The organism is Elusimicrobiota bacterium, assembly GCA_026388095.1.
Classification (GTDB): Bacteria; Elusimicrobiota; Elusimicrobia; order UBA1565; family UBA9628; genus UBA9628.
In genome coordinates this window covers 1-57671 of the sequence record JAPLKL010000063.1, presented here as the reverse complement: position 1 = coordinate 57671, position 57671 = coordinate 1, and the positions used below count along the sequence as shown (strand labels likewise).

Genomic DNA, 57671 nt, shown 5'->3' with positions numbered 1-57671 from the left:
CGGAGCGCGCCAGCAGGTCCGCGAAATGGTCCAGCAAGGCGATGGGCAGATTGTCGATGCAGGAGAAGCCGAAGTCCTCGAAGCACTTCAGGGCCTGGCTCTTGCCGGCCCCGGAGATGCCGGTGATGATGTAGACCTTTCGGGCCGCCGCGGCCGCCTTCCTCATTGCGCGCGCATCCTCTCGATGAGCCTCTGGTTGAAGGTCTCGGCCGCGAAATATCCCTGGTTGCGCAGGCGCTGGTTCAGGGCCGCCACCTCGATGATGACCGCCAGGTTGCGGCCCGGGCTGACCGGGATGCGGATCTGCGGGATATCCACGTCCAGGATGTTGGTCTTCTTGTTGTCCAGCCCGGTGCGGTCGTAGGTGGTCTGCGCGCTCCAGGCCGACAGGTGGATGGAGAGCTCGATGCGCGTGTGGTCCAGGATGGCGCCGATGCCGAAGAGGAGCTTGACGTCGATGATCCCCAGGCCGCGCACCTCCAGGTAGTGCTTGAGCGGCTCCGGGCAGGAGCCGCGCAGGACCCCGCCGCGGTGGTGCCGGATCTCCACGGCGTCGTCGGCGACCAGGATGTGCCCGCGCTTGAGCAGTTCCAGGGCGCACTCGGATTTGCCGATGCCCGGTTCGCCCTGGATGAGCACGCCCAGGCCGTAGATGTCCACCAGCACCCCGTGCACCGTGGTCTTGGGCGCGAGCTTCTCCTCCAGGACGTCGCCCAGCTCGGCGACCAAGGTGGCGGTGTCCAGGCTCGAGCGCAGAAGCGGCACCCCGTTCTGGCGGCAGACGGACACCAGGACCCCCGGGGTCTTGAGGTTGTGGGTCAGGATCAGGCAGGGCAGCTCCCGCGGCCGGCACATGGCCGCCAGCGCGGCGGTCAAGCGCGCCCGCGGCGCCTTCAGGCAGTAGGCCTGCTCCCCGAAGCCGATGATCTGGATGCGCTCCGGCCGGAAGTGCTCCAAGAAGCCGCTGAGGGCCAGGCCCGGACGGTTGAGGTCCATGACCCTGATTCCCCGGCCCAGCGATTTCTCCCCCGCGATGAGCTCCAGCTTGAGGTTGTCCCTCTGCTCCCGCAGCAGGTCGCTGACGGTGAAATCCACGGCTCCCGGGCGTCGCGCCATGCGGTCTAGCGCTCGGACTTCTTCACCGGCTGCACGACGGCGTAGGACTCGTCGTCGCGGCGGAAGACCAGCCGGATCTGCTTGGAGTCCCGGTCCTGGAACAGGCGGAAGGAGTGGCCCAGGCGCTCCATCTCCCGGACCGCCTCGCCGGCGGACATGGGCGCCATGGCCTGCCGGACGACCGAGAACTGGACGGGCGCCGGCGGCGGGTCGAAGATGGGCTCCCCGCGCACCGCGCGCACCGAGCCCTTGCCGGCGCGCGTCTTGAAGCGGGTCCGCGTCTTCTCCTTGAACTTCTTGAGCTGGGCGTCCATCTTGGCGGAGGCCAGGTCCACGGCGGAGTAGAGGTCGCTCGCCTCGGCCAGCGCCCGGAAGGTCTGGCCCGGCGCGTGGATGAGCACTTCGCACTTGTGCGCCCGTTTCTCGATGAAGATGAAGACCTGGCTCCAGACGATATGCTCGAAGTATTTCTGGGCGCGCTCCATCCTTTCGTTCACATAGCCGCGGATGGCGTCGGTGATCTTGAGTTGCTTCGCCGTCAGTTGTATCTCCACAGCCGCTCCTTGCTCAGATGAGAATAGCCGATAGCGCCTTATCAGCTCCTGCGCGGACACAAAGAGCCGGGCGCCGAGGGTGTATTGAAGCACTAAAGGCGTTTAGCTGTCAATCGCGTGTAATATAGCGAGACTATATCTCAATTGTTACGTTTGACTGCTTCTTCAAAAAGAGCTAGCATATTGCCCGTGTCAAATCAGGGCGCGTCGACTTTGGCTTCGGCGCTCGGCGGCCGTCCAAATATGATTGTTTTTGAACAGATATTCGAAGCCGTGGGACTTATGCACACCTGTGGATAACTTGTGAATACCCAGGACCCGCAGGCCCTCTGGTCGCAGACCGTCGATCGCCTGCGCTCCGAGATCGGGGAGGACGCGGACCTTTGGCTGCGCCCCATCGCGGCCCTGCGTCTCGACGGCCAGGTCCTCCGCCTCAAGGTCCCCAACAAGTTCTTCTCCGACGGGATCAAGGACCGGTATCAGAAGCGGCTCATCTCGATCTTCAAGGACCTGACCGGCCTGGACATCGGCATCGACTACGAGATCAGCACGGATCTCAAGAACCGCCTGCCCGCCTGCGACCCCATCCCCGGCCCGAGCGCCCAGTCGGAGTTCCCGCTCAGCGAGTTCAACCCGCGCTACACCTTCGCCTCGTTCGTCGTGGGAAAATCCAACCGCCTGGCCTACGCCACGGCCGAAGCCATCGCGGCCACGCCCGGCACCCAGTACAACCCCTTCTTCCTCTACGGCGGCGTGGGCCTCGGCAAGACCCACCTGCTCCACGCCATCGGCAACGCCCTGCGCCAGGCCTTCCCGCGCTCGCGCGTGCTCTACACCACGGCCGAGGAATTCGTCAACGACTACATCAACTCCATCCACCACCGCAAGACCGACGACTTCCGGGCCAAGTACCGCAACCTCGACTGCCTGCTCATCGACGACATCCAGTTCCTCATCGCCAAGGAGCAGAGCGAGCAGGAGTTCTTCCACACCTTCAACGCCCTGCACGAGTCGCGCCGGCAGATCGTGGTCACCTCCGACCGGGTGCCCAAGGAGATGACCCCTTACGAGCGCCGCCTGGTCTCGCGCTTCGAGTGGGGCCAGGTGGCCGACATCACCCCCCCGGACCTGGAGACGCGCATCGCCATCCTGCGCAAGAAATCCGAGCTCGAGCAGTTCTACGTCCCGGACGACGTCATCCTGTTCGTCGCCTCCACGGTCAAGAGCAACATCCGCCTTCTGGAGGGCTCGCTGATCCGGCTCAAGGCCTTCGCGTCCATGACCGGCAGCAGCCTGACCGTCGACGGCGCCCGGGAGATACTGAAGGACTCCCTGCCCCACGACGTCTCGAGCCCGATCCAGATGGAGACCATCCAGCGCCTGGTCGCCCACAAGTACTCGCTCGACGTCAAGGACCTCAAGGGCCAGCAGCGCACGGCCTCCATCGCCTTGCCGCGCCAGCTGGCCATGTACCTGGCCTCGGTGATGACCGACCTCTCTTCGACCGACATCGGCCGCGCCTTCGGCGGCCGCGACCACACCACCGTCCTGCACGCCCGCAAGAAGATCCAGAAGATGCTCGATGAGGACCCGTTCTTCCTGGAGCTGGTCAACAAGCTGCAGTCCGACATCAAGTCTGTGGAGAATTAGGGGGATGATGACCGCGAACTCGGCCGGGGCGGGCGCGCTGTGCAAAGGGTGGATAACTTCCCCTGATTATCACCAGCGGCGCGCGGCCCGGCTGAGACGGGGCGTCCCCCGAAGAGGCTCTTTTCCGACCCTATTAAGAGGATGATGATAAAATGAAGATACACTGTCATAAAGAAGACCTGGCGAAAGGCATCCAAACCATACAATCCGCCCTGTCCTCCCGGACCACTCTGCCCATCCTGCTCAACTTCATGATGGAGACGGAGAGCTCCAAGATCAAGGTCGTCTCCACGGACCTGGAGATGGGCGTCAAGCACTACCTCCCCGCGGAGGTGGAATCGGACGGGAGCATCACCATCCCGGCCAAGAAATTCTCGGACATCCTGCACAGCCTGCCGGACGGCCACGAGGTGGAGCTCATGGTGGACGCCGGCGACAAGGTCCAGATCAAATGCGGGCGCTCGCGCTTCTCCATCATCGGGGCCCCGAAGTCCGAATATCCCGTCCTGCCCGAATTCGACTGGAAAGAGGCGTTCTCTCTGCCCATGGGCCTGGTCGCGGACATGGTGCGCAAGACCATCTTCGCCGCCTCCTCCGACGAGACCCGGCACGTGCTCAACGGCGTGTACTGGTCCGCCAAGAAGGGGACCCTGGAGATGGTGGCCACCGACGGCCGCCGCCTGGCCATCGTGGGGCGCAAGGGCGCGCTGAAGGACCGGGAGTTCCAGATCATCGTGCCCACCAAGATCCTGGGCGAGTTGCTGCGCCTGCTGGGCGCCCTCGACGTCAAGCCGGATTGCCAGGAGAAGCTGCAGGTCGGCGTGACCGATAACCAGATCGTCTTCCAGGCCAAGGAGACGACCTTGCTCTCGCGCCTGATCGGCGGCACCTTCCCGAACTACGAGCAGGTCATCCCGAAGAAGAAGGACATCTCGGTCGTCCTGGGCGCCGGGGAGCTGCTGGCCGTCACCAGAAGGGCGGCGCTCTGCGCCCTGGATCGCGGGGGCTCGGTCAAGTTCGCCCTGCAGAAGGGAAGCCTGCACATCTCGGCCTCATCCCCGAACCTGGAGTTCAACGACGAGCTGGAGGTGGCGTACGCGGGCGCCGATTTCCAGGTCGCCTTCAACCCCCATTTCATGGTGGACGCCCTGAAGCACATCGATTGCGAGAAGGTGTCTTTGGGCTTCACCAGCCCCGTCAACCCGGTCCTCATAGAGCCGGTGGACGGATCGGACAGCCGCTTCGTCATCATGCCCATGAGGATATGAGCGTCCAGCGCAAGAGGCCGTGCTGGTCGACCGGCGGCGACCTGGTCCGGTCGTTCCAGTGGCGCGCGGGGATGACCGGCGACCGCATGGTCATCCTGGGCGCGGTCTGGCAGAAGGAGCTGGGTCATCTCTGCGGGCACTGGGAGCTGGTCGGCTTCAAGCACGGGACCGTCTACGTCAAGCCGAAGTCGGCGGCGGCCGCGCAGGAGCTGCAGCTGCGCGCCGCCGGCGTCGTGCGCAGCCTTAATAAATATTTCGATCGCGCCTGGATCAAGAGCATCAAGGTCGCGGCGCGATGAGCCGGGCCGGGTCGTCGTCCCCCCCTGAGAAGGGGAAGCGGAGGGATATGTCTCAGACCACGACGGAGAAGGACGACACGAAGGCGGCGGGCGCCAAGAGCGCCCAGGAATACAACGCTTCCAAGATCCAGGTCCTGGAAGGCCTGGAGGCGGTGCGCAAGCGGCCCGCCATGTACATCGGCTCCACCGGGCCCGCCGGGCTCCACCACCTGGTCTACGAGGCCGTGGACAACTCGGTCGACGAGATCCTGGCCGGCCGCTGCAGCTCGGTCGACGTCATCCTGCACGAGGGCAACTCCTGCACGGTGCTCGACAACGGCTCGGGCATCCCGGTGGACCCCATGCTGGACCCCAAGCTGCCGCGCAACCTGCGCGGCAAATCGGCCCTGGAAGTGGTCATGACCGTGCTGCACGCCGGCGGCAAGTTCGACCACAGCGCCTATAAAGTCTCCGGCGGCCTGCACGGGGTGGGCATCTCCGTGGTCAACGCCCTCTCCGAGGCGGTCACGGTCGAGGTCTACCGCGAGGGCAAGGTCTGGACCCAGTGCTACAAGCGCGGCAAGCCGGTCGACGACGTGAAGGTCACGGGCAAGACCGACGAGCACGGCACGCGGGTCACCTTCAAGCCCGACGTCGAGATCTTCGGCGAGAACCAATTCTCCTACGACGTGCTCTGCAACCGGCTGCGCGAGCTGGCCTTCCTCAACGCCGGCGCCAAGATCACCATCATCGACGAGCGCGAGGACAAGAAGCACACCTTCCACTACGAGGGCGGCATCAAGCAGTTCGTGCAGTACCTCAACGCCAACAAGAAGACCCTGTTCTCCGAGCCCATCAGCTTCACCAAGGAGCGCGAGGAGGTCTCGGTCGACCTCGCCATCCAGTACAACGACGACTACTCCGAGAACGTCTACAGCTTCGTCAACAACATCAACACCCCGGAGGGCGGCACGCACCTGGCCGGCTTCCGCTCGGCCCTGACCCGGGTGGTCAACGACTACATCAAGAAGTACGACATGCTCAAGGGCAAGAACTACACGGTGCAGGGCGACGACGCGCGCGAGGGCCTCACCGCGGTGCTCTCGGTCAAGATACCCAACCCGCAGTTCGAGGGCCAGACCAAGACCAAGCTGGGCAACGCCGAGGTGGAGGGCGTGGTCAAGTCCCTGGTGGGCGAGGTCCTGGGGATCTTCTTCGAGGAGAACCCGGCCACCGCGAAAGCGGTCTGTCTGAAGGCCATGGCCGCGGGCGAGGCGCGCGAGGCCGCGCGCAAGGCCAAGGAGCTCACCCGGCGCAAGGGCGTGCTCGACGGCTCGTCCTTGCCGGGGAAGCTCGCGGACTGCCAGGAGCGCGAGCCGGAGCGCTCCGAGCTCTTCATCGTGGAGGGCGACTCGGCCGGCGGCTCGGCCAAGCAGGGCCGCGACCGCGCCTTCCAGGCCATCCTGCCCATCAAGGGCAAGATCTTGAACGTCGAGAAGGCCCGCCTGGTCAAGGTCCTCTCCAACGAGGAGGTGCGCACCCTCATCTCCGCCATCGGCACCGGCATCGGGCAGGTCCGCGAGGCCGCGCCGGCCGGCGAGGCGGCGGCGGGAGAGCGGGATTACGAGGAGGGCCTCAAGCCCGAGAAGCTGCGCTACCACAAGCTCATCATCATGGCCGACGCCGACGTGGACGGGCAGCACATTCGGACCTTGTTGCTGACATTTTTCTACCGGCAGATGAACGAGCTCATCAAGCGCGGGCACGTCTACATCGCCCAGCCGCCGCTGTTCAAGGTCAAGAAGGGCAAGACCGAGATGTACGTGGACAACGAAGAGAAGATGGAGAAGTGGCTTCTCAACGAGGGCCGCAACTCGGTCGAGATCACGGCCTTCAACCCGGCCAACGGCAAGTCCAAGAAGCTGGACTCCGACGACCTCAAGGACCTCCTGAAGCTGCTGGCCGATCTCGAGAACCTGCTCAGGCATCTGGAGCGCAAGAGCCTGCACCTGGAGGATTTCCTGGCCTACAAGGAGCAGGCCAAGCTCCCCCTCTACCGCGTGGAAGAGACGGCCGGGGAGTACGTCTACTTCTACAGCGACAAGGAATGGCGCGAGTACCGGGACAAGCACGTCGCCGACCAGAAGGCCAAGCTGGCCGAGGAGCACAAAGGCAAGCCGCTGGCCGAAGGCGAGGTCCCGGTGGAGGTCGACGAGGAGGCCCTGGAGCCGGACATGCAGGAGCTCTGGGAGATGCCCAAGCTGGCGGCGCTGGACAAGAGTCTCTCGGAGATGGGCCTCAATCTGAGATGGTATGAGGTCTTGCGCGACGAGAAGACCAAGCCGCTCTTCAAGAACAAGACCGCGCACGGCGAGAGCGAGGGCTACAGCCTGCGGGACCTGCTGGAGTGCGTGCGCGACGCCGGCCGCTCCGGCGCCACCATCCAGCGCTACAAGGGCTTGGGCGAGATGAACCCGGACCAGCTCTGGGAGACGACCATGGACCCCAAGCGGCGCCGCCTGCTGCAGGTGACGATGGTCGATATCGCGGACGCGGAGAACGCTTTTACGACGCTCATGGGAGACCGGGTGGAGCCGCGCCGGCAATTCATCGAGCGGCACGCCAGGGAAGTCAAGAATCTCGACATCTAGAGGATAATCAATGAGCGCCCCCACACCACCGGAGCTGGCGGCGGAACCGCCCGCCAACACCACCGCGCGCGACATCGGCACGGAGATGCGGGCTTCTTTCCTCGATTACTCCATGTCGGTCATCGTCAGCCGGGCCCTGCCCGACATCCGCGACGGCCTCAAGCCCGTCCATCGCCGCATCCTCTTCGCCATGCACTCCGAGGGGCTGGCGTCCAACAAGAAGTACTCCAAGTGCGCCGGCGTGGTCGGCGAGGTCCTGAAGAAATACCACCCGCACGGCGACTCCTCGGTCTACGACGCCTTGGTGCGCATGGTGCAGGATTTCTCCCTCCTGCATCCGATGGTCGACGGGCAGGGCAATTTCGGCTCCGTGGACGGCGACCCGGCCGCGGCCTACCGCTACACCGAATGCCGCCTGGCCAAGATCGCCGAGGAAGTCCTCGCCGACATCGACCAGGACACCGTGGACTTCCTGCCCAACTTCGACGGCACCACGGTCGAGCCCGTGGTCCTGCCCTCGCGCGTCCCGAACCTTCTGGTGAACGGCTCCTCCGGCATCGCCGTCGGGATGGCCACCAACATCCCCCCGCACAACCTCTCCGAGACCTGCGACGCGGCCATGGCGATCATCAAGGACCCCAAGATCGAGAACAAGGACCTGATGAAGATCATGAAGGGCCCGGATTTTCCCACCGGCGCCATCGTGCGGGGCAAGACCGGCATCAAGGACTACTTCGAGACCGGCCGCGGCTCGATCCGGATCCAGGCCGTCACGGAGATCGAGGACATCAAGGGCAACCGGCAGGCCATCATCGTCACGGAGCTGCCCTACCAGGTCAACAAGGCGACTTTGCTCGAGACCATCGCGGACCTGGTGCGCGAGAAGAAGATCCCGGACATCTCGGACATCCGCGACGAGTCGGACCGCAAGGGCATGCGCATGGTCATCGAGATCAAGCGCGACGGCAACGCCAACGTGGTCCTCAACCAGCTCTACAAGCACACCCAGATGGAGACCTCTTTCGGGGTCATCCTGCTCTCGCTGGTCGACGGCCGGCCGCGCATCCTGCCCGTGCGCGAGATGCTGGGCCACTACATCCAGCACCGCAAGACCGTGATCACCCGGCGCACCAAGTTCCAGCTGCGCAAGGCCCTGGACCGCGCCCATATCCTGGAAGGCTTCCTCATCGCGCTCAAGAACATCGACCGCGTCATCAAGATCATCCGCGGCGCCAAGGACACGGACGAGGCCCGGGCCAAGCTGATGAGCGAGTTCGAGCTCTCCAAGGCCCAGACCCAGGCCATCCTGGACATGCGCCTGCACCAGCTCACCCGGCTCTCCGTAGACGAGCTGCAGGCCGAGTACGACGGCCTGATGAAGCGCATCGCCGAGCTCAAGGCCATCCTGGCCGACGTCAAGAAGGTCATGGCCATCGTGGTGCGCGAGCTTGAGGACGTCAAGGCCAAGTTCGGCAAGGCCCGGCAGACCCAGATCACCACCGAGGCCGCGGAGATGACGCTGGAGGACCTCATCACCAAGGAGGAGGTCCTCATCTCGCTGTCTTCCGGCGGCTACATCAAGCGCATCCCGGTCAACACCTACGAGGCCCAGGGCCGCGGCGGCAAGGGCATCATGGGCGCGGAGGTCAGGGAAGAGGACTTCATCGAGCAGATCTTCATCACCGACACCCACGCCACGCTGCTGTTCTTCACCACGCGGGGCCGGGTCTTCGCGCTGAAGGCCTACGAGGTCCCCGAGGGCAACCGCACCTCGCGGGGCAAGGCCGTGGTGAACCTGCTGGCCATCACCGGCGAGGAGAAGGTGACCTCCACCATCGCCATCCGCTCCTTCGACGAGAAGCGCGGCAAGGAGACCTTCCTGGTCATGTGCACCCGGGCCGGGACCATCAAGAAGACGCCGCTCTCCGACTTCGACAACATCCGGCGCTCGGGCATCATCGCCATCGGGCTGGAGGAGGGCGACATCCTCGTCGAGACCGCGCACACCAGCGGCAAGGACGAGGTGCTCATGGGCACCAAGGACGGCATGGCCATCCGCTTCAAGGAATCGGACGTGCGCTCCATGGGCCGCGGCGCCTTCGGCGTGCGGGGCATCCGCCTGGACAAGACCGACCAGGTCATCGGCATGGAGTCCTTCCCGCCGGACAGCAAGAAGACCCTGCTGACCGTGTGCGAGAACGGCTACGGCAAGCGCACGGACCTCTCCGAGTACCGCGGCCAGCACCGCGGCGGCGGCGGGGTCATCACCATCAAGGCCACGGAGCGCAACGGCATCGTGACCGGGGTCAAGCTGGTGACCAACGAGGACGACCTGATGGTCATGACCGAGAAGGGCAAGACCGTCCGCCTGCGCTGCAAGGACATCAAGGTCATCTCCCGCAACACGCAGGGGGTGCGCCTGGTCAAGCTCGACGAGGGCGACAAGGTCGGCCACGTCGCGGCGCTGGCGCTGGAGCCGGCCGTGGCGGCCGTGCCGCAGGCGGCCGCGCCGGAGCCCAAGGCCGAGCCCCAGCCTGAGCCCAAGAAGGAACCATGAGCTTGGCTTCGGGCATTAAATGGCGCCGCGGCGTAGCCGCGGCGCTCGTTTGTTTGGCGGGCCCCCTGCACGCCGAAGGCATGATCGAGAGCGTGGGCTGGCAGCTGGCCAAGGCCGCGCCCGGGGAGAAAGCCGTGTACCAGGGCATCACGAGCCTGCCCACCCTGCCCCCGCTCATAGACGGCAAGCTGCGCCTGCGCGTGGTGCTCAAGAACCGCGGCCCGAGGCCGGCGGAGAGCCTGCTCCTGCGCTACTGCCTGAGCGCCCGGCTCATCGCGATCGGGCAGAGCGGCGAGGGGGTCTGGGCCGTGCCCTTCCTGATCGGCGAGAGGCGCATCCCCAAGGTGGGTCCCAACCGGCTGCTGGAAGTCACCTTGGACCCGTCCCTGTCCGTGGACATGCCGCTCGCCCATTACCTCAAGCGGACCTTCGATTCCGGGTTCTGGCCGGACCAGCTCAAGCTGCAGGTCATGCTCAGCCCCCGGCGCGGAGTCGTGGAAACGGTCGAGACCCACGAGACCATCCTGCCGGTCAAGAAACCATAGATGAACGACATCAACATCATCCGCAAGGAGCCGGACCGGGCCCGCGGCGGCATCAAGGACCGGGGCGGACGCTACCTGCCCGCCTTGGAGGAGCTCATCACTCTGGACCTGGAGCACCGGGGCCTGCTCAAGAAGGTCGAAGACCTGCGCGCCAAGCGCAACGCCTCCTCCCAGGCCGTGGGCAAGGCCAAGGCGCAGAAGAACGAGGCCGAAGCCGCCAAGCTCATGGCCGAGGTCATCGCGCTCAAAGCCGAGATGTCCGGCCAGGAAGCGGCCCTGACGTCCCTGACGGCCAAGTTCAAGGAAGCGGCCTTGGGCCTGCCCAACCTTCCCCACCCGTCCGCGCCCAAGGGCGCCGGCGAAGCCGACAACCCGGTGGTGCGCTCCAGCCCGGCGCCCCGGCCCTTGGATTTCAAGCCTTTGGACCATCAGGCCCTGGGCGAGAAGCTGGGCATCCTCGACATGGCCGCGGCCACCAAGCTCTCCGGCTCGCGCTTCGCCCTGTGGCGCGGGGCGGGCGCGCGCCTCATGCGCTCCATCATCTCCTTCCAGCTCGACCTGCACACCCGAGAGCACGGCTACCAGGAAGCCTGGGTCCCGTCCTTGGTCCGGCCGGAGATGCTGGAAGGCACCGGCCAGCTGCCCAAGTTCGAGGCCGACCTCTACAAGCTGACGGCCGTCGAAGGCGGGAAGACCGAGACGCTCTACCTCGTCCCGACGGCCGAGGTGCCCCTGACGAACCTGGTGCGCGACCAGATCCTGCCCGAGGCGTCCTTGCCCATCAAGCTGACCGCCTACACGCCCTGCTTCCGCCAGGAGGCGGGCTCCTACGGCAAAGACGTGCGGGGCCTCATCCGCAACCATCAGTTCGACAAGGTGGAGCTGGTCTGGGTGACCAAGCCCGAGGACTCCTTGGCCGCTCTGGAGACCTTGACCGGCCATGCCGAAGAGGTCTTGAAGCGCCTGGAACTGCCCTACCGGGTCATCGAGTTGTGCACCGCGGACATCGGCTTTTCCGCCTGCAAGACCTATGACCTGGAGGTCTGGATGGCGGCCGAGGGCCGCTTCCGCGAGATATCCTCGTGCTCGGACTGCTGGGACTTCCAGGCCCGCCGCATGAACACGCGCCTGCGCCGCGCCGACAAGTCCGTTGAGCTCGCGCACACCCTCAACGGCAGCGGCGTGGCCGTGGGGCGGCTCTTCGCCGCCATCCTCGAATACTGCCAGCAGAAGGACGGGAGCCTGCTCATCCCCAAGGCGCTGGTCCCGTATTTCGGAGCGGAACGGATAGCTCCGCCAGCATCATGAATGGACTTCCCGACGCCGCAGGCGTCGGGAAGTCGACTCGCGGCCGAAGGCCGCGAGTCCATTCTACGGCACTAGACCGGCTGATCGCGCTAGTTGCCCGCTTGCGTTCTCCCGGGGGCTGCCCCTGGGACCGCAAGCAGACCCATCTGTCGCTCATCAAGTTCCTTCGCGAGGAATCCCGGGAGCTGGAGAAGGCCCTGCGCCGCGGCCGCTGGCATGAGATCGAGGACGAGTTGGGAGACCTGCTCCTGCAGGTGCTTCTGCACTCCCAGATCGCCGGGGAAAAGGGCCTTTTCGACATCCAGGACGTGGCCCTGAGCCAATACCGCAAGCTGAAGCGCCGGCACCCGCACGTGTTCGGACGCCGCAAGCTGCGCACGGCCGGCGAGGTCCTGGACAGCTGGCCCGAGATCAAGCGCCGGGAGCGCCTGGCGCGGAGCCGGGACCTGGCGCGGCGCAGGCGGGCCTGAGCCAGCGGGGCACGATTGCGGCAGGCATACCGGAATGGGTATACTATGATATGCTCTCTAGCGGAGAAAACATGAGAAAATTACTTTGCCTTGCTTTGCTGGCTGCCGCGCTTCCGGTCGCTACGACGGCGGCCCCGGCGGCCGCCCCAGTGCAGGTCCCAGTGCCGGCCGCAGCGCCGGCCGGGGCCCAGGCGCCGGCGCCGGTGGGCCTGGTCACCTTCCTGGGCGAGATGTCGGGCGCCGTGGAGGTGCAGATGGGCGGCACCGACGTCTGGAGACGGGCCAAGCAGGGCGAGGCGCTGCCGCCCGGCACCACGGTGAAGACCGCGACGAACGCCTCCTGCATCGTGGTCTTCTCCGACCGCAGCCAGGTGCGCCTTGACGGCAATGCGACCCTCCGGCTGGATTCCGTGTCTACCTCCAAGGTCTCGCTGTTCCTCGGGGTGGGCCGGATGGACGCCTGGGTCAAGAAGCTGGCCGGCCGCGCCTTCGAGATCCACACCCCGACCGCCGTGGCCGCGGTCCGCGGCACCACTCTGCGCATAGAGACCGACGCCAGCGGCACCAGGACCTACGTCTTCGACGGCGTGGTCGTCTCGCAGAACCAGCTTGGACAGATCCTCACCGCCCACGCGGGCCAGACCATCACGGTGCAAGCCGCGCCCGGCGTCATCGGCACGACCGGCGGCACCCCCGGCGCGCCCGGGACGCCCGGAACGCCTGGAGCGCCTGTCGTCGAAATGGCCGTCACTTTGACTCCGGAGAACATCCAGGCCCTGCAGGAGCCGGTCATCATCATCCAGTTGCCGCCGCCGCCGACCGGGACCGGAACGGGCACCGGCACCGGAACGGGCACCGGCACCGGCACCGGGACCGGAACGGGCACCGGCACCGGAACGGGCACCACCGACACGAACCAGAACAACCCTCAGCAGGAGCAACAGACTCCGGTCAGCCCGTCGACGCCCTGACGCGGCAGGCTCGGACAAAAGGAACCGGGGGCCCGCATTCGCCCCGGTTCCTTCTTTAGATGCGGAAAAAGATACTGTTCGTCTGCACGGGCAACGCCTGCCGCAGCGTCATGGCCGAGTTCCTGCTTGGCAAGCTGGCGCGCGAGCGCGGCCTGAGCCTGAGCGTGCGCTCGGCGGGCCTGGCGGCCGAGGCCTATTTCCAGGTCCCGGCCGGGGTGCGCGCCGCTTTGCGCGGCCAGGGCGTCCTGGAGGTCGAGCACGCGCCCAAGCTGCTCACCTGGGAACTGCTGGCTTGGGCCGAGCTGGTCCTGGTCATGGAACGCGGCCAGCACGACGCGATCCTGGAGCGCTTCCCCGAGTTCCGCGGCAAGGTCCAGGTGCTCAAGAGCTTCGCGGGCCGGCCCGGTCCGGAGGATGTCGCCGACCCTATCGGCAAGCCGGAGGCGGTCTTTGCGGCCTGCTGCCAGGAGATCCGGGACTGCCTGGAGTCGCTGCTGGGCCGCGCCGGCTAGGAGGCTGCTGATAAAGTCCGTTCTGCGAGCGCCCGGCGGCCGTCTGCCGGGCGCAACCGACCCGCGCACCTGCCCGCAAGGAAGGCGGGCAGGCGCCTTACGGCAATAGCGCACGGAAGCGGGGCGGCAGAACCCAGCCGATAGGTTGCACGAAGGATGGCGCCTTCGGCGCGACCGGCCCAGACAGGCTGCGCCTGTCTGGGCCAGTTCGGGGAGGGACTGTTGCCCGCTGCCGAAAGGACTGTGTCCGGACCAGAGCTGTCCGGGGAAAGTCAAAGAAGCTTGCCCGGACGGTCTCTGAGTCTCTCGGAGCGGAACCGACCTGCGACGATCCCGGGCCCGACAGGGTTCCCTGTGCGATGCTGTCCGGGGCAGGTCTGGTCGAGGAATCTTAAGATTCCGGAGCAACTGTGTCCGGACACAGTGCGCCCCGCCGCGGCTCGCAGGACCCATCGGGGTTGTCAACGACCACCGCCGGCATCGCCGGCGCGGGCCAACGCCGGGATGATGTCGCTGAACGGGCTCTAGGGCCGCGCAAGCCGATTCAGCGAGGCCTGCTGCCGATTTTCCGTCGGACAATCCTGACCGGGAGCTGTTTCATCAGGGCTTGTTGCGTCGCGCGACGGATTTTCTCCGGACAGGAGTAGTCCGGACAGAGTCCTTTCCGCGGGAGGGTTTATCAGCAGCCTGCTAGTGCGCCTTACTGCGGCTGCACCAGCGGCGCCGCTTCGGGGGGAGCCTCCAAGCGGTCGGTGATCCTGCGCACCAGCCAGACCCCGCAGACCAGCAGGACCGCGGCCAGGGCCGCGAGCAGGAGCGCCTGCTTGTGGCGGGAGCGCAAGCGCGGCACCTTGATGAACTTCTTGTACGGCCGTCCGTCCTTCTCCTCCATGCCCACGTAGCGGTACTCGTACTGGAGGGCGTCGAGGAGGCGGTGCAGGGGATGTCGGCTCATGATTCTAGCCGCGATTCAGCGGGCCGTGCCATATAGTCAAGTATACAGAACAACGCACCGATTCGGCTTGTACCATGAAAAAGGAAACTCAGGCCTTAGATTTTCACGGTGCGATTTTTCGCCAGCGCCAGCGGCTCTCGAAGACCATGACTCGGTAGGGCGGCAGGTAGTAGTCCTCGCCGGACTTCTGGAGCAGCTCCTTCTGGTAGCGGCGCATCTCGAAGAGGGGGCGCCAGTCCATCTTGAGGAGCTCGGGGGGCACGCGCACCATGGTCTTGGGCCAGGGGTTGGCGATGATGACGTAGTCGCGCCAGTGATAGCGCCAGGCCCGGGCCAGCGCGCCGTCCGGCTCGGGCGGGAAAGGCAGGTAGGCGGGCTTGCCGTCCTCGAATATGGGGCGCAGGGCGGCGAGCTCGTGCACCACGCCGGTCACCGCGATCCATTCTTCGGGGGTGTCGGGCAAGGTGGTCTGGTCCGGCTTGGTGTAGGTGAAGTACCAGATGCCCTTGGCCCAGGAAAGTATGGAGTGATAGGTCATGAACCGGATCTCGTGGGCGTCCGGGAACCTTCCGATCCGGGGCTTTTTTGAATTGCGCTGGGGGTAGTCTTTCCAGTCCATGGCCTGGAGCACGGCCCAGACGGGCTTGCGCCCGGCGGCCCCGACCGTCATGGACACGTGCTCGCCCGCGGACTCCAGGGGCAGGTGCGGGACGGGGTACCAGTCCACCATCATGATGTCGCCGGCCGCGGCGTAGGCCGGGGCTCTGCGGCCGTCGCCGAGCACGAACGCGGTGGGGAGCTTGGGGGACCAGCGCTTGACGCGCCCTTCCAGCGCCTGGAGCTCGGACAAAGGCAGCTTGGCCACGTCGGGCTCGTCCGCCAGGTACCAGACGGCCATGGGAAAGCCGTTGGCTGAGACGTTGGACTTCATGAGCCCCTGCGGCCAAGCCAGGAGCGTCATCCCGGTTTTTTTCGCAGCCGTGGCCATAGCGGCCAGGCCGACCGGATCCTGAGCGTTGGTCTGGGCCGCGTTGAATCCCTCGCGCTTGAGCTTGGCCAGGGCCGCGGGGTCGTTGGCGCCGTACATCCCGATGATGAAGGGCGGATTGCGCGGGCCGCGGCAGGCGCAGAGGGCCGCCAGCAGAAGGGGCAGGAGGATCAGCCGGCGTCCGGCAGGAGCTGTCCGGTGCATGCCTCTGATTGTACAAACAAGGGACTTCAGAGTGGGCGCACGGCCTTGTCCGTGGAGATGTAGAGGAGGGGCCTTCTATTGGTCCCTTGGCCGCTCGTGGCCCGGCGCAATATGGAACAATACGACAAATAGATTCTGTATTTATAAGAATATTTATCGTGGACCATTGCACCGGAAACAGCTCCCTTGGTGCAATCCTCGGTGCAATCGGGGCGTCAAGTAAAATGATTTATTACCATTCTCACCTCACAGGTCATGAGACAGGTCATGATAGAGCCACAGGGCATGACACAGGTCATGACGCGGGTAATCACAGGTCAAGTCAAAAGCTCAAAATTGACGCAATCGGCCGGGGTGGTGGAGCCTACTGTCGGAACCTAACCCATATTAGAGGAAGAGGCCAAAGGAGCCAGGCTTTTCGTGGTAGGGACGATCCAGGAGGCTTCCTGGACGCGCTCGCGCTCGGGCCGCGGCAGCTACCGGATCAAGGAAGAGGCCAATAAGGAGGTGGCGCGCAACTAGTGGCGCACGATGAAGGTCGGCCAGGGCGCGGTGCACGGGCGCGGCCTTCATGAAGTTGGGCCTGGCGCCGACGACGTGGAGGACCTTCATACCTGTATGAGGAGTCGTTTCATGGACGGAGGAAGCTATCTTGCTTTATTAGACATTTTATTGACAGGTTGGCGTTTATTCGGCAGTTTTCGGATAAATAAATATCCTTGTTTTATAATCAATAATTGAGTTTATGAACAATACCGGGATGGATTATTGTTGAAATCCCCGGTTGATTCAGGGTGTTTTTGTCCATAAATACACAGCGCCCTTTCGAACACCCCGCCTTCCAATCATCCCTTCCAACAGGAGCGCCTGAAGTTGATGCTGCAACTTGCGCCGAGGTATCTCTTGCCCAATCCTCTTATGAATCTCACTGATGCCGGCTTTCCGGTAGATTCCCAAATCTCGGAGTATCAATTCCCGCAGGCGATGCGTTTCAATGCCCCTTAAGCTCGTCTCGCCCTTTAACTCCAACTTCCTCAGGGCGTGGGGGTCGACCAGATACTCGGTGGCCTTGGTCCTGCCGCGGGTCTTGACCACCTTCAAACCCTTGAGCCTGCCGATCCATCGGGCCAGCTCTTCCGTCCGGGACAGCTCCAGCCGCTTGGCCAGCTCGCTGGCGGTCAAGGCCTCGCATTGCGCCAGCAGGCCGAGCGCGATGAGTTCCTTCTGGGTCAATTGGAAGGCTTGGTCCGCCTTGAACATGAAATCCAATATCGTGGGATCGAGGATCTTCTTCCACACGGTGACGACGACTCGGTTGTCGCCCTCGCGCACCTCAGGGACGCGCCGGCCGCTGCGAAGCAGCAGCTCGTACATGCGGTCGAATCCGCTTCCTTCGCCTTCCATGAGCTTCAAGTCGAAGCAGACCTTGGCCAGGTGGGGGTTTCTCTTGCTGGAGGCGTGGAGTATGTTCCGCGGCGTTACTCCGATGGGCAGGAGGCCGGGGCTGTGTACTTCAAGGCGGTCGGGGTAGAGGTTGAGGAAGATGTCTCCCCGTTGCGTATAAGGCCGGTGGACGAGGGCGTTGGCCAAGAGCTCGCGGACGACCGCTTCTTCGAAGTGCGGCACGGTCTTGCGGAACAGACCGTCGGGGAATTCGTAGGACTCCTGCCAGTCCGGAACATCGCGCCATACGGCCTCGATGAGCTCCAGGGGGTTGAGGGAGAAGTCGTCCCAGACCAGCTTGCGCACCTTGCGCTCGCGTTCGTCGAACTTGATGAATTGGATGGCCGGGGCGTGGAGCAAAGAGGCCCGGTCTTCCCGGCGGCCGATCCAAAGGACCCCGAGGTTGGTCAGCAGGCCGTTCTTGGCGAAGAGGTAGTATTCCAGCAGCTCCGCTTCGGACTTTTTCGTTACGAAAGCCGAGACCCGGTCCGAGGCGTGCACGCGGCCGAGGAAGTCGTCGAGCTTGGTCCTGTCGATGGCGGACTGACGGGCCTTGGAGGCCTGCAATTCCCAGACGAAGGAGTTCTTGTCCGCCATGAGGCGGCCCAGATCATCGGGCAGCAGCCGGCGGGTTTGGTCGCAGACGCGAAGGAAGTAGCGGCCGTCCGTGGTGGACGCGATGGTCTGCTGGTTGCGGCAAACTTGGATTGCGATGAATTCGCCGCCGTTGTCCGCCCGGGCCTTGCGGACTTCGAGGCCGACGTTGACGGTTATCTGCGGGATGCGCTTGCGCAGGAACTCGGGCAGGTCGTCGGGGACCCGCTGAGCGGCCGGTGGCTGGTCTTGGTCGTTTTCCAGGCCGAGGAGGATGAGGCCGCCGCGGGCATTGGCGAGGCCGACGCAATCGCAGGCGAGGCCGTCCGCCTCGTCTTGCTTGCCGAGGGCGTAGCGGAGGGATTTCCGCTCGAAGGTTTGGTTTTCATCCGGCATGGGGCTGTTTCGCTGATTCTGAGTGGGCAATGGCTCCTTGGTATATATACGAGCGAGTCGCGAAATAGTTCCCTTGCGCTGGCCGCTGAGCCGTTGAACGAGCGCCCGGCGGCACTTTGCCGGGCGCAACCATCCAGACACGAGGGCCTGCGCGCTGGATATCTCGTGAGTGTCTGGATGGGGCCGTGCGGCCCATGCGAAGCGGTTCTGCCGCCGGCCTGCGGCCGGCTTTTCGTGGAAGGGACGGTCCAGGAGGCTTCCTGGACCCGCTCGCGCTCGGGCATCGGCAGCTACCGGCTCAGGGTGGACCTGTCCGCTTCCGGTGCGGTGGAGGAGCTGGGAAAGGCCTTGAAGAAAGGTCCGGCGGCCGAGGCATTGGCGCAAGGCGGAGGGAACCGGCGAGGAGTTTTGCGCGGTAAGTCGCATTTGCGGTCCAGGATGCTGTCGGAATGCTATAATTGAGAAATGCGGCTATTCTGGCGGCACGCCATCCTGGTCGCCGGCGACTTCGTGCTGCTCTATCTCGCGCTGGCCTTCGCGCTCGCGCTGCGTCATATGGGAGCAGTGCCCTCCGACTTCTACTTGCGGCACGCCATCGCTTTCACGATCTTGTTCCCCTCCTGGATCGTCGTTTTCTATGTGTTGGGGCTTTATGATTTCCGGCGGATGCAGACGCTCACAAAGCTGGTCAATGATAGCGCTTTGGCCATGGCGATCAACTTCATGGTCTCCATGTGCTGGCTTTACATGTTGCCGGGCTTGTTCGGGCTGGCCCCCAAGACCCACCTTCTCCTGCTCCTGTGCTTGAGCCACTGCGGTTTCGCCTTCTGGCGTCATGTTTGGGTCAGGCAGCTCTCGAAGAAGGTCGCCGTTCAGAGGGTGGCGTTCGTGGGCTCCGATCCTCTCATCCCCATCATCCGCGACGAGTTGGCGCGCTGCGGCTTCTACGGCATGCGCTGCGTCCCTTGCCCGGACCTGCGGGCGCTTGAAATAGGCGCACGCCTCTCGGATTATTGGCATCCGGACGCCTGCGCGACGCAGAAGAAATGCGACGTCGATGTCTTGGTGGTGGTCGCCGAGGAGGTGGAGAAGATGCCCTCGTTGGGGCGCGCCATACTGTCGATCGCGACGGCGAAAGACATCCCGGTGCGGACTCTCCTGGATTTCTATGAGGAGACCTTCCACAGGGTGCCGCCCGAATCCGCGGCCAAATCCAGATGGCTCTTGACCAATGTCCTGCATAAGGGCAAAGAGCCCTACATGTTCGTCAAGCGGGCCTTGGACCTGGCGCTGTCTTTGGCCGGCCTTTTGCTGAGCCTGCCGCTGTTCGCTTTGACCGCCCTCATCTACTTGGGGTCTCCCTTCTACACGCAGAAGCGCCTTGGCTATCATGGAGAGGAATTCCTCGTCTGGAAGCTGCGGACCATGGTGCCTGGCGCCGACCAGAAGGGGCCCCTGCACGACGGGGGCTCGGCTGATTCCCGGATCACGCGGCTCGGACGATTCCTCAGGCGTTATCGGCTGGATGAGCTGCCCCAATTGTGGAACGTGCTCAAGGGAGAGATGTCCTTGGTGGGCCCCCGCCCGGAATGGGTGCACGAGGTGAGCATCTTGGAGGAACAGGTCCCGCACTACCATCTGCGGCATCTGGTCAAGCCGGGCATCACGGGGTGGGCCCAGGTCAACTTCCGCGCCACGAGCAACGCGGCCGATTCGCTTGAGAAACTTCATTACGACCTGTACTACGTGAAGAACATCTCTTTTGCGTTGGACATGGGGATCCTGCTCAAGACGGTCAAGCGGGTTTGCGTGCATGACCTTGCCGTTGGCCACGACCGTGCGCAATCGGCGCCGGTGCTCACGTCTGACTCTTCCGATAAAACTGATCAGCCTCTGGCGACACGGGCGTAAAGGTCCAGGGTCCGTCGAGCCGTATCCCCCAAGCTGAACTCCCGGAATACCCGTTGTCTCCCAGCCGAGCCCAAGCGGTCACACAAGCCGCGGTCGTCCACCAGCCGGTTGATGGCTCCAGCCAAGGCCGCTGAGTCCCCGGGCGGCACAGTCATACCAGTCAGTCCGTCTGGGGAGACGAATTGGACCCCCGTAGCCAGCGCCGTATTGACGACCGGCACTCCGCAGGCCATGGCCTCGAGTTGGACGATGCCAAAAGCCTCGGCTCTCGTGATCGAAGGCAGGACGAAAACGTCGGCTGCCTGGTAATACGGCCGCAAATCGGAGACGTTGCTGAGGAAGCTTACTCGGTCTCGCAGGCCTCGCACCAGCACCAGCGTTTCCAGCTCCTGGCGCAATGGCCCGTCTCCGATCAGAAGGAGCCGCCCATTCACCCGTGACATCGCCTCGATCAGATAGCCAAAACCCTTGTAAGAGACAAGACGTCCCACCGCAAGGAGCAGCCGTGGGCCGAAGCGCTCGCGGATTCTTGATACCTCCCCTTCATCGCGTTCTTCGAATCGTCGCGGGTCTATTGAGAGCGGAATCACCACACAGCGGGCAGAATATTTTCGGAGGACCGCAGATGAATCGACATATTGCCGCGACGTGGCGATGATGGCTGAGGCCCTGCGTAGAGCGATGCCCAGAATCGGCATAAAGAACGCCCCCAGAATCTTCTGCCTCACTATGTCGCTGTGATAAGAAATCACCAGCTTCCCCGGATGGCCGCTGGCTAGATAGGCAAGGACGGCAAAAGGATTCGGATGATGAAGGTGGACGATGTCCGCGGGAGTCTTTCGGATGCGCCACGCCAAGCCCGGACAAATCGGCGCCGAGGCCAGTTTTAGCCAAGTCGCCAATCGCTGGACATGGACACCCCCCAGTTTCTCATCACAGTCAACTCGGCCATCGTTGGCGACCAAGACCTCGAAGTCCACTCGGTCTTGCAGCGCCAGGCACAAGGACTCCGTGTAGCTCTCTATCCCGCCCCAATGCGGCGGGTAGTACTTGCCGATGTGCAGAACTCGCAGCCGGCGTGTCCCTGCCGAGGTTTCAGCGGCCATTCATCCGCTCCTGCATGAACTGACGGAATGCATTTACGAGGCGCTTGGGCTCCAACTCGCTAGCAGCCCAGTTCCGACCCGCAGCGCCCAGCTCGGCGCAACGCGCGCGATTGGCACCCAGCTCAAGCATCCGCTTGGCCAAAGCCGGCACGTCCAGCCAGGGCGTCAGCAGGCCGGTCCGGCCGTCCGAGATAAGCTCAGCCGGGCCCCAGCGGTCCACCGCGATGACCGGGACTCCGCAAGCCATGGCCTCTAGCACCGAACGGCCGAGCCCTTCAGGCCCCCGGTTGGGCTGGACGAGGACATCCAGGCGTCTCAGGACCCCCGGCATATGCTCGCGCTGGCCCAAGAACAGCACGCGGCCGCTCAAATCGGGCTGTTCGGCCCGGCGCCGCAGATCAGCCTCAAAGCCGAGAGTGGCTTCGGTGCGGTAGAAATTCGCGCCAACAATCACAAAGCGCGCCTGTGGTAGCTCCCGCGTAACCCTGGCGGCCGCTTCCAGGAACAGGTCCTGGCCCTTGAGCGGAGTCAGGGCGCCCACCACTCCGAACCATACCTCGCCAGGGGCTTTGCGCAGGTCAGTGGCCGGCGCGGCATTGGGCTGGAACCTCTCGAGGTCTACGATGTTGTAAAGGACGCGTATCGGGACAGCCGCCGGCAAGACGCGGCGGGCCTCACCCTCGACATAGCGCGAGATGGCCACCCCGCCCGCACAGCGGCGGGCGCAGACGCGCAGGGCCAGTTGGGAGAGGGTCCGGCCCTCCAGCCCATCGCGCAGATACCAGATCAGAGGCCGGCGCGAGCCCCGCGTTGCCGCGGCGCCGAGGATGTGAGATTTGATCCCATTGGTGAGCAGGACGTCGGCCCCTATCTCATCGAGCAAAGCGCTCAGGCCTCGGGCGAAACCTGGGATGGCGCCCACAGCCAAAGCGGCTCGGCCCAGCGTCATCGCGGAGAAGCGGCACGCCCGTTCGCCCAGGCGCATGAGGCGGTCAGGCCAGGCCAGGATCCGGACCTCGGCCCCGGCCGCGAGCGCCTTTTGGCGCAAGGGGCCGTCCTCGGGCAGTATCAAGGTGAACGCGAAATCGCCCTTCAGCTTGCGCACGAGCTCAAGGAGGCTGATCTCAGCCCCGCCCAAATGCGAGATGGCCTCCAAGACCGCTATCTTCCTTGGCTTCATGAGGAGCGCAGGCTCGAACGGACGCGGGAGTGCCAATCCAGCAGGACAAAGAGGGACCACACCTGCGACCAAGTTATCGCGGGGTCGTTCGCCATGAAGGCCTGCAGGATCTCGCGCCCTTCGCCGGGCTCCACCCCAACGCCCGGATAGGCGCTTGTGGTGTGGATCGTGTCGGCAACCCTTTCGTAAAGCATGCCGCGCAGCCATTTCTCCCACGGCAGCATGAAGCCCATTTTGCGGCGGGACAAAGGCAGGCCAGGGTGCATCTCGCCCAGGATGCTTTTGAGCAGGAGCTTGCCCCCCCGCAGGGCTGAGGAGTGGAGCGTTGCCGGCAGGCTCCAGGCGGTCTCCACCAAGTCGAGATCCAGGAAGGGCACTCGCATTTCGACCGAGTTGGCGGAGCTGAACACGTCGGCGTCGCGCAGGAGTTGGTTGCGCATGTAGAACACGGATTCCAAGTACGAGATGCGGCGGAAATCATCGAGGCGGTGGTCCGTGGCCAGGAGGTCCCAGGCCTCGGGCGGGATCGCGGCGTTGTCCGGCAGGGTCCCCAGGATGGAGATGCGCGAGGACCGCGGGCTCCAGCGGATCGAGCGCTGGAGAAGATAGGCGTCCCGCAGGTCGAAGCCTTCCGAGGCCCGCCGCATCTTGAGCCATTCGGTCTCGCTGCCCAAAAAGCCACAGGGCAGATGGCGAGCCAGGCGCGACAGCAGGCCGCGGTGACGCCAAAGCAGCGGGGCCTTCCAGAAAGTGGTGTAGCCGCCGAATAGCTCGTCGCCGCCCAGGCCGGAGAGCAGGACCTTGATGCCCTGCTCGGCCGCGATCTTCGAGATGATGAAGGTGTTGATGCCGTCCACGGTCGGCTGGTCCATGGCTGCCAGGGCCGGGGGCAGGCGGCGGAGCAGGTCTTCGGCGTCCATGTGCACGGCGTGATGGCGGCCGCGCAGGCCGCGCGCGACCTGCTTGGCGTAGCCTAGCTCGGAGAACTCCCGCTCCGGGAAGCACACGGTCAGGAAATGGATGTCCCGGCCGTCCTGCGCGCTGTCGGCCAAGGTCGCCAGGATGGAGGAATCGACGCCTCCCGAGAGCAGCACTCCGGTCGGCACGTCGCTGACCAGATGCTCGCGTACCGAACGCGTAAGCTCGCCCCGGACCCGCGCGACCGCCTCCGGGCGGCCAACCCGGTCGGCCCGGCCGTGGCGCGCCAGCAGGTCGTCGAGGCCGAGGATGCGCCGCGGCGGGGCGGCGCGGCCTTGGGCGTCTACGACCACAACGTGGCCGGGCGGCACATGGACGACCTCCTCGATGATGGTCGCGGGCTCGATGACCGTGCCGAAGGTCAGGAACGATTGGACCCCCAGGGGGTCCAGGGTGAACTTGGCTAGGCCCGAGGCGGCCAGGCCGCGCAGCTCGGAGGCGAACAATAGCGAATCTCCGATCCGCGCCAGAAGCAGGGGCTTGATGCCGACGGGGTCCCGGCCGAGGATGAGGCGGCGGTTGCGGGCGTCCCAGAAGGCGAAAGCGTACATGCCCCGCAGGCGCAGCAGGGCTTGGGGGCCCCACTCCAGCAAAGACTTGAGCACGACTTCGGTGTCGCCGGTGGACTCGAAGCTGCGGCCCATGGCCTGCAGCTCGCCGCGCAGGGCCGCGAAGTTGTAGACCTCACCGTTATACACCAGCCAGGAGCCGGTGGCGGGGTCGCGCATGGGCTGGGCCGCGTGTTCGGAGAGGTCCAGGATGGAGAGGCGCGCGTGTCCGAGGAACAGGCTGCGGCCTTCTGAGGTGGGCACGCATTCGGCGCCGAAGCCGTCCGGGCCGCGGTGGCGCATGGCGCGGGTCATCTCCGTCACAGCGCGCAGGCCCTCCTGCCTGTCCTGCGGGCCCAGGATGCCGGCTATGCCGCACATGGGATGTTCCTCATCGGTAGATCAGCATCCGGCGGCAAGCGGCCCAGACTTCCTCCACGGTGATGTCCTTTAGACAGCGCAGGCCCTGCTTGACGCACTCGCGCAGGTAGCAGTTCTGGCAGGGGACGCTCTTGCGCAGGATGGCATGGTTGTCCCCATAGGGATCCCAACTGCGCGCGGGCTCTCGCGCGGCGAAGATGGCCACGCAGCGGGTTCCTACGGCCGCGGCCAAGTGCATGGCCCCGGTGTCGTTGCCGAGATAGAAGAGGCATCGGCGCAGCAGTTCGGCCGACTCCAGAATCGAGAGCTTCTGCGCCAGGTTGGCCGCCCTTCCGGCAGGCCAGAAGTCCATCAATTGCGCGCCTACGGCGGCTTCGTCTGAGCCGCCCACGATGACGATGTTCACCCCTTCTTCCTGGATCAAGCGGAGCCCCACCTCGACGAAGCGTTCGGCGGGCCAGACCTTGATGGGCTGCTTGGAGCCCGGACACATGCCGACCAAGGGCCGGGAGGGATCGAGGCCGCTCTCTTTGAGAAGCGCAGTCACCCGTTCTGAATGTCGCGGGGTGATGGGCAGGTCGAACATGGCCGTCGGGGCCGGGATGCCTTGCCGGGCAAGTTCGGCCAGCAGGCGGTCGGTCTCTTTGACGTACAGGCGCGGGGCCCTGTTCAGGCGGCCCCAAAGGGTGACTTTTCCGGAATAGGCTGGGATGAAGCGGCGCGCTCCCGCGAGATGAAAGAAAAAGCGGTCGCGCAGGATCTTGAATCGGGAGTTCTTCTCGCTGGCCAGATAGAAGACGATGTCCGGGGCGCCGCGGCGCACGCGCCCCAAGACGCCCCAGATCCTAAGCGGGTTGGAGATTTCGCTGGTTTCGTAGGTGATGACGTCGTCGAACCAGTTGAATTCGCGCAGGACCCGGTCGGTCCAGACGATTCCTTCGCCGCCGCTTGCGGTCATGAGCAGGAAGCGCGCTCCGGGATAGTGCTCACGGATGGCGCGTATCGCCGGGATGGCCACGATGGTGTCGCCGATCGCGCCGCAGCGGTAGATGAGGACGTGTTCTGGCCCGGTCAAGGCGCGTCCTCTAGAGCCTCGAAGATCTGCTTGAGGCGGGCGTCGTAAGAGTAGTCGGAGGCCAGGCACCGCGCCCTTCCGGCCGCGGCGATCTTGCGGCGTTCCTCGTTATGCGCGAGGTAGTAGAGGACCTTGTCGCAGAGTTCGGCAGGCCCGTCGAAATAGGCCGCTTCCGCTCCTTCCCTGAAATGAGCCAGGTGTTCTTCGGTGCGCTCCGCCAGCATGAAGCCGCCGCAGGCTGGGATCTCGACCGAGCGCTGGGTGATGCGGTCCTGGGCCAGCCGCGAAAGAAAGCACAGGTTGACCTTGGCCTCACAGATGGCGCGGGCGTAGTCTTCTCCCCAAGCCGACGCCGGCTGGATCGCAACGCGCACGGTCGCGACTCGGCTTTTTTCCCAATGCGGCCCGCGGACGGAGAGTTTTACTCCCAGCGCGGCAATCTGCGCCAGCCAATCCTCGCGTTCCGGCTCCCAGCGGCCGACGAAAGATACGTCGCAAGTCGGCACGCAATCAGCGACCGGCTTGTGGACCTCGGGGGCGAACGCATTGCCGGATAACACCACGGATCGGGCCCCGCGGGCCTTCAGCCGCTCTGTGTTGTCGGATTTGGTCGTAACGACGAGATCATAAAGCTTGAGCGCGTTCCAGAAATGGCGGGAGGAGTTCTGGCCGAGAAAGTAGTTGTCTGGAGAATAATGCACGATGCGGCTGCCGGTTTGCTTGGCAGCCAAGAGCACCTTGGGAAAGACGAACATCCCCTTGTCTATCCACAGGACATCGGGACGCTCAGCGAGTTTGCCCAGGAGCTGGTCATTATAGCGCGATACCATCGGCCCGGCGCGCAGTCGCCACTGGAGCTTGCGCCAAAGCGCGGGCAAATCGCGCGTCAACGACACATAGTCCACTGGGATGGTCTGATGGCCGAGCCGTTCGAGAGCGCGGCGACGCATCTCGCAGGTCTGTCCTGCCGGTGTGAGCGGGCCGGTGTAAAGGATCCTCAAGCGGGTCTTCCGGAGCGCCGCTGCAGGGCCGTCTTTGCGCCAGCTTCAAGCCGGCGGCGGCAGTTCTCGACTGAATAGTATTCGATACCATGCGCGGCCTCTTTAACGACATCCTTGCGGAAAGTATCATCTTCCAGCAGTCGCAAGCACAAGTTCGCGGCCGCTTCGGTGTCGTGCCAGCGCACGCAGGTCTTTGGGTATAGGCGGCGGTGGGTCTCGATCTCCTCGCTCAATACCATGGGGATGCCGATGCAGGCCGAGGTCATGGCCGTGCGGCCCTGCAGAAGGCCGTGGGGCAAGGAGAGCCCTGCCCAGCAAGGAGCCACGGTCTGGAGATAGCGCTGTATCGGTCGGAGGTAGGGTTTGACCTCGACCTTTCCGGAAAGTCCCAGCGCGCGCAGGGCGCGCTGGGCGCCTTCTTTTTCCTCGTCATCGTAAACAAAGCAGAGGCCTTCCAGCGCGGGTTTGAGTCGGAGGATCCGCCGGAAGGCGACGAAAGTAGCGATCGGCAGCTGGCTGGCAGGGCCCGTGAATCGGGTCGGAGCCGTCAGGAGTATTCGCTTGCGGTCCCGTTGAGCGGTAGGGGCCGCAAAGTCGCGGAGAGCTTCCGTGTCTATGGGAACAGGGAGGTGGAAGACGTGCGCGGTCGGAACGAGGGTCTTATAGAAGGAGACCGTGTCTTCGAGCATCGCGCCAATCGCTTCGCAGGCCTGTGCGGCCTCGAATTGCAGTTCCAGGTCTTCCGGTTTCAATTCCCGCCAGAAGCGGTCCAGCGGCCCTGGGAACATGAGCGCGGCGATCCCCGTGCGGTTCTTGATTTCAAGCATGGTCCGCGCCGGCGTCGCGGTCCAGCCCCACTCCCAGATGAGCAGTTCGCGGTCCTTCAAGGCGGCCCAGTCGATGGGGTCTCCGGTGCCCAGGATGAGCGGGGCGGGGTCCAGAAGCCCCGCGAAGCTGTAGTACTCGGGCAAGACGAACCTCTTGAGGCTCTTGAGAGAGGCCGCCTGAAAAGCCGTGGTCAATATTCTCTTGCCGACTGCGCGCAGCAAAGAATGACTGCGATTGAGCAATATGGCGACTTTCATGCGATGGGCCGGGGGGGCATCTCCGATATGTTTGGCTGAACAAACCGCGGCAGCCGCTTGGGCGCCAGGAATTTTGTGACCAGGAAGAGCACGATCAGCAATTGCAGGGTCGCCGCAATCATATGGCCGAAGTCTCGCTCTACGCTCGCGGCGCAGTGTGTTGCCAGCAATGCGGTGAAGGCCGCGGCCGCCCGGGAAGGGAGCTTGAGCTTCCAGCCCTCCAGAAAGCCCAGGCAAAGCCCCCAGCCAAGACCTCCCAGGAGGACATAGACAGCGCCGCCGGCTTCGAAGAGATCCCCGGGCATACTGGGAGCGATTGCTGCCGGGGAACTTGTATCATCACCGACTCCCCAGATGGTCATTGAGAATTCCGTCCCCCGCACGCTTCCGGCCTTGTTCGCGTAGAACACGCGCGGCACGAGGCCGCGGACCAATGAATCTAAGAAGATGGGCCGTCCTGAGAATGGGAAAATCGCCGGCACGAAACGCGTCGTAAGAAGCAGCGAGTCGAAGGCATGGAATCGCCGCAGCGCTTCGGCCCATTTGGCATCGGAGGTCTTCTCGAAAGAGTGGCCGGCCTCGGCGTAGGCGAGGGCTTCGCCTGCGCCCTTGCCCTGCCAGAGGACCTGCCGATAAGCGCCGACGAGTGTGGTGCCCGCCAGGAAGAGGAAAGCTCCCAACGCGGCCACACGGGCAAGTCGGTAGCGGCGTCCGGCGTAGAAGGCCGCGATGCAGATCGCGATGAAGATTTGGGCGAAATTCTCTCGGTACGGGCTCAGAATCCCATGGAGGATGCCGGGCAAGAGCAGGCCCCATCGGTGGCGGGACAGGTGGCCCGATGCGCCGTGGAAGTGGTTCCACCAAGCCAGACTCGCGGGAATGATCCAGAGACTCGTCATGATGCCCAAGGGGGTAAAGAGGCTCTTCGGAATATTGACGAACCCCGAAGTGAGGATGATGCATATAGTCGCAATCGCGGCCAACGCAAGCGAGGGCCGGCCGCTGTTCTGTCCGGCGAAGTCACTAAGGCCAGTCAAGGGGCTCGGCGCCCTTATTCGAGAAGCCAGAGCGAAGCCAAGGGACACGCAGAGCCAGTAGAGTCCGGCGAGGATCAGGGCAAGGTTCACCTTCTCCGGGGCGGCTTCGGCGAGGCGCGACGTCATGTTCCCAAAAGTGAAACTGTCCCAACAGAGGATTGGGAACCGCATGACGAAATCAAGGAAGAATCCGAGCCAAACCAGACCGAAAAGCGACACGGGCACGGCCTGCCAGCCGAGCTTGCGGAGGTCCGGGACCAAGCGCAGGCTCCAAAGCCAAATTCCCAGCATGGCGGCATAAAGAGGCCACGAAGAGCCGTCCAAGGTCAGCCCCAGGTCCACGGTCATGACTTAGCCTCTAAGAATAGCCTCGGTCCAGCATCCAGAACCGGGAAAGTGAACCGATGCAGAGAATCTTGAGTGCTCCCCAACCCCGGCACCGGCCGCACATCCAAACCCCGCCAATCCAGGGCGACAATCCTGTCCTCTCGCTGCGCCAGCGCGGCGATTTCTTTGAAGGCCCGGCTCTGAAGATATCGAATCTGGACCTTGCGGTTGACCTTGTCGGGCAGCAATCCGAGCAGGAATGAGAGCCGTTCGCGGAGGTACTGGTTCTGGCTCAAATGACCCATGAGCCCGCGCAGGAGCGCGCTGGGGACGGCAAGCTTGGAGCGGCTGGATTCCTCGCCTGAGCGGATATCAGCAGGAATATGCAGTTGCTCCGCATAATGAAGGTATAGATCGCGCCAACTCCACTGCGGGCATGAGACGAGGTCGAACGTCCCAGCCGGGACTTCGCCATGGGCTATGCGGACCAATGCCTCCGCGATCGCGGCCGTGAAAACAGTGTTTGAACCTCGATATCCGCCTCCGGGGAGCATGACCGGCCCCGCTTTAAGCTCACGCCGGATGTGCTGAGTGATATTCTGAAGTTCTCCGAGCACATGCCCGAGCCGCAGGATATAGGCTTGATGTCGCGTAGCCCGGCAGAGCTTCTTAAAAAAGCGTTCGTTGAGAAGCTTCTCGATCCCATAGGCATCCGGGATGAGTCCGAAAGTCGTGTTCGGTGCGTATACCATGATCGTGCTGAAGAAAACGAGCCGCGCTCCGGGCTTGGCTGCCTCGACGAGGTTGCGGGTGATTCGGCGGTTCATTTCCCGGTCCAGGCTGGGGCGCCCGCTCGTGCTCAGCGCAAAATTCGCGATCACGTCGCAGTCGCCGATGAGGCGCTGCGCCTCATCGGCTTGCGCGATCCTGCCGTGCCGGCATTCCAAGCCATGGCGCCGCAGGAAAGCCGACCCCGAAGGGTTGCGGACCACCGGGACCAGCTCTATTCCTGGGACGGCCTGGAGCAGCAGGCAGACCTCGCTGCCCACCTGGCCGTTGGCACCTGTAATCCCGATCCTCACAATTTCTTCTTCCTGCCGGCAGCGTAGAGTTCCTCTGCGATGTGGACCGTGGCTAGACAGGACGAGGCGCAGAAGGATGAGGGTGTCCCGCTGCGGACTCCAGAAATGAAGGCTTCCCATTCCAGATAGAATGCCTGGTACGTGGTCGTTGCCTGGCGCAAGTTCGAGGTCAGGGTGACACCGAGGGGTTTGCCTTGGAGATCGAGCAGTTGGGCTGGTTTTTCCGCCCGAGTTGGAATCGCAAGGATGCACGAATCAAAACGGAATTCCAAGCAGTTATCCGCGCTACCCAGCCATGTGAGAAATAGGTCGGTCTCGAATTCTCCCCCGTCTCCACGGAAGACCATGCGGGCGTGGACCTCTCTGTCGATTAGGTCGTCAAAATAGAATTGTTGGCTCACCGCGCGGGCTTCGGACGCCCCCGAGATATGGAATGCGAGGTCCAAGGAATGGGAGCCCAGGTCGCGCAGAATGCCGCCCGACGCAGCCGACCAGCTATCGTAGAAGCGCGCGTCGGTCCCGGTCTTGGTCGTCCTCGCTCCTTCGGATATTCGGACACTGCGGATCGGGCCGAAGGCTTTCTCTCTGACGCAGGCGCGGGCCGCGGCCACGGAGGCATAAGCCCGGCGCTGAAAACCGCAACCCAGCTTATGCTCCGGGTAAAGCGCGCACAGCCGCCGGGCTTCGTCATACGAGACGGTCAGCGGTTTCTCGGCCAGCACTGCGGTACCGCGCTGCGCAAAGAGGTCGTAGTAGGGCGCGCGAATACCCACAGGAACGGCAAGCAGGGCGACATCAGTCTGTGGGAGGCAGGAAACATCCCCTGAAACAGCGATCCAATCGATCCCATAGACCTCTCCGACCGCCTTGGCGCTCTCGGCGCGCGTATCGGCGACAAAAGCGACCTCGATGCCCGGCGTGGCTGTGAGAACGGGCAGATGGAGCTTGGCCGCGACCTCTCCGGCGCCGATGATGCCGATGGACAACGTCTTTTGGTCCTGATGAGGAACGCTTGGCATGGTCTGGGTGGTTTCCTTCATTTTGTCAGGTCAGGGGGCGTGCCAGGATGCTCTGTTGCCGCAAGAGAACTTCGGCCTGCTTGCGGGACCAAACCTTGAGGAATGTGTTCCGTGCGTTGCCGCCCAAGCGAGCGCGTTCGGCGGGGTCCTTCAGCAGCTTGACGATCGCTGCGGCAAAAGCATTCGGTTCGTCCCGGATAATGAGGTCCTGGCCGTCAGATACGGGCGCGCGGGCTCCTAGAAGGGTGTTCACCACCACGGCCTTGCCGCGCGCCATGGCTTCGACCAGCTTGAGCGGGGTGCCGCCATAGACGAATATAGGCAAGGCGATCACAGCGCAACTGTCGAAGAAAGCCTTGGAGTCGGGGACTGCGCCCAAGAGCTCGACGTGCTTGAAAGAGCTCAGCCGTGCTGCGGCATCGCTCGGCATGTGCGCTCCCGCAAGGCGCAAGCGCGCCTGGGGGCGGTGCTTGAGAACATGCGGGAACACCTTCTCCGCCAGGAACAGAGCGGCCTCTACATTCGGGAGCATGGAATAGGTCCCGATGAAGCCTACTGAATGCGACTCGGTCTGGGGACTCGGCGTGACCGCATCCTCGTCCATGCAGTTCCCGACGACCACTGAATTCACGCCGCGTGATATCCTCCGCAGGGTAACAGCCTCCGCTTCAGTCGTGGCCCAGATCTCAACGCAAGCCGGCAAGTACAACCGCTCCTGAGAGCGGGATGCTAGATGGTTTGCTAGCAGCCCGAGCTTGCTGGCGCGGCCTTTGCCGCCATAGTTGACCAACAGGGACGAGGTCAAGTCGGTCAATACGTCAATCGCATCAGCGATGACTTTGAAGCCTTTATCAGCTAGGGCCTTGGCGTAATGGAGCATGAACGAAGGCAAGACAACGAAATCCGCTTCGGTCCGTAGAGCCTCGGTAATGATGATCCTTTCTGCCCCGATGGCATCGTACCTCATGGAGAAGGGATATCGCCGGCCGCGCAAGCCCAGAGCCCCGCCAATGAGAAAATCCAACTTATGCGCGATGAGCGATGATATGGAAAAGCTGGTCTGAGGCTTTCGACATCCGCCATGGATGAATCCGTCACAGTATTGGGCCAATTGCCCGTTGTCGGAGGCCGTCAGGGCGTGCTCTTCGGTCGAGAACAGCAGGACCCGGCTCTCACAGCCTAGGCGGCGCAGGAGAGCCAGGTTGTTGACCATGCGCAGCTGCAGCCCTGTGTTCGTGGGAAATGGGTGACTCGGAAGAACCGTCAGTACCCTCGGCCTGCTGTTTTTGTCGATTCCTTGATGGAACGCAGTGGCGACTTGAGTTGTCGAGGGCGGTTTCATTGTATTATTTTGCTCGTCTGAGTGCTTTGGTTTGAGAAGGTGAACCGCCCATATCATCGGCCGTGCTGTCACTGGAAATATGTTTTGTGAGCACCATTACGATGAATGTGTATTCCTGGCCATTCCAAGCAACGCATTTATTCGAAGAGCAAGGCAACGTTGAGTCGTCAGAAGAAAAGCCATATTTATATGCAACATCCACCATCTCTTTGACTTCTTCTTTAGAAAATATCTTCCAGTCCAGCCCAAATGGTTTCTTATTTTTGCTGATTAATATCTTCTGATCCCAATAATCAGTAGTAATGAATAATGTTCCTCCGGGTTTCAGCAGGCGGCCCACTTCCACAAAGAAGTTCTCCAAGTTCACTCCATGTTCTATGACTGAAACACAAACAGCCATATCAAACATCTTGTCCGGGAATCCGGTTTTGGTCAAATCCCCCTTTTGGAGATGGAAAGGCATTTTGAAAGACCGTTTATCCCGCATCATTAAAAATTGGCTGAAGTAGTTCTTGAGAGGCATATATAAATCTATGCCATATAAATTCTTAAATCCCATTGCGCATAACAATTTTAAGGCTGATAGACCTCCACAGCCTAAATCTATAATCTTTATTTCTGAAGGTAAGGGCCTTGCAATTGAATAAAGTTGAAAAAGATCCCAATTCTTTTCAACGTTATAAGCGTGCTTGGGCAGGGCGTGCCTGGAAAGAAACTCATCGGCCTCTTGAATCTGTGCCGGCCCTTGTAGTACTTCAATCATTTTGGGGATCCTTCGGCGCAATCATGGACACGCCATTGTCCCAATGGCACTCTCAACACCATCTCTAATGTGTTGTCTGCCAAGCGAGGGCCTCCATCGACGCTTGTCTCCAAAGACTGCTCTGCTTATGGAACAAGTGCCTATTAATGTTAGCTAATGCGGATCGAAGCACTACTGAGTAACCAAGAATGCTCATATCTTTATGCCTAAGAATATGACCGCAGAGAAGCGAGGCATCATAGATGTTTTTGACATTCAAAGAAGAGCAGTCTATGTAGACAGTCCCTCTGCGAAGATGTTCTATCAAAAGACGTGTCAAATGGAAACCTGCCCTTCCGAAATTACGGAATGTTGGCTCTCGACCGGAGCCAGGCTTCCTCATGGGATTGATGGCTATGGCCCGTTGCGCAGCGTCTGGGATGTTATGTATTTGCCCAAGTTGCAAAACAGCATTTTTAATTGACATATAGAGGTCTTGAGACTTTGGGGCTGCGTCCTTCATCATTAAGAAGATCATTTTCTCCATGTCCACCCTAAATCCCCAGGGAAGTGGCAGATGATCCCGAGCCTGTAAATAACACTCGATAACAACTTGATCCATACTGAAGCAGAAAACGAGATTGGGATGAAAGGGAAGATTATCTTCAGCCAAGAATATCTTTGCAGGCCCGGTTAAAGACAAACCTGACGCACTTTGTCCATTGCTATGATGTGATATCCCCACTATCACGTAGGGCCTACTCGAATTAATAAAATTCACAACAGTCCCAGCAATGGCAAATCCGGAGTATACATCAGGCGTCATTGAATGATAGAACCTTCCAGAAGAGTCCTTTATCCTTTTTATTACTCCATACTCGATTGCCGAATTAAGATACATCATGGGCAGGGACATGAAGTTCTCTTGGAAAGACAATACGTTCTGAATCGTGTCCGCCGAATTCCGAATTGTGGTTCCTGAGTCCACAGAGGGGATAATCAGTCGATTTGCATAGGTGTTCTCTGCATTCGGCCATGCATAAGTTGCCAAGTCCCACCGCAGAACCTGTGTCCCTGTCTCAACAATAACGGCGTTGATGGCACGGATCGCATTGGGCAGAAGCCCATCGTCATCACCGATGTATATGACGTAGCCTTTGGGCGGGACATGCGACAGCGCGAACTCGAAGTTGTCCGTCATGCTGAGCCGCTTGCCTGTGTTGATATAGCGGATTCTGGAATCCTTAAAAGATTCGACTACTTCACGCGTGCGATCCTGACTGAAATTATCACTGACGAGGATCTCTAGATTATCGTAGTCCTGGATTACGCAAGCATGGAGAGCATGTTCTAATGTGTCGCAGCGCTCGCGCGTCGGTATTACAACGGTGAAGTGGTGGTTCTTGGTATTGTTATTCATGCGGTCAGGACGAATCCTCTATCCCATTTGAAACGCAGCCAAAACGACTTTACTCTCGCTACCGCATCAAGCTGATTGGCGGCGCAGGCGGAAGCCACAAGAGTCCCTGCGCTCACCGTACCCAAGCTTGCCAAGAGCAGCCATGGAGACCAATCGGATTTGATGATACAACGCCCAATTACAGCGACCACAACCGCCGCGACAAGAGGGCGTCCGACATCCTCGAAGTACCAGCGCCATTGCTCAGTAGGCAGCAAGCGCCGGTGCATGATCGGGAGGCTGATGAACATGTACCCAACATTCAGGATTACCCAGACGCTGGCCGCACCCGCCGCGCCGTACCATTTTGTAAGCACAATCATGAGCGGCGCTAGGAGCAGAACGGACACAACGTTGGCAAGAACGACAAGCCGTGTCCACCCAGAGGCCAATTGTAGCGCGTAGGGGATGTTTAGGATCCCATTTATGGCTGAGCCCATGACAAGAATGCTCACAAGTAGGTGGGTGTGCTCGGCTGTTGCGGGGCTCCGGGTCCACAGCATCAGGATCTCCCTAGAGAAGAGCGCTACCACGAGGGCGGCAGGCAGTACGAGCACTGACATCAACTGCGCGCTCTTGTGATACAGTCTTACAATCTCTTCCGTGGCGCCCAACGCGACCAGATTCGTCAATCGGGGGTAAGTGGCTGAGAAAACCGGGCTGACGAAACGACCTAGGGTCATGGCGACGGTACTGGCTAGGGCATAATAACCAAACATTGTTAGGCTCAACATGCGGCTCAGGATGACTTTATCCATTTGCATGAGGATGGTTACCAACACGGTGGCTCCGGTCATGCCGGCGGCGAATCGCCAGATATTGAGCAGCAGTTCGCGGCGGAAACGCGGCGCCTCAGCAGCATGCGGCAGGCTTCGCCAGAGGGAAAAGACTATCAATCCTATATTGACGATGCTGACGACTATCTGCCATAGGAAAAAAGCCTCTACTGTGGAAGAAACTAACCACAAGATCAACACTGCCCCCAACCCGCGGAAGGTTGCCATCACAATGTTGATGATGTTTAGCAAGACCTGCCGCTGGAGTCCCATGAGTCCGCCCGAGTAAAAGCTTATCGGCCATTGAAAAGCCACCGCCAATCCCATTAGCGTGATGGCGGTTCGCACTGTTTTGGGAGACAGCTTTTCAGCGTTCACCCAGTGGTAGGCAATGAACGGGGACAATACAATGACGATGATGCTGATGAATAGGCCGATCAGCCAATAGGGAATCTCCAATGTCCTCACCAGATCCCTCATCTCCTGGGACTTTCCTTCTTGCACCGCCAGTCGTGCCATTTCCCGGTTCAGGGTGATGCTCAGCCCCATGTCGAGCAATCCAAAGAGCGCCAAGACTGTGCCAAAGATGCCCATCAGCCCGTATGCCTCGATACCCAAGAAATGTATATAGAGCGGCACAAAGACCAGTCCCATCAGCGCAGTCCAAACACTGCCGCAGAAGTTGGCTAATATATTTGTTTTGATAGTATTCATAGCGGAATCTCGGAATCGGCTACATAAATCAGCAAGGCAAGTAGTCTCGAGCTTGTGAGCGGTGCCGGGGGAGTGCATAATAGACGGCACCCGTTCCGCACCATGTATGCAGTCTGAAATAGAAGGTATGCTCAGGCAGGGTCTGGGCCAAGAGCAGGGGAGTCTTCCATAGCCCATTGCGGTTATGATAGGCCGTGGCTGTGACAATGGGCTGACAGCGACGAAGCGTTTTTTGTCCCCCCAGGATTGCGTCGTATTCCCCTCCTTCGACATGCAATTTGATGAAGGATACAGGGGCGTCCAGATCATCTAATCTGATGCTCTTGACTAAGTCTTTTGCAGACTCGAATAGACGTGATGCCATACCGAAGCCATGGCTGAAATGGACTTCACCTGTCAGATTAGAGAGGGCTACTGGCAATATGGTGACCTTCGATCGGATAGCCGGATGCAACTTAGCCAACGAATTTCTCAGCCGGGCGACATTTCTTCTGTCCGGCTCTATCATCAGAGCGGAGGACAGCCTGTTCCTGACACACTGCAATAGCTGGAACAGCACACAGCCGTCATACGCTCCGACATCGATGAAATCCTCATTCTCCGTAAGGCTATTGATGACCGGCTTAATGAAATACCTTTCATGCGGTATGACGGGTGCGCCATCATAAATCCAATCTTCGCGCAACAGCCGCCATGCGAGAAACTGCAGATATGCTGCGCGGGAATGCGCATCGGCCAGGGAGGCCAAGACAGTTCGGATGCCGAGTTTGTCTTCTGCGGTTAGGGGTCCGGCAAACCAGCCGTTATTAAGGGGATGTTGTTGGTTGAACTGTAACGCGAAATCGTAGAACGGTAAGACGCGCATCCAACCAAGCCTATTCAGCTCCTTCTTGATGAGGGTGTATGGTGCGCTTGCCGTGGTGACCAGGATTAAGGCGTGATCTTTCTTGGGCCTATGGGCTAACCCGCGGACAGAGATACCATGACCAAGCGTCATCCCTTTCTGTGCGGCGCGATCGATGGCATACCTGACCGGGACATTGATCGCTGTAAGGAAATTGAGGGCCAATTCGCCTAGTTTGCCAGCACCATACAGCACAACCTCATCCTCGGCGCCTGTCAGAGGGGGTCTGGCAGGGCGACTGCTGGAAAGCCTTTGAACAGCAGACAAGGCGTGTTTGAGATTAGGCGCTAATCGATGCAAGGTCATTCTCCAACATGGTAGTCCATGCCTTCAGGCGAGCGTCATCTGGGAAGTAGCGAAGGAAGTGGGCGGCGGAACTCTTTGATTTCTCATAAAGCAGAGGATTCTGCAGTCTTTGAGCCCGTAAAGAAACACCGTCGGCGTCATCAAAAAAGGGGCGATATTTTCCCAAGCAAGATGCAAACCATTCTGATGGAGAGCTTCCAAAAATATGAGTAAATTCAAAGTCTCTCCTATCCATGTCCATTACGCGGCAATAATGCGCGCGCAACTTCTCTGCCGTTGACTTCAGGGAGAACCGCGACAATGTTTCAAGTCGAGCTGCGGCCCCCAGCCTTAGCCTTTCAGTTGGATTGTCGGCTAAGAAGGAAATCGCTTTGGAAAAGGAGGTTGGAGAATCAACGACAAGGCCAGTCTTCCCATCACAGACAATGGATGATTCGACAGGATTGTTCAAAACTACCGGAACAACAGAGGAGGCCATGGCTTCCAACAATGCGTTCTCGGTAGTCCCATAATGGCAAGGGTTCAGCAAATATACGAATATGTCCATGCCTGCTAACGCTTCATAGGGGTGGTCAGTATAGCCGCGCATATTCACCCGTTTTGTAATCCCGGCGGCCTCTGCGAGGGCCTTAAGCTGCATATTCGAAGATGTGTCCCCATAAAAATCTACGGAGAAATCTGGAACGCTGACAGCTTTCAGGTAACTCGTTATATTGGGATGTAATTTCGCAAAGTTCAGCGTGCCCAGATAGCCATACACAAGTCGATTGGGCCGGGCGCTCTTCAAAGTGGATGGGAGGTCGTCGAACCCTCCGGAACTATGCACAAAATCAATAATGTTTTCACTTCCTGGCGTGCATCTTGGATTTTTGAGGTTCGCCAGCTTGAGTGAAACGGGAGTGGTGAAAAGGAATGCATGCGGCAAGAATGGCAAGGTCGCAGGTATCCCTGGATAATGCAACCCTAAGGTATGGCACCAAATTATCAAGCGGGCGCGCAGGCCACTTCTCGTGCATAGCCATTTGGCATGTAAGGGGTGCGGCCACCAATCGATCTGCACTATGTCAGCTTCACGAAGTAGGTTTTCGAATTGGTCTGGCTTCGGAGACACCGCTAGTCTGATGCCAGCCTCGAGCATGAGACGCTCAGCGTAGCCTTTCTCTGTCGGCTCAAGACAGACAACCGTGCTCTCTATGCCGGCATTATCCTTTGCTTGCTGCGCAGTAACACGTGAAAGAATCCTGCCAACGCCTCCGCCGAGGTGGGCCGTGACGTGAACTACCTTAATTCGAGTGGGGCGTGCCAATTCGAGGTTCTCCTACGGGCAGACCGAACACTTGTGCGTGTTCTCGCCACATGGCGTCTTTGTTGACCAAATCGATGAATCGGCGATGGTGCATCTTTGCGCACTCGGCATCCCCCGCCATGGACTCATAAGCTTTGGCGAGATAGTAGTGGGCGAAGGCATGGTCCTCATATCTTGCGATGACATCCTCGAAGCATAACACGGCTGTCCTGTAATCGCGCACCCTCATTCTGTAGTTGTCCACGAAATTAACTTCAAGGTTCATAAGGTACCTGCGCTTCTTTATATATGCGGGGTCGATGCCGGGCACTCTGATAACGTAGTCATGCATGCCCAGGTCGCCGATGCCATAGTTCGGGTCGATATACCCCCTCTCTCTGCAAATCCGGTATAGCTCGCTTCCTCGCAGTGGCGTGGCCAGATTGAAGCCGCTCCAATCCAGGCCTACTTCCTTAATGAAACGCACCGTCTCCGTGCGGTCCTCTTCACGCTCACCTGGTAAGCCGACTACAAAGTACCCTTGGACAAAAATGTCGTTGCGATGGAGCGCGTCTACGACCGGCTTCACTTGGTCGAGCCTCAAGGGCTTATGAATGACGTCATGCAACATTCGGGCTGAGCCCGATTCAACGGCTAGGGGAACTGTATCGAGTCCGGCTTGCCGCATGAGCATTGCCATCTCAGAATCAATGAATGCTACAGACAAGCCATTGGGAGTCTCGACACGAATCTTGAATTGGGCGAGCTGACGAAAAAACTCTTTGGCGCGGGGGCGATTCAAGAGGATCTGATCGTCATAGATAGTGAGAACATTCATCCCATAGGTCTTCACGAGATGTCTCACATGCCCAATGAGGACATCAACATCCGCGTAGCGCATGGTCTTGCCATGGAATGACGGTTCAGAGCAAAAGACACATTTGAATGGACAACCTCTGGAGGTGACCAGAAAGAATTGCCGGACCTCTGTGGAGCGGCTGATGGATGAAAACGGAGAGAACGCCTCCTTCATGCTGTAGGACTTGGTATCGAGCAATCCGTAGTCGATATTGATGACCTCATTGAGGTTGTCAACATATCGACCTTGTGGAATCTGATGGGCGGCCAATGATTGGCGTGTGACCCACGCAGAATCAGTTGCCAGTGTCTCTGCAAAATCGGAAGCTTCCACCAGCCTGCGCAAGGTGTATTCTCCCTCAGCGTAACAGAGGGCATCCACATTCTCTTGCTCCTGAGGAATCATATTCCAGGACACTGTGGCTGCCGCGCCTCCAAGGAGGACCAGGGTCTGTGGGTCATGGTCTTTGACCTGCTTAGATATCGACGCAAGGTGCCTATACGATAGATCAAACATCATGGAGATGGCGGCGATGTTTGGCTTTTGTGTGCGCAATTGTCGCTCAATAATGTTGGACCGGTCTTCTGGAGGATATAGGTTCAGATCCAAAATGGCGATATCCGGGCGGACGCCCGCATTAGCGTTGAGATAAGAAATAATGGACAGCACCCCGTACGGGAAGGCCAGGACACTCCGCGTATTGTTATTCGCCCTCTCTTTGCTCTGAACAAGGTATGGAAGCACAATGAAAAGGATTCGCAGCGGCTTCTCACTGGCGCCCTTCATATGTATTTCCGTATTTCGTCAGCATGCGAGCTAAGATCAACGGCGGTCCGGCTTCCGCAATAATAGCAGAGAGGGATTCCCTTCACTCTCCCCTCAATGTGAGTCTGGCGGATGTTCCGCAAAGCATCACCTGTCAATATTTCTGACAAAGACTGGTCAGGAAGCCTCCCAATGTGCAAATCGTCGTGAATATCAACGCAGCAAATTGAGACGCGACCATCGAACTTAATGTAAGCCATATAGAACACTTGCTCGCAGGGTTGTGTATGCCCCTTCCTCTTCAGCAACAGCCCGTCATTCTGTAGTGCAAGCGGCATTAATTTTATTTCGACATTGGGCGCTTCGACCTTGGCAAACCGCTGAATGGCATTTTTCGCATCCGCATCAGTCAGGCCGTAATCCCCTTCCGGTGTGGGAACCGGAATCTTGATGAACAACTTTAGGTGTCGCTGGGTTGAAATGCGACGGATTGCGTAGTCGATGTTTGCGATTACTTTTCGGGATAAATCCTTTCCTTTGACCTTGAGATATTTTGCCGGATCGGCCGTATCAAGAGAAACATGTATCTCATTTAACCCGCTGCTCAAGAGCCGATCGAAGACACCCTCATTCATTAGGGTGCCGTTGGTTGCCAGCACATACCTCTCAGAAATTCCCATGTCGCAGGCCATGCGGGCCATCTCGGGGAAATTCCGATGCAGTAAGGGTTCTCCATTACCCTGAAAATGGATGACTTTGAGCTTATACCCCAGGTTCGCAATGTTTTTGAGGATGGCCTGATAAAGCTCCTCGCGCATCAGCCCTTTCTGGTTCTCAACATCCTTTAGCCGGCCTGAGTGGAGATCGCAAAAGCGACAATGCAAATTGCACAAGGAGCACACTTCGACGGTGAGTGCGATATGCTTTTTGGTGCGGAGAGATTGAATTAGGCTTTGCAGTCTTTGCGCGGCTTTATTAATGTCCTTCGCTTCTTGGTAAATCACGGGATGTTCATGCTGCTCTTCTACGGGCAAGTAATTTCTTGGCAAGTTCCTGAGCATATGGATCTATATTATCAGGGAGGCAGTGGCTTAATTGTCCGCAGTCCTTGCAAGTTGGGTTGTCAAATCGCTTTCCAAATAGGTGGGCAATCTGATGGGAAAATAATGCATCACCCTTCCAAATCTGCATCAGACTCTGCTTCCGTGTGTCCCCCACAATCAGCTTCCTGGCCCAATCGAGGAAGCATAGGCTGACTGTCCCGTCAGAATTCACCGAAAGGGAATAGAAAATGTAGGGACACGTCTTTACATCGGTGAGTGGATTATCATAAATGCCTTTCTTGATCTCGACGGACATCCGGTCCTCAACATCGAATTCTGGCCAACAGGGAGCAATATTCTCCAATGCAATCCTATCGGAAATATCGCCGAAGGTATCAAAGAAAAACTGCTTGTCAGTCGTGCTCAGCAGGTCGCCGGGCATCTTGATGCATACCTCGCAGTTCCCCTTGTGCTCATAGAAAAAACGAATATTGCGGACGTATGCCTCAAAATCCACCTTGACCCTCGTGAAATCGTGGAATTGGCCTTCGGAAAGGCCGTTGACCGAGATGTTGAGACGATCGAGGCCTGCCTCGATTAATCGTAGTGATTTCTCCGGCGTCAGAAGATATCCGTTGGTCGTGGTGTCAATATAACTGACCCGCGCACTCTTTTTAGCGTAGTCGATCATGTCCGGCAAGCGTGCATTTAACAGCGGCTCACCTTCTTTGTAAAGGCGCAACACCTTCAGCGGGAGGTCGAATTCGCGCAAATCATCAATGACCTTTTTGTAGAGGTCAATAGTCAAGAGGCCCTGCCAGCGACCTGTGCTCTTGATGAGGTCGGAATCACCGGTGGGGCAGAATTTGCAGCGAAAATTGCAGGTGCTCGCCGGGTCGACGAATAATACAAATGGTGTTGATATCGGGATAACCGTCTGCAGCGCGGTGCGCCCCTCCAGGTTTATTCGCGGCTTGATCTTGGCTTTCATGGATGCCCGTTACTTGATGCGTTTGAGGTAACCATCAGGCGCGCCGGTCAGGAAGAGCTTGGACTCGATGTCCTTATCGATTTCAAATTCGTCATGGGTCCTCAGAAACTCCCGAACCGCGGTCTTGGGATTGTCCCCGGGGCCCCAGGCGCGGTCCACTATCGGGATTTCTCTAGAGAAGTCTTCGACAGCGGTATCCCCGACAATGCAGTAGCTCCCCAAGGAAACCAAGGGGGTGTATAACTGAAGCTCCTTAAGGACATGCTCATGGGTGTGGTTCGAATCAAGAGTGACCATGAGGCTTTTGGCCCCGGCAGTGATCTTCTTGACCTGGGAGACCACCGTGTCATCCACGCTGGAACCTTTAATCATCTTGATTCTGCGGGAGAGAGGATGGCGCTCGATCTCCCTGCGATTGTGTTTGCGAATATCGATATCGATGCCGATGGCTGTGCCCTTGCCAAGAAGTTCCAGCATGGAGGCTTGAAAAATCAGTGAGCCGCCATGGGCTATCCCGGTTTCAATGATGAAGTCAGGCTTGACTGTCCATATGATCTCCTGCATGGCAAAAAGGTCCTGCGGCAATTGAATGACTGGGCGCCCGAGCCATGAGAAATTGAAAATATAATTGGTCCTGACAATTTCCTTCATGAAGGCGTGAGCGGCTTCCTGTAGCTGCTTGTCGTCTTTATAGGATGCAATTCTGGCAACGCGCTCCCGATTGAATTGTTCAATGGGGTCCGGCAATTTCTTGGTCAATTCTGTCCCCCGCCTCCTGTTTGTTCGCGCCATTTGCTTTCTCGGTAACTCGACAAAATCCCTTGCAGCTCACTCGCTGTGCAAAACCTGTGTCAGCTTTCTCGTGCTTCCCCAAAAACGCATGGGTTCGTAATCGGGGCAGCAATGATGGCCCAGATTGAGTCGAATGCTGGCTCGCCGCTCAGCAAGACGCGCTTTTACAAAATCAAGTATGGAGATGGGGACCCCGCTGCAATTGTTTATCGTGCCGAGAATTCGATCCTGCAAGGCAATCCTGACAATGTTCGCCGCGGCTTCCGCGACGGGGAGATAATCCCGTTGTTGCTGTCCAGCCGACATGTTGAATTCCGTATCGCCACGCCTGATGGCTGCATCTAGCTGGGGAAGCAGAGCGTGTGAGGGCTGCCCCTCGCCGTACAAGTAAAACAGCCGGACCCAGTTGAAGTTGAATTTAGAATGAGCGCTCAACTGCTCGATGAATTTCCTCAAAGAATCTTTCGCGATTCCATAGGCAGTTGACGGCATCGTGATGCCATCTTCCTGCAGCATCCCTTCCTGCAGGCCGTATTCGAGGCAGGTTCCGGTGACCACCAAGCGTTGCAAGCCGGCTCCGATCATGCTCTTGATGAAGCGGTAGTCATTGAACAGATTCTGTTCAAAATGAAAAAGCTCCTTGTAGTTTGGCAATCCCGCCCACGCAAGGTGAATGAGGACATCTGGGCGCCCGAAGAAATCGAAGTAATCATCCCGCGGTCTTGCAAGATCGCAGTCGAGGTAATTTACGGACCTTGGCCATTGGCAATCCGCTGCCTCAGCCGCTGTAAGGGAAGAGGCCACCAAGGAGACATCCTTCTCGATAAGGCACCTCATCACATGTCTGCCCACAAAGCCAGTGGCGCCTGTGACAAGTACTTTCATAGGACTTCAAGAGTGGGAATTGGGATGATGAACTTTGCGTGCCAATCTCTGACATAGCTGAGTTGGTCTATTATCTCGTTCTTGATGTTCCAGGGAAAGACGATGATATAGTCGGGCCTGTTCGACCTGATCCAACCCTCGCTGACTACCGGAATTCGGCTCCCTGGCAGGAATTTTCCCTGTTTGTGAGGCGACGCATCCGCAACAAAATCGATTAGGTCACTCTTTAGCCCAGCGTAATTGAGCAGGGTGTTCCCTTTTGCGGCGGCGCCGTAAGCGGCAATCTTGCGTCCTTTCAATTTCTCCGCAATCAAAAAGCTTACGAAGTCATACTTCACTCGGTCGACTTTCTTCTGGAATCCGCAGTAATACTCAATCTGATGCATGCCATGCGCTTTCTCCTTGTCGAGCAGCTGATCAACGGCGGGAGAGACGCGCAGGCCCTGATTCGATGCGTGGCGAGCATAGACCCTCACCGAGCCGCCATGTGTGGGCATTTCCTCCACGTCATATAGCGTGAGCTCATGCGCGGCGAATACATTGAGCACGGTCTGAAATGAAAGGTATGAGAAATGCTCGTGATAGATGGTGTCGAATTGGTTGTCCTCGATGAGCTGGAGAAGGTGTGGAAATTCCATGGTGGCTGTGCCGCCAGGCTTGAGCGCTATTTTGATTCCCTCCACAAAATCATTGATGTCCGGCACATGCGCAAGCACATTCGCGCCCAGAAGCAAATCAGCTTGTCGGTTCTGTTGCCGTAATTGGAGGGCAAGTCTTGTACCGAAGAAATCCTGAACGACATCGATGCCCTTGGCAATAGCGACCTCGGCTGTGCTGGCGGCGGGTTCTATGCCCAGGCACGGTATCCCCTTTTCTTTGACAAACTGGAGCAGGTAGCCGTCATTGGAGGCCACCTCGATTACGAGTGATGACTGGTTGAGCTCCAATCGCCGGCTGATCATTGCAACATAGTTCCGGGCGTGGTTGAGCCAGAGTTTTGAATAGGAGCTGAAGTAAATATAATCGCCGGAAAAAATGTCGCGAGCGGCCTTTTGCTCGGCGACTTGCACTAAGAAGCACTTGTCGCAAGTAAACAGTTTGAGCGGATAGTACACTTCGGGCAGGTCGAGACGCTCTTTGGACAAAAAGGCGTTGGAGAGCGGGCAGGTCCCCAGGTCCAGGAATACGTGCGAAAGGGCATTGCCGCAAAAACGGCATTTCATATTTTGATCCCCCGGAAATCGGCAGACAATGTCCTGTGGGATTGGTCCCGTCGCGATAGGTGCGTTATTGGGCGTGGCCATTTGACTCCGAGGATCGGATCTTGACACCCTATGCCGCCCTCATTCTTGGGCGCATAGAACCCGGTGTGAAAATATATGAGTTCGGTGTTGGGTTCCATGGTCTGGAAGCCATGGGCAAAACCTTCCGGCAGGTACAGCATGCATGAATTCGCGGCGCTTAAGAACTCGCCGTGCCACTTCAGGAAGGTCGGCGAACCTCTTCGGATGTCAACAACAACATCATATACCTTGCCCCGGATGCATTTGACAAGCCGCGTCTCTGCGTCTGGAGGATATTGAAAATGCAGCCCTCGGACAGTTCCGGATTTGGCAGTCTGTGAATGGTTGATTTGAGCAAATGGCTTCTTTTGCCCAATTCGTGCAAATTCCTTCATGCAGAAAATGCGGAAGAATCGCCCTCTCGTATCGCCTTTCTTTTCCGGCCTAATCAAAAAGGCACCTTGCAGGGGGAGTGCTTTGAAAATCATCTCATTAGTTGTGCGGATCCGGCTTTCCTTTCTCGTTTCACGATTGCTTTCCTAAGCACATCGACTAATTGGTCGGCGATCAGTTCATGGCCAGCCACGCTCAGATGCATATTCCATGGGTAAAGGTATAATCTCTCAGGATTCGGATGTTTCCAAAAGGCCTCTGCCAAATCGTGAAATTCAATCCCATTGTCTCGGCTCTGCTGCCGAAGATAGTCCAAGTACCCTACAGATCCTCTCGATAGCAAAAAGAGGCTGAGACTCGGGATAGGCGCCAAAATCACCCTGCCGCCGTTCCTTTCAGCCAACCGCGCGATCTCCATAATATAAGACCACGCCGCGGTAATACCCTCATCCTTCTCAGCGACAATCTGATTCCGCAGGAGCATCGTCCCACGGTTCGTGCCCCTGGCGCCGAAAGTCTCGAGTCGTTGGCGCACGTAAAATATCAATGCCGATCGCTTGAAAAGAAAAATGTACTTGTACGGCAGCCATTGCAGCCAGGGCTGCCTATTTTCGATCAGCCCCTCTCTTGTCATCTCCGGGGGAGGCAAGGGTCCCTTGCGGAAATCATTCATGTAAAGCCCGATGACCACGATATCCGCGCCGTAGGCAAAGCCTTCTCTCTTGAAAAATTCCAGTTCGTGCCACGTGTCCCAGCCCTGGACGGAAGCGGAAAGCACTTCAACATTTCCAAAATCTCTCTTCAACTGCCTTTCTAATATTTTCGGAAAACTGTCCTCGCCTCGAACTCCAACGCCGAAAGTCATTGAATCTCCCACTACCATAATTCGAAAGATGCCGGCGGGTTTTGGCACGCGCCATTCAAAATCTCTAAAGCCGTAGGAGTTCGCACGTACCGGCTTATTGAGCGTATACGTGCCTGTCTGATTCGGCTTGAGTTTTTGATAATTGTATTCGGTTACGACATGGCTGGCCTGTGGATACACAAAGCTCGGCGGATTCCCATAAATCACTCGCAATCCCAACTCGAGCATTGCGCAGGCGAGCAGGGAAGAACCTGCCATAAGCGTAAAGTTTATGAGAACCCTTCTGGTCCTCATCTTATCAAGCATCCCTTTGGGTCGCGCTTAGTCATGGCCCGTCTTCGCCACCAGCCCCTGAGCATTCAGCAACGATAGGACCGACAAGAACAAGACCGCGTTGGCCGGAATCTGAAAATTGAACTCGACCAAAGACTGGAACAGAAAGCAGGCTACCGCAGCCAGCGCACCAGCGGCAAGCAGGCGCGCCTCCCTGGAAGGCGATGCCAGCCACTCTCGGGTGCCGCGCCACAGGAAGGCCCCGAAGCCCAGCGCCAAAACCGCAAAGCCCGCGAGCCCAGTCTGGAGCAGGACTTCCAGCCAGTCATTGTGGATATGGTCCACCAAGCCGGGGATAAGGCTGTCCTGGTAAGGAACAAAGGAGTCCTTGATCCCTCCCAGCCCCACGCCAAAAATCGGGAAATCCCGGAACATCTGCCAGCCGGACTCGTACATAGACAGCCTGTAGGCCGTAGCGTTGTCAGGTGACTGCAGAACCCAGCCGATCCAGGCCTGATGCGCCCAGACGAAAGCGCCGAATCCTGCCACCCCGCAGAGCAAAGCACCCCGCCAAAGCCAGCGCAACCACCGCCTCTCCACGAAGCTCGCGGCCAGCAAGCCCGTCACGAAGACGGCCGCGACCAAGGCGTGGGTCCCGCCCCGCGAACCCGCCCGGATGACCCCGAAAAGCGTCACCGCGACCAGAAAATAGAGCAGGCATTGTATAGCCGCCAGATCGAAGAGCCGGCCCATGCCCGCCTCTCGGCGCAGGCGCAGCAGGCGCGTCGAGACGACTCCAAAGCCCAGGCAGGCGCACATTGCCATCATGGAGGCCGCGTGGTTCTTGTTGGTGTACGGGCCGAACGGTTCCGCGTGGTGGCGGACAGGGCGCAGGCCGAAATAGGCGGTATTGCCAGTGCCCCGTTGGATGATCCCGATGATCGCGATGGCGGTTCCAAGGCAAAGCACGGTCCAGGCGAAGCGCCTGACCGCGGCGCGGGAACTGAGCACCTGGGGCACGCACAAGAGCAGGACCGCGTAGGCGCTCCAGAGCACCAGTTCCCGGCCGGTCGCCGTCCTGGAAACGGTGGCAGGCAGAAGCCCCGCCGGCGCCGATAGCGGCCGGGGATTGAGATACTGCAGTACGCCGATCAGCAGGATGAATGCCGCGGCCGGGACCAAGGTTTTATAGGCCAGGTGGTCCCAGGATCTGAAACCGCGCCATAGGCAAAGCAAGCCCAAAGTGAAGAGCAGGCCTTCCAGGACCGCAACGGACCACGGCTCCACCGCGCCGAAGGCCAGCGGCCCGAACACGACCGCTGAAAGCAAGAGGCTTTCGAGCAACCATTCCGGGGGGGCCCAGCGCGACGAGTCCCGCATCACGGCCCGGTCAGGAGGTCTTTGCCGAGGCCGTGTCGTGATGATAGGCGCGGTAGTATTGTTGATAATAATATCCGTAGTGAGAGTAGGCCAGGCCGCTGGGCGTGTAAGCGTTCAACGCCACCCCCAGTATGCTCATATTGCTGGCCTGCAGTTTCTGGGCCGCGTTGCGGATGATGGGCGCGCGCGTCTGGCCGTAGCGCACCAGGAAGACCACGGCCGGGACGTGCCTGCCCCACAAGAGCACGTCGTTGATGGGGAACATCGGGGCGCAGTCCACGATGACGCGGTCGAAGGCGGCTTTGGCCCAGGAGGCGAGCGCGGCCAGCCGCGGCGTGTTCAAGAGCTCGGCGGGATTGGGCGGCCGCGGGCCGCAAGGCAGGATCTTGAGGTTCGGGATCTCGCAGGCTTGCAGAAGGGCGGGCAACTCGGAGACATCGTTTCCGGAAGCCAGGAAATTGCTCAGGCCCTGCTGGGAGGCAACGCTGAAATTCCTGGCGACCTGGGGCCGCCGCATATCCCCGTCCACCAAAAGGACTTTCTCTCCCAGTTGGCTGAAGGTCACGGCCAGGTTGGAGGCCAGATAGCTCTTGCCCTCGCCCTTGACCGCGCTGGTGACCAGCATCATCCGGGATTTCTGGGCCACGCCCGCGAAATCTATCATGGTGCGCAGGTTGCGGACGGCTTCGCTGGAGAGCGAGACCTCCTTGGCCAGCAAAGCTTGGTACACGGGCCCCTCCGTCTGCCCAGACAGGGGGATGTGGCCTAGGAAAGGCAGGCGGAGCTTGTTCTCCACGTCCTCCTGGGTGCGGATGGATTGGTCTATGGTCTCGACCATGAAGGCCAGAATCAGGCCTATGGTCAGGCCGGCCAGAAGGCCCAGGAGCAGGGCTCTGGGTTTCTTCGGCTTAAAGGGGCCTCCCGGGACGGTCGCCGGGTCCACGATGCGCACGTTGTTGCCTTGCAGTTGGCCCGAGAGCTGGGTCTTGACGCTGGCCACGACCTTGTCGGTCTCGGACTGGATCTGCCCCTTGATGGCGTTGAGGTTGGACTTCAAGGAGATCATGGCCGGGTACTGGGGCGTGAATCTTTGAGACATCTCCGCGTTTTGGGCCTCGAGCTTGGCGTACTCGGCCTTCAAGGTCTGGATCAAGGTGTTGCTGACTACCGCGGGCAGGGCCTCATAGACCTGCCGGGCCTTGGGCGAGTCCTCGTTGATCTGGAGGGCTTGCAGTATGTCCTTGGAGATGAAGAGCTGGTTGGCGAGGTTCTGGTTGACGAAAGTCTGGCTCAACGCGTTGGTGGCGCGCGCGGCGAGCTTGGCGTCGTGCGACTGCACGCGGACATAGACCAAGCGGGAGCGCAAAACCGGCGAGATGGTGATGGCCCTGCGGAACGCGCCGATGCCGCCTGGGCCGGCGAAGTCGGGCTCCTTGGCCAGGCCGATGTCGTCGAAGACCTTCTGGGTCAAGGATTCGCTCTGCAGAAGCTTGTATTGGGTCTGGTAGTAGTCGTCGTTGCTGCTCTCGATCAAAGCCCCGCCGGCGTAGGCCTCCCCTCCGGTGGCGCGCTCCTTCTCGATGACCAGCAAGGAGCTGGCCTGGTAAACCGGCTGGGTGGTGAAGGTGACGAGGGCCGTGGAGGTGAAGATGATCGCGAGGGCTGAGAGCACGATCCAGCGCCGGCGCAGGATGACGTCAAGGTAATGGGTCAGGTCCAATTCTTCTTCGACTTCTTGATTGCCATTCATCATAATCTCTCGCGATTGAATATATATAAGTCCTAGATTGACATTGTACCAATTAGGGGGTCAGGTCTTGACATTGGACATTCGGCCGGTGCGGCAAGGCCACCCCCGACGGAATGCCCGCCCCCCCTCGTATGGGGGGCGGGCAGACTCGGCGCCTTCGGCGCCGAGTTCGGGACGGCGGCAAGGGGGCGGCGGAGGGAACAAAACATGGCCCTCGCTATCTCCTGAGCGACTTGTCGCCCTTCCGCCAGTTGATGATTGCGGCGAATCGGTTGATGATTAGTCGCGAGCGTTTCAAATCGACAACTTAATCCACAAGCAATCGACAAGCTAATCAGCAAGTTCCTTTATCCCGGCCACATACTTCACGCTGCGCCCTTGTCCCACCCTCGCGAGCCGGCCAGCCTGAACCAGCGCCCCAAGTTCTCTGCGGGCGGTTTCTCCGCTCTTGCCGGTCAATCCGACAAATTGCCGCCTCGTGATACTGCCATGTTCGCGGACATATTGAAGCACCGCGACTTCCCTTGTCGCTTGCCCCTCCGCTTGCCCTCCGCTTGGCCCCGACTTCCCCCCCGAGGCAGGACGGCGCGCCAGAAGCAGCTCGAAGAACGAGGTGAAGTGAAATGCCGGCTCCAGACAATTGCTCTGCGCCAGCAGAGCGCGCATGCGTCCGATGCCGGTTCCGCTGCGCTCCACCTTCTGCGCCCGGAAAAGCAGGTCCGCGATGAGCGGGTTGCGGTGCAGACTGCGCCTGCCGAAATCCTCCGGCGCCAGGCCCGGCGGCAGGCCTCCGGGGCTCACGATGGCCGCCCGGTCCGGGAATATCTCGATGGAGATGTTCCCGCCCCTGACCGAGTAGTCCCGGTGCGCAAAAGCGTTGACCAGCCCCTCGCGGAGAGCCGCCACCGGGAACTCCGGGTGCTCGACGCGGTCCAAGCCGCGGATCTCATAGCGCACCGGCAGGTGCCGCAAAAGGAACACCTCGGCCTGCTGGAGATTGTCCAGCAGGCCGCCCTCCAGGTCCTTGCGGTCCAGGATGTGCAGGCGTTCCGGGGTCTGGAAAAGCACGCAGGCGACGCGGGCTTGCGGGAGCAGTCGCACCGGGTTCTTGGCGAAGAAGAGGACGCTGGCGTTGTTCAGGATCAGACGCGGACCATCGAGCCGCGCGCAGCCCATGTTGACGAGCAGGTCCTCCGTGGACAGTCCCCCGGATGATGCGCCGGACATGCGGAGGAAAGCCTGGAATGCCTCCGCGCTGAAATCCTCGGGGTGCCTGAAAGCCGGGCAGTCCTGACGCTCCGCGATGACCGGCTCGATCGCGCGGACGAACTCCACGAGCTCGTTGCGATTAAGCTTCTGGCAGTTGGGGCCGCTGCGAAGGAAGTAGCCGGCGGAGCAGCCATAGGGCTTGTGGTTTCCTTCCGGCACATCGATCATGAGGAGGTCGCGCTCCTCATACTTGAAGGCCGCCGCATGGATCTCCACGGGGGGTTCGCAGTGGCGCGCAAGGTCCTGCGCCTGGGAAAGCAGGCGGTTGGTCACGGCGATCCCCTTGACCTTCTTGTCGTCCGCGACGCCTATGTAGATGCGGCCGCCCTCCGCGTTGGCGAAGGCCACCAGCTCCCGAGCCAGGGAATCTGAAATGGCTTCCTTGAATTCAAGGAATTGACCCTCCCAACTGGAGAGGGCTAGGGCGAACTCGGCATGGGTCGGATGGCTGGCTTTCTTCAACTGGGACATGGCCTCAATCAATGGCCTTTGAGCTCGTCATAGGTCTTGGCCCCTTTGGCCAGGTCGGACGGCAGAGGGGCCTCCTCGTCAAGATTAAGGCAGCGCAGCACGCCCGGCGAGGCTTCCTTGTAGCGAAAGCCGCTAGATGATGAGCCCAACTATTTGCAAGATATTTAGACTTATAGGACAAAAGAGCTATAAGTCTCTATAACTTGGTATAAAGTCCGCCCCGTGATTTGAATCCTATCAGTCGGCGGCCTACTATACATACGAGGCCGAGCCGAAAAAGTTCCCTTATGAAAGGATCGGCTGCGGAAGATGCGGGGATGAAGGTCGGGGGTCTTGGCATTGGACATCCGCTCCGCGCGGCACGAGGGCGGCGACGGGAACAAGACAGGCATCATCGACACCCTGCTGGCCAAAACCTCGGATCCTGCGGCTAGACGGCGTGGTAGCCCCCTGTTTTCGGGCTCCCTCTATATACGACTTTATTTTCAGTCTTAAGGCGGCGCAACCATCTCTCAATCGTTCTGGGGGGCAAACCCATCTTCCGTGCCAAGTCCGGAACGCTTTGTCCAGGATTTTGTCCAATATAGGCCAATAGGACTTTTACTCCTTCATTTACACCGCCATTTACACCGCCATTTACACCGCCACTTACTCCCCCATTTACTCCCCCATTTTTATCAGGGCACCCAGCGGCAGAGCGGATTACGATCCGTGTGCCCAAGGATACGGGTTCGATAGATGGCAACGGAAGGTCAGCTGACGCGGCAAGGCCACCCCCGATGGGCAAAGCCGCCCCCCTCATATTGGAGGCGGGCAGACTCGGCGCCGTCAGCGCCGAATTCGCAACGGCGGCAGGCCTGGGGACTGTGCCAATGGGGAAGATGGGCGGCTAAACGGAGACCTCCCAATGCCCGCCTTTGTCCGGGCCGACGCGCTTCATCAAGGCCCTTACCTTCAGCTTATTGATATTTGCTCTTACCTTCCTTTCGGAAATCCCCAATATGATCGCCAGCTCTTTGGCTGTTATGCGCGGATTGGCGGTTGCTTCTGAGAGTATCCTGGCTTGGTTTGCGGTGACCTTTTCTAGGACCTTTACAGTGACCTTTTCTAGGACCTTTACAGTGACCTTGCCCAAGGCGGTCGTCCTTCTCGTCGTGCTTGCCCCTGACTTGCCCCCCTCGACTTGCCCCCCTCCGGACACGGAACGGGGCAGGCTCAGCTCGAAGAACGAGGTAAAATCGAAGCGCGGCTCGGGGCATCGGGAGGCCGCGAGCAGCTCCCTGATGCGCCGGATGCCGGTGCCGACGCGCTCGACCTTGCGCGCCCTGAAAAGGAGGTCGGCAACGAGCGGGTTGCGGTGGACGCTCTTGGTCCCAAAATCCTCCGGCGCCAGCCCCGGGGGCAGGCCGCCGGGGTTGACGAGCGCGACGCGGTCCGGGAATATCTCGACGAAGACGTTGCCGCCCCGGACCGAGTAGTCTCGGTGCATGAGGGCGTTGACCACCCCTTCGCGCAGGGCTTCCACGGGCAATTCCGGATGCTCGATGCGGTCGAAGCCCCGGATCTCGTAGCGTACCGGCAGGTGCTTGAGCAGGAATATCTCGGCCTGCCGCAGGTTATCCAGCAGGCCGCCGTCGAGGTCTTGGCGGTCCAGGATGCGCGAGCGCTCCGGGGTCTGGAAGAGGACGCAGGTGACCCGGGCCTGCGGCAGGAAGCGCGCGGGCTGCTTGGCGAAGAACAGGACCCCCGCGTTGTTGACCGCCAGGCGGCGGCCTTCGCGGCGCGCCAGGCCGAGATTGACCAGGAGCTTTTCCATGGAAAGTCCGGGGGCGGAGATGCCGGAAAGGCGCAGGAACGACCGGAACCCCCGGCCGTCGAAGTCCGCGGGATATCTGAAATCAGGGCAGTCCTGACGTTCGGGGATCGCGGGCTTGAGGGCGCGGACGAATTCGATGAGCTCGTCGCGATTGAGCTTCTGGCTGTTGGGCCCCGCCCGCAGGAAGTATCCGGCAGCGCAGCCATGGGGCTTGTGCCTTCCCTCCGGGACGTCGACCATGAGCAGGTCATGGCCTTGGTATTTGAAGACGGCCATGTGGATGGTGACGGGAGGGTCGCAATGGCGCGCGTCGTTGGAGAGGGCCAGGGTGAATTCCGCGGGGGCGGGCGGCGAATATCTCCCCATGATATACATACGAGGCCGAGCTGGAAAAGTTCCCTTATGAATGGCTCGACGCGGGATCGACTACGGAAGATGCGGGGCGGGCGGGGTCAGAAGAAGCTTTGCGGCACCCAGACCACGTCGCCGGGCTCCAGCGGGATGTCCTTGTCCTTCTGCCCCCGCGAGGTGATGTCCGAGACCGTGATGGTGAAGGTCTGGCTCTTGCCGCCCACGTTGCGGATGACCTTGGTGCGGTCGGGCGCGGCGATGCCGGTGAAGCCCCCGGCCCGGGACACGGCTTCCAGCACCGTGAGCTTGGCCTCGGTGGGAAGCTCGAATGAGCCGGGATTCTTCACCTCGCCCAGCACGGTGACCCTCTTGTTGCCGTATTCTTTGATGAAGATGCTGACCTGAGGACTGATCAGGTAGCCCTTGAGCTTGGTGGAGATGGCCTCCTCGGCCAGGGCCGCGGAGAGCCCCCCCACCTTGACCGTGCCGATGAGCGGGAAGGTGATGGTCCCGTTCTGGCTCACGCGCACCAGGCGGCTCAAGTCCTGCTGCTGGTAGACCTGGATGTCGAGCAGGTCCGCGCCCCCGATCTTGTAGTCGGTCTTGGAGGACTGCAAGTTCTGCATCATGGAGGCCAAGGCCGCCGCTTCGGCCTGCTCTTGGCTGGCCGCGGCGACTTTCGCGGGCGCGGCAGCGGACTGCGGGCCGGCCGCGGTCTGGGGGCCGGCGCAGGCCATGACCGCGCAGAGGAAGGGAAGGAAATACTTGCTCATGTTCGCCGCTGCATTATATCAGATTTGTCCGGCCGCCCCGGGACGGGAAGGCCCGGCTCGCGAGCCGGGCCTTGCGTGACGGCGGGGTCCTTTCGAGGAACTAGAAAGAGACTTTGAGCTCCACGCCGGTCTTGTTGTCGTCGAAGTTATACTCGCGGCTGAAGATGGAATAGCGGGCCATGTGCGCCCAGGAGGCGCTGGCCGTCAGCCACTTCTGGATGTTGTAGCCGGCCTTGACTCCGACCGTGTAGGTGTCGTCGCGGCGCTGGGCGGTGTAGCCGTTGATGGTGGTGGTCTCGGAGTACTTGTCGATCTGCACGCCGCCGTTGACGCCGGTGGTGAGCTTGTTCCACTTGTGGGACAAGTCGAGCGAGGCGCCGTTGGAGATGTAGAAGTTGCCGCTGGTGATCGCGTCGACCAGGGCGCGGCTGACCTGCAGTTGGGCCGTGTCGGACTCGGTGGGCTTGAAGTTCAGGGCCACCAGCACGGTCCAGTTGCGGGTGATGGGGCGCGCCCGCGCGAAGGCGTTGTCCGGGTCGTGCTCGCGGTAGCCCATGCCGGTCTGGACCTTGCCCTTGAGCTTGGGCGTGAACTCGCCCTCCACGCCCGCGTCGGCGAGCCAGTCGCGGTGGTTGGCGACGCGGTCCAAGCCGCTGCCCGCGCTGTAATGGACGAGCTGGCGGTGCAGGGCCAGGTACACCCGCGTCTTGGGCTGGACCTTGTAGCCGGACTTGACGCCGAAGAGCGTCTCGGAGCGGTTGAGCGTGGCGCCCATGAGGGCGGTGATGTATTTGCTCACCGTGTCCTGCGCGTCGGCGCCCGCGAAGAACTTCTCGCCCAGGAAGTATTCGGCCGAGGCGCCCGCCGTGTTCTGCCAGCGCCGCTGGCGGCTGACCAGGGCGCCGGCCACGACCGTGCTCTCGGGGTTGAACTGCGGGTCCTCGGTGTTGAGATAGCTGTCGAAGAGCCTGGCCTTGGAGCGCGAGCCCTTGAAGTCGTAGGAGCCGTCGACTCTCTGCGAGACGGCGTTGTTGGCCGAGGGCTGGGTCGTGTAGAGGTCGGAGCGGAAGTCGTAGGCCGCGTTGAACTTGTGCATGTCGCCGACCGGCAGGTCCAAGCCCAGGCCCAGGTCGTTGGTCAGGATCCAGGAGCCGCGCACGCCGCCGCCGGCCACGGCCTGGCCGTTCTCGTTGGCGGGGACCCGGTAGATGTTGTCGTCGTAGGCGGTCGAGAGCGCGTAGGAGGGATGCACGGCCATCTGCCCGAGCTTGATGTAGGGCTCATCATCGGCGGCTTGGGCGGCGGGGCCTAGAAGCGCCAGGACGGCTGCGGCGGCGAGAAGCAAGGTATATTTCATCAATAGTTCCTTATTGTGGTATGGAAATGCATCCGGAAGTATACAAAAATCGCGTGTATTTATGAAATGGCTTTCGCGCATGGGGCACATGAATCTTAGCGCTATGCGCTCAAAGCCTATATGGGAGAAGCCGTTTTTGCTATCCTTTTCTCCGCCATGGCAAAGAAGATCGCCGGGACCTTGCCCGGACAGTTCCACAAGACCGGCCCCGGCCGGCTCGGCATCCGGGAGTTCGCGCGCTGGTACCGCGGCCAGGAGCTGGCCCAATGGGAGGCCCTGGACCTCGCGGCGGTGGAGAAGCTCGCCGCCATCCTCCTGGCGGCCCAGCGCGCGGGGCGGCACGTCTTCGTGATGGGCAACGGCGGCTCGGCCGCGACGGCGGCGAGCATAGCGGTGGACTTCTCCAAGACCGCGGCGCCCAAGGGCGGCAAGGCGTGGAAGTGCATCTCGCTCTCCGAGAACGCGGCCTTCATCACGGCCATGAGCAACGACCACACCTTCGACGACATCTTCGTCAAGCAGCTGGAGATCCTGCTGGCTCCGGGCGACGTGGTGCTGGTCATCAGCGGCAGCGGCAACTCGGTCAACCTCGTCAAGGCCGTGCGCTTCGCCAAGTCCCGGCGGGCCAGGACCGCGGCCCTGCTGGGCTTCGACGGGGGCCGGCTCAAAGGGCTGGTGGACGCCCCGGTGGTGATCCCCAGCGACCAGTACGGCGTGGTCGAGGACCTGCACCTTTCCATAAGCCACATCATCACCTTCTTCCTGCGCCAGCGCGGGGCGGGGGTCAGGTCTTGACATTTGACATTGCCAGGCGTGACGGCTGGGGCTGGCTCTAAAAAGCTAGAATCTCGGGCGTGGCTGGCCAAAAGAAGAATCGCGCCGTCTTCCTCGACCGCGACGGAGTGGTCATCGAGGAAGTCAACTACCTGAGCCATCCGGACCAGCTCCGCCTCATCCCCGGCTCGGCGCGCGCCATCGCGCGCCTGCGCCGGGCCGGCTTCAAGGTCGTGGTCGTGACCAACCAATCCGGCGTGGCCCGGGGCTACCTGACCCTCAAGACCCTGCGCGAAGTCCACAGGCTCCTGGTCAAGAGGCTGGCCCGGGGAGGCGCAAAGCTCGACGGCATCTATTCCTGCCCGCATCTGCCCGCAAAAGCCGGCAAGAAGGGCTGTGCTTGCCGCAAGCCTGAGCTGGGCATGCTCAAGAGAGCGCGGAAGCGCTTCGGACTGGATCTGCCCCGCAGCTATTTCGTGGGCGACACCACCACGGACACCTTGACGGCCCGGCGCGCCGGCTGCGCGGCCATCCTGGTGCGCACGGGCAAGGCCGGCCGCGACCGGGTCTACCGCGCCAAGCCCCACCGAACCTGCAAAGACCTCGCCTCGGCCGCGGACTGGATCATCGGGATTCGGGGACACAAGACTTAACTCCTGGCCGTGACCAAGGGGTCTTGAGATTCAGCATTCGACCTCTTCGGCGTTGCCTTGAGATAAGTATTGAGCCTCTCGTAAGAACTCGGTGCGAAGACCTTTGGCGACGCAATGAGGGGCCGACTTGATGCACCAGTTTGCTTCGGCTCGTCCTAAAATCCCTTCTTGGGTCGCGCTGTTGCCCATGCCCGACCCGCCAGGCTGTGG

General features: G+C 60.6%; 49 protein-coding genes (1 of these 49 running past the window's edge). 13 read left to right on the top strand and 36 right to left on the bottom strand.

What is annotated here, in order from left to right; all coding sequences use genetic code 11:
* The 3 genes in view from rapZ to raiA are tightly spaced (at most 5 nt apart) and all read right to left on the bottom strand, a layout consistent with a single transcriptional unit that may run on beyond the window.
* On the bottom strand, positions 1-166 hold the 5' portion of the coding sequence (rapZ, locus tag NTY77_15405) for an RNase adapter RapZ (GenBank protein ID MCX5796881.1). The gene continues 701 nt to the left of window position 1, outside the view; the window shows 166 of its 867 coding nt (coding positions 1-166); the start codon lies at positions 164-166; its stop codon lies off the left edge, out of view.
* A complete protein-coding gene (gene hprK / locus NTY77_15400) occupies positions 163-1116 on the bottom strand; it encodes an HPr(Ser) kinase/phosphatase (protein MCX5796880.1) in 954 nt (317 codons plus the stop codon). Before hprK ends, rapZ begins: the two co-directional genes overlap by 4 nt.
* 5 nt (positions 1117-1121) lie before the next feature.
* Positions 1122-1670 (bottom strand): ribosome-associated translation inhibitor RaiA, encoded by a 549-nt coding sequence (gene raiA / locus NTY77_15395; GenBank protein ID MCX5796879.1) that lies wholly within the window; start codon positions 1668-1670, stop codon positions 1122-1124.
* Positions 1671-1973: 303 nt separating this feature from the next.
* Between raiA and dnaA the strand changes: the two genes are divergently transcribed.
* The 10 genes from dnaA to NTY77_15345 all read left to right on the top strand — a co-directional run bounded on the left by dnaA (position 1974) and on the right by NTY77_15345 (position 13880).
* Entirely contained in the window at positions 1974-3320 is a 1347-nt protein-coding gene (dnaA, locus tag NTY77_15390) for a chromosomal replication initiator protein DnaA (protein ID MCX5796878.1), read from the top strand.
* Between the two features lie 152 nt (positions 3321-3472).
* A complete protein-coding gene (gene dnaN / locus NTY77_15385) occupies positions 3473-4588 on the top strand; it encodes a DNA polymerase III subunit beta (GenBank protein MCX5796877.1) in 1116 nt (371 codons plus the stop codon).
* Positions 4585-4887, top strand: coding sequence for a DUF721 domain-containing protein (locus NTY77_15380; GenBank protein ID MCX5796876.1), 303 nt, complete (start codon positions 4585-4587; stop codon positions 4885-4887). The genes dnaN and NTY77_15380 overlap by 4 nt, the downstream gene beginning before the upstream one ends.
* Positions 4888-4934: 47 nt before the next feature.
* Positions 4935-7517: a DNA topoisomerase (ATP-hydrolyzing) subunit B gene (gene gyrB, locus NTY77_15375; GenBank protein MCX5796875.1), complete on the top strand. Its 2583-nt coding sequence runs from the start codon at positions 4935-4937 to the stop codon at positions 7515-7517.
* Between the two features lie 10 nt (positions 7518-7527).
* Positions 7528-10074 carry a DNA gyrase subunit A gene (gyrA, locus tag NTY77_15370; GenBank protein MCX5796874.1) on the top strand — a complete coding sequence of 849 codons (2547 nt, stop codon included), beginning with the start codon at positions 7528-7530 and terminating at the stop codon, positions 10072-10074.
* Positions 10071-10619, top strand: a complete 549-nt coding sequence (locus NTY77_15365) for a hypothetical protein (protein ID MCX5796873.1) — start codon at positions 10071-10073, stop codon at positions 10617-10619. Before gyrA ends, NTY77_15365 begins: the two co-directional genes overlap by 4 nt.
* Positions 10620-11927, top strand: coding sequence for a serine--tRNA ligase (gene serS, locus NTY77_15360; GenBank protein ID MCX5796872.1), 1308 nt, complete (start codon positions 10620-10622; stop codon positions 11925-11927).
* 101 nt (positions 11928-12028) lie between these two features.
* Positions 12029-12397: a hypothetical protein gene (locus NTY77_15355; protein MCX5796871.1), complete on the top strand. Its 369-nt coding sequence runs from the start codon at positions 12029-12031 to the stop codon at positions 12395-12397.
* A gap of 71 nt (positions 12398-12468) precedes the next feature.
* Positions 12469-13368, top strand: coding sequence for a FecR family protein (locus NTY77_15350; GenBank protein MCX5796870.1), 900 nt, complete (start codon positions 12469-12471; stop codon positions 13366-13368).
* 59 nt (positions 13369-13427) lie between these two features.
* Positions 13428-13880, top strand: a complete 453-nt coding sequence (locus NTY77_15345; protein MCX5796869.1) for a low molecular weight protein arginine phosphatase — start codon at positions 13428-13430, stop codon at positions 13878-13880.
* 700 nt (positions 13881-14580) lie between these two features.
* On the opposite strand, the gene NTY77_15340 is transcribed toward NTY77_15345, so the two are convergent.
* From NTY77_15340 to NTY77_15330, 3 genes are all read right to left on the bottom strand, one after another.
* Positions 14581-14835, bottom strand: a complete 255-nt coding sequence (locus tag NTY77_15340) for a hypothetical protein (GenBank protein ID MCX5796868.1) — start codon at positions 14833-14835, stop codon at positions 14581-14583.
* A 103-nt stretch (positions 14836-14938) separates the two neighbouring features.
* The gene (locus tag NTY77_15335) at positions 14939-16027 is read right to left on the bottom strand and encodes a hypothetical protein (GenBank protein MCX5796867.1); all 1089 of its coding nucleotides are present in this window, start codon (positions 16025-16027) and stop codon (positions 14939-14941) included.
* Between the two features lie 789 nt (positions 16028-16816).
* Positions 16817-18460, bottom strand: coding sequence for an ATP-dependent DNA helicase (locus tag NTY77_15330; protein ID MCX5796866.1), 1644 nt, complete (start codon positions 18458-18460; stop codon positions 16817-16819).
* A 465-nt stretch (positions 18461-18925) separates the two neighbouring features.
* Between NTY77_15330 and NTY77_15325 the strand changes: the two genes are divergently transcribed.
* Positions 18926-20371 (top strand): exopolysaccharide biosynthesis polyprenyl glycosylphosphotransferase, encoded by a 1446-nt coding sequence (locus tag NTY77_15325; GenBank protein MCX5796865.1) that lies wholly within the window; start codon positions 18926-18928, stop codon positions 20369-20371.
* Here the strand turns inward: NTY77_15325 and NTY77_15320 are convergent.
* From NTY77_15320 to NTY77_15180, 29 genes are all read right to left on the bottom strand, one after another.
* Positions 20347-21477, bottom strand: coding sequence for a glycosyltransferase (locus NTY77_15320; GenBank protein MCX5796864.1), 1131 nt, complete (start codon positions 21475-21477; stop codon positions 20347-20349). The two genes, NTY77_15325 and NTY77_15320, sit on opposite strands and share 25 nt — an antisense overlap.
* Entirely contained in the window at positions 21467-22657 is a 1191-nt protein-coding gene (locus NTY77_15315; GenBank protein MCX5796863.1) for a glycosyltransferase family 4 protein, read from the bottom strand. Before NTY77_15315 ends, NTY77_15320 begins: the two co-directional genes overlap by 11 nt.
* Positions 22654-24564, bottom strand: a complete 1911-nt coding sequence (gene asnB / locus NTY77_15310) for an asparagine synthase (glutamine-hydrolyzing) (protein MCX5796862.1) — start codon at positions 24562-24564, stop codon at positions 22654-22656. The genes NTY77_15315 and asnB overlap by 4 nt, the downstream gene beginning before the upstream one ends.
* Positions 24565-24574: 10 nt before the next feature.
* Positions 24575-25639, bottom strand: coding sequence for a glycosyltransferase family 9 protein (locus NTY77_15305; protein ID MCX5796861.1), 1065 nt, complete (start codon positions 25637-25639; stop codon positions 24575-24577).
* A complete protein-coding gene (locus NTY77_15300; GenBank protein MCX5796860.1) occupies positions 25636-26640 on the bottom strand; it encodes a glycosyltransferase in 1005 nt (334 codons plus the stop codon). Before NTY77_15300 ends, NTY77_15305 begins: the two co-directional genes overlap by 4 nt.
* Positions 26637-27725 carry a hypothetical protein gene (locus NTY77_15295; GenBank protein ID MCX5796859.1) on the bottom strand — a complete coding sequence of 363 codons (1089 nt, stop codon included), beginning with the start codon at positions 27723-27725 and terminating at the stop codon, positions 26637-26639. Before NTY77_15295 ends, NTY77_15300 begins: the two co-directional genes overlap by 4 nt.
* Positions 27722-29110 (bottom strand): hypothetical protein, encoded by a 1389-nt coding sequence (locus NTY77_15290; GenBank protein MCX5796858.1) that lies wholly within the window; start codon positions 29108-29110, stop codon positions 27722-27724. The genes NTY77_15295 and NTY77_15290 overlap by 4 nt, the downstream gene beginning before the upstream one ends.
* Positions 29107-30171 carry an NAD(P)-dependent oxidoreductase gene (locus NTY77_15285; GenBank protein ID MCX5796857.1) on the bottom strand — a complete coding sequence of 355 codons (1065 nt, stop codon included), beginning with the start codon at positions 30169-30171 and terminating at the stop codon, positions 29107-29109. The genes NTY77_15290 and NTY77_15285 overlap by 4 nt, the downstream gene beginning before the upstream one ends.
* Positions 30168-31211 (bottom strand): Gfo/Idh/MocA family oxidoreductase, encoded by a 1044-nt coding sequence (locus tag NTY77_15280; GenBank protein MCX5796856.1) that lies wholly within the window; start codon positions 31209-31211, stop codon positions 30168-30170. Before NTY77_15280 ends, NTY77_15285 begins: the two co-directional genes overlap by 4 nt.
* Before the next feature lie 4 nt (positions 31212-31215).
* Positions 31216-32403, bottom strand: a complete 1188-nt coding sequence (locus tag NTY77_15275) for a glycosyltransferase (GenBank protein ID MCX5796855.1) — start codon at positions 32401-32403, stop codon at positions 31216-31218.
* 133 nt (positions 32404-32536) lie between these two features.
* Positions 32537-33295: a class I SAM-dependent methyltransferase gene (locus NTY77_15270; GenBank protein ID MCX5796854.1), complete on the bottom strand. Its 759-nt coding sequence runs from the start codon at positions 33293-33295 to the stop codon at positions 32537-32539.
* A 64-nt stretch (positions 33296-33359) separates the two neighbouring features.
* On the bottom strand, positions 33360-34694 hold the full coding sequence (locus NTY77_15265; protein MCX5796853.1) for a glycosyltransferase family 2 protein: 1335 nt from the start codon (positions 34692-34694) through the stop codon (positions 33360-33362).
* Positions 34691-36223 carry an oligosaccharide flippase family protein gene (locus NTY77_15260; GenBank protein ID MCX5796852.1) on the bottom strand — a complete coding sequence of 511 codons (1533 nt, stop codon included), beginning with the start codon at positions 36221-36223 and terminating at the stop codon, positions 34691-34693. Before NTY77_15260 ends, NTY77_15265 begins: the two co-directional genes overlap by 4 nt.
* A 28-nt stretch (positions 36224-36251) precedes the next feature.
* Positions 36252-37433: an FkbM family methyltransferase gene (locus NTY77_15255; GenBank protein ID MCX5796851.1), complete on the bottom strand. Its 1182-nt coding sequence runs from the start codon at positions 37431-37433 to the stop codon at positions 36252-36254.
* On the bottom strand, positions 37408-38739 hold the full coding sequence (locus NTY77_15250) for a glycosyltransferase family 4 protein (protein ID MCX5796850.1): 1332 nt from the start codon (positions 38737-38739) through the stop codon (positions 37408-37410). The genes NTY77_15255 and NTY77_15250 overlap by 26 nt, the downstream gene beginning before the upstream one ends.
* Positions 38717-40363, bottom strand: a complete 1647-nt coding sequence (locus NTY77_15245; GenBank protein MCX5796849.1) for a radical SAM protein — start codon at positions 40361-40363, stop codon at positions 38717-38719. The genes NTY77_15250 and NTY77_15245 overlap by 23 nt, the downstream gene beginning before the upstream one ends.
* Positions 40360-41403: a radical SAM protein gene (locus tag NTY77_15240; protein MCX5796848.1), complete on the bottom strand. Its 1044-nt coding sequence runs from the start codon at positions 41401-41403 to the stop codon at positions 40360-40362. The genes NTY77_15245 and NTY77_15240 overlap by 4 nt, the downstream gene beginning before the upstream one ends.
* The gene (locus NTY77_15235) at positions 41354-42376 is read right to left on the bottom strand and encodes a radical SAM protein (protein ID MCX5796847.1); all 1023 of its coding nucleotides are present in this window, start codon (positions 42374-42376) and stop codon (positions 41354-41356) included. Before NTY77_15235 ends, NTY77_15240 begins: the two co-directional genes overlap by 50 nt.
* Before the next feature lie 9 nt (positions 42377-42385).
* The gene (locus NTY77_15230) at positions 42386-43135 is read right to left on the bottom strand and encodes a cephalosporin hydroxylase family protein (protein ID MCX5796846.1); all 750 of its coding nucleotides are present in this window, start codon (positions 43133-43135) and stop codon (positions 42386-42388) included.
* A gap of 69 nt (positions 43136-43204) precedes the next feature.
* Positions 43205-44053: an NAD(P)-dependent oxidoreductase gene (locus NTY77_15225; protein MCX5796845.1), complete on the bottom strand. Its 849-nt coding sequence runs from the start codon at positions 44051-44053 to the stop codon at positions 43205-43207.
* Positions 44050-45276 carry a class I SAM-dependent methyltransferase gene (locus NTY77_15220; GenBank protein MCX5796844.1) on the bottom strand — a complete coding sequence of 409 codons (1227 nt, stop codon included), beginning with the start codon at positions 45274-45276 and terminating at the stop codon, positions 44050-44052. The genes NTY77_15225 and NTY77_15220 overlap by 4 nt, the downstream gene beginning before the upstream one ends.
* Entirely contained in the window at positions 45273-45824 is a 552-nt protein-coding gene (gene rfbC / locus NTY77_15215; protein ID MCX5796843.1) for a dTDP-4-dehydrorhamnose 3,5-epimerase, read from the bottom strand. The genes NTY77_15220 and rfbC overlap by 4 nt, the downstream gene beginning before the upstream one ends.
* On the bottom strand, positions 45821-46852 hold the full coding sequence (locus NTY77_15210) for an SGNH/GDSL hydrolase family protein (GenBank protein MCX5796842.1): 1032 nt from the start codon (positions 46850-46852) through the stop codon (positions 45821-45823). The genes rfbC and NTY77_15210 overlap by 4 nt, the downstream gene beginning before the upstream one ends.
* A gap of 63 nt (positions 46853-46915) precedes the next feature.
* Positions 46916-48247 (bottom strand): O-antigen ligase family protein, encoded by a 1332-nt coding sequence (locus NTY77_15205; GenBank protein ID MCX5796841.1) that lies wholly within the window; start codon positions 48245-48247, stop codon positions 46916-46918.
* Positions 48248-48257: 10 nt separating this feature from the next.
* Positions 48258-49997: a polysaccharide biosynthesis tyrosine autokinase gene (locus NTY77_15200; GenBank protein ID MCX5796840.1), complete on the bottom strand. Its 1740-nt coding sequence runs from the start codon at positions 49995-49997 to the stop codon at positions 48258-48260.
* A 330-nt stretch (positions 49998-50327) separates the two neighbouring features.
* Positions 50328-51737, bottom strand: coding sequence for a putative DNA binding domain-containing protein (locus tag NTY77_15195; protein ID MCX5796839.1), 1410 nt, complete (start codon positions 51735-51737; stop codon positions 50328-50330).
* Between the two features lie 889 nt (positions 51738-52626).
* Positions 52627-53919 (bottom strand): winged helix-turn-helix transcriptional regulator, encoded by a 1293-nt coding sequence (locus NTY77_15190; GenBank protein MCX5796838.1) that lies wholly within the window; start codon positions 53917-53919, stop codon positions 52627-52629.
* 86 nt (positions 53920-54005) lie between these two features.
* A complete protein-coding gene (locus NTY77_15185; protein ID MCX5796837.1) occupies positions 54006-54677 on the bottom strand; it encodes a polysaccharide export protein in 672 nt (223 codons plus the stop codon).
* Between the two features lie 100 nt (positions 54678-54777).
* Positions 54778-56034, bottom strand: coding sequence for an outer membrane beta-barrel protein (locus NTY77_15180; protein ID MCX5796836.1), 1257 nt, complete (start codon positions 56032-56034; stop codon positions 54778-54780).
* A 156-nt stretch (positions 56035-56190) separates the two neighbouring features.
* Here NTY77_15180 and NTY77_15175 point away from each other — a divergent pair, with 156 nt between their 5' ends.
* Both NTY77_15175 and NTY77_15170 read left to right on the top strand, forming a co-directional pair.
* Positions 56191-56829, top strand: coding sequence for an SIS domain-containing protein (locus NTY77_15175; GenBank protein MCX5796835.1), 639 nt, complete (start codon positions 56191-56193; stop codon positions 56827-56829).
* Positions 56830-56888: 59 nt separating this feature from the next.
* Positions 56889-57461 (top strand): HAD family hydrolase, encoded by a 573-nt coding sequence (locus NTY77_15170; GenBank protein ID MCX5796834.1) that lies wholly within the window; start codon positions 56889-56891, stop codon positions 57459-57461.
* Between the two features lie 30 nt (positions 57462-57491).
* On the opposite strand, the gene NTY77_15165 is transcribed toward NTY77_15170, so the two are convergent.
* Positions 57492-57671, bottom strand: a 180-nt coding sequence (locus NTY77_15165) for a hypothetical protein (GenBank protein MCX5796833.1), incomplete at its 5' end; no start/stop codon positions are given.

Coding starts and splice junctions, on each gene's coding strand:
- NTY77_15270 (MCX5796854.1), bottom strand. CDS start 33,295: ATGATTGAAGTACTACAAGGGCCGGCACAGATTCAAGAGGCCGATGAG.
- NTY77_15220 (MCX5796844.1), bottom strand. CDS start 45,276: ATGAAATGCCGTTTTTGCGGCAATGCCCTTTCGCACGTATTCCTGGAC.
- asnB (MCX5796862.1), bottom strand. CDS start 24,564: ATGTGCGGCATAGCCGGCATCCTGGGCCCGCAGGACAGGCAGGAGGGC.
- NTY77_15350 (MCX5796870.1), top strand. CDS start 12,469: ATGAGAAAATTACTTTGCCTTGCTTTGCTGGCTGCCGCGCTTCCGGTC.
- NTY77_15190 (MCX5796838.1), bottom strand. CDS start 53,919: ATGGGGAGATATTCGCCGCCCGCCCCCGCGGAATTCACCCTGGCCCTC.
- NTY77_15345 (MCX5796869.1), top strand. CDS start 13,428: ATGCGGAAAAAGATACTGTTCGTCTGCACGGGCAACGCCTGCCGCAGC.
- serS (MCX5796872.1), top strand. CDS start 10,620: ATGAACGACATCAACATCATCCGCAAGGAGCCGGACCGGGCCCGCGGC.
- NTY77_15240 (MCX5796848.1), bottom strand. CDS start 41,403: ATGCTCAGGAACTTGCCAAGAAATTACTTGCCCGTAGAAGAGCAGCAT.
- NTY77_15260 (MCX5796852.1), bottom strand. CDS start 36,223: ATGAATACTATCAAAACAAATATATTAGCCAACTTCTGCGGCAGTGTT.
- NTY77_15195 (MCX5796839.1), bottom strand. CDS start 51,737: ATGTCCCAGTTGAAGAAAGCCAGCCATCCGACCCATGCCGAGTTCGCC.
- NTY77_15245 (MCX5796849.1), bottom strand. CDS start 40,363: ATGAAGGGCGCCAGTGAGAAGCCGCTGCGAATCCTTTTCATTGTGCTT.
- NTY77_15335 (MCX5796867.1), bottom strand. CDS start 16,027: ATGCACCGGACAGCTCCTGCCGGACGCCGGCTGATCCTCCTGCCCCTT.
- NTY77_15290 (MCX5796858.1), bottom strand. CDS start 29,110: ATGACCGTGGACCTGGGGCTGACCTTGGACGGCTCTTCGTGGCCTCTT.
- NTY77_15380 (MCX5796876.1), top strand. CDS start 4,585: ATGAGCGTCCAGCGCAAGAGGCCGTGCTGGTCGACCGGCGGCGACCTG.
- NTY77_15315 (MCX5796863.1), bottom strand. CDS start 22,657: ATGAAGCCAAGGAAGATAGCGGTCTTGGAGGCCATCTCGCATTTGGGC.
- NTY77_15235 (MCX5796847.1), bottom strand. CDS start 42,376: ATGAAAGCCAAGATCAAGCCGCGAATAAACCTGGAGGGGCGCACCGCG.
- gyrA (MCX5796874.1), top strand. CDS start 7,528: ATGAGCGCCCCCACACCACCGGAGCTGGCGGCGGAACCGCCCGCCAAC.
- NTY77_15180 (MCX5796836.1), bottom strand. CDS start 56,034: ATGAAATATACCTTGCTTCTCGCCGCCGCAGCCGTCCTGGCGCTTCTA.
- NTY77_15340 (MCX5796868.1), bottom strand. CDS start 14,835: ATGAGCCGACATCCCCTGCACCGCCTCCTCGACGCCCTCCAGTACGAG.
- dnaN (MCX5796877.1), top strand. CDS start 3,473: ATGAAGATACACTGTCATAAAGAAGACCTGGCGAAAGGCATCCAAACC.
- NTY77_15205 (MCX5796841.1), bottom strand. CDS start 48,247: ATGCGGGACTCGTCGCGCTGGGCCCCCCCGGAATGGTTGCTCGAAAGC.
- NTY77_15330 (MCX5796866.1), bottom strand. CDS start 18,460: ATGCCGGATGAAAACCAAACCTTCGAGCGGAAATCCCTCCGCTACGCC.
- NTY77_15255 (MCX5796851.1), bottom strand. CDS start 37,433: ATGACCTTGCATCGATTAGCGCCTAATCTCAAACACGCCTTGTCTGCT.
- hprK (MCX5796880.1), bottom strand. CDS start 1,116: ATGGCGCGACGCCCGGGAGCCGTGGATTTCACCGTCAGCGACCTGCTG.
- NTY77_15295 (MCX5796859.1), bottom strand. CDS start 27,725: ATGAAAGTCGCCATATTGCTCAATCGCAGTCATTCTTTGCTGCGCGCA.
- NTY77_15365 (MCX5796873.1), top strand. CDS start 10,071: ATGAGCTTGGCTTCGGGCATTAAATGGCGCCGCGGCGTAGCCGCGGCG.
- NTY77_15210 (MCX5796842.1), bottom strand. CDS start 46,852: ATGGCAGGTTCTTCCCTGCTCGCCTGCGCAATGCTCGAGTTGGGATTG.
- NTY77_15280 (MCX5796856.1), bottom strand. CDS start 31,211: ATGAAGGAAACCACCCAGACCATGCCAAGCGTTCCTCATCAGGACCAA.
- NTY77_15325 (MCX5796865.1), top strand. CDS start 18,926: ATGCGGCTATTCTGGCGGCACGCCATCCTGGTCGCCGGCGACTTCGTG.
- NTY77_15265 (MCX5796853.1), bottom strand. CDS start 34,694: ATGAATAACAATACCAAGAACCACCACTTCACCGTTGTAATACCGACG.
- NTY77_15185 (MCX5796837.1), bottom strand. CDS start 54,677: ATGAGCAAGTATTTCCTTCCCTTCCTCTGCGCGGTCATGGCCTGCGCC.
- rfbC (MCX5796843.1), bottom strand. CDS start 45,824: ATGATTTTCAAAGCACTCCCCCTGCAAGGTGCCTTTTTGATTAGGCCG.
- NTY77_15320 (MCX5796864.1), bottom strand. CDS start 21,477: ATGGCCGCTGAAACCTCGGCAGGGACACGCCGGCTGCGAGTTCTGCAC.
- NTY77_15175 (MCX5796835.1), top strand. CDS start 56,191: ATGGCAAAGAAGATCGCCGGGACCTTGCCCGGACAGTTCCACAAGACC.
- NTY77_15225 (MCX5796845.1), bottom strand. CDS start 44,053: ATGAAAGTACTTGTCACAGGCGCCACTGGCTTTGTGGGCAGACATGTG.
- NTY77_15200 (MCX5796840.1), bottom strand. CDS start 49,997: ATGAATGGCAATCAAGAAGTCGAAGAAGAATTGGACCTGACCCATTAC.
- gyrB (MCX5796875.1), top strand. CDS start 4,935: ATGTCTCAGACCACGACGGAGAAGGACGACACGAAGGCGGCGGGCGCC.
- NTY77_15275 (MCX5796855.1), bottom strand. CDS start 32,403: ATGGTCAACAACCTGGCTCTCCTGCGCCGCCTAGGCTGTGAGAGCCGG.